Source organism: Pseudomonas baltica (assembly GCF_031880315.1).
Taxonomy (GTDB): domain Bacteria; phylum Pseudomonadota; class Gammaproteobacteria; order Pseudomonadales; family Pseudomonadaceae; genus Aquipseudomonas.
The window spans coordinates 4,978,445-5,035,089 of sequence record NZ_CP134771.1 but is presented as its reverse complement, the minus strand read 5'-3'; the positions used below and the strand labels follow the sequence as shown (position 1 = coordinate 5,035,089).

General features: G+C 62.3%; 54 protein-coding genes and 1 pseudogene (1 of these 55 cut by a window edge). 25 read left to right on the top strand and 30 right to left on the bottom strand.

Annotated elements, in window-relative coordinates; genetic code table 11:
* From REH34_RS22690 to iolC, 8 genes are all read right to left on the bottom strand, one after another.
* A protein-coding gene (locus REH34_RS22690) for a Gfo/Idh/MocA family oxidoreductase (RefSeq protein ID WP_311969230.1) crosses the window boundary here: on the bottom strand, positions 1-228 show its 5' end (the start). Its footprint begins 819 nt before the window's first position; the window shows 228 of its 1,047 coding nt (coding positions 1-228); its start codon is at positions 226-228; its stop codon lies beyond the left edge, outside the window.
* Positions 229-428: 200 nt separating this feature from the next.
* Positions 429-1,454 carry a Gfo/Idh/MocA family oxidoreductase gene (locus REH34_RS22685; RefSeq protein ID WP_311969229.1) on the bottom strand — a complete coding sequence of 342 codons (1,026 nt, stop codon included), beginning with the start codon at positions 1,452-1,454 and terminating at the stop codon, positions 429-431.
* Positions 1,455-1,492: 38 nt separating this feature from the next.
* Positions 1,493-3,430: a 3D-(3,5/4)-trihydroxycyclohexane-1,2-dione acylhydrolase (decyclizing) gene (gene iolD, locus REH34_RS22680; protein ID WP_311969228.1), complete on the bottom strand. Its 1,938-nt coding sequence runs from the start codon at positions 3,428-3,430 to the stop codon at positions 1,493-1,495.
* Positions 3,431-3,505: 75 nt separating this feature from the next.
* Positions 3,506-4,327, bottom strand: a complete 822-nt coding sequence (locus REH34_RS22675; RefSeq protein WP_226503481.1) for a TIM barrel protein — start codon at positions 4,325-4,327, stop codon at positions 3,506-3,508.
* Between the two features lie 155 nt (positions 4,328-4,482).
* Positions 4,483-5,985, bottom strand: a complete 1,503-nt coding sequence (locus tag REH34_RS22670) for a CoA-acylating methylmalonate-semialdehyde dehydrogenase (protein ID WP_311969227.1) — start codon at positions 5,983-5,985, stop codon at positions 4,483-4,485.
* A 75-nt stretch (positions 5,986-6,060) separates the two neighbouring features.
* Positions 6,061-6,867, bottom strand: a complete 807-nt coding sequence (gene iolB, locus REH34_RS22665) for a 5-deoxy-glucuronate isomerase (protein WP_311969226.1) — start codon at positions 6,865-6,867, stop codon at positions 6,061-6,063.
* Positions 6,864-7,757 carry a myo-inosose-2 dehydratase gene (iolE, locus tag REH34_RS22660; protein WP_311969225.1) on the bottom strand — a complete coding sequence of 298 codons (894 nt, stop codon included), beginning with the start codon at positions 7,755-7,757 and terminating at the stop codon, positions 6,864-6,866. The genes iolB and iolE overlap by 4 nt, the downstream gene beginning before the upstream one ends.
* Positions 7,758-7,815: 58 nt before the next feature.
* On the bottom strand, positions 7,816-9,756 hold the full coding sequence (gene iolC / locus REH34_RS22655) for a bifunctional 5-dehydro-2-deoxygluconokinase/5-dehydro-2-deoxyphosphogluconate aldolase (RefSeq protein WP_311969224.1): 1,941 nt from the start codon (positions 9,754-9,756) through the stop codon (positions 7,816-7,818).
* Positions 9,757-10,066: 310 nt separating this feature from the next.
* Between iolC and REH34_RS22650 the strand changes: the two genes are divergently transcribed.
* Positions 10,067-10,993: a MurR/RpiR family transcriptional regulator gene (locus tag REH34_RS22650; RefSeq protein ID WP_226503476.1), complete on the top strand. Its 927-nt coding sequence runs from the start codon at positions 10,067-10,069 to the stop codon at positions 10,991-10,993.
* A 243-nt stretch (positions 10,994-11,236) separates the two neighbouring features.
* Here the strand turns inward: REH34_RS22650 and REH34_RS22645 are convergent, their stop codons facing one another.
* Both REH34_RS22645 and REH34_RS22640 read right to left on the bottom strand, forming a co-directional pair.
* Positions 11,237-13,810 (bottom strand): excinuclease ABC subunit UvrA, encoded by a 2,574-nt coding sequence (locus tag REH34_RS22645; protein WP_311969223.1) that lies wholly within the window; start codon positions 13,808-13,810, stop codon positions 11,237-11,239.
* 44 nt (positions 13,811-13,854) lie between these two features.
* A complete protein-coding gene (locus REH34_RS22640) occupies positions 13,855-14,124 on the bottom strand; it encodes a hypothetical protein (protein WP_226503474.1) in 270 nt (89 codons plus the stop codon).
* Between the two features lie 225 nt (positions 14,125-14,349).
* Here REH34_RS22640 and REH34_RS22635 point away from each other — a divergent pair, with 225 nt between their 5' ends.
* Positions 14,350-14,832: a DUF2938 domain-containing protein gene (locus REH34_RS22635; RefSeq protein ID WP_311969222.1), complete on the top strand. Its 483-nt coding sequence runs from the start codon at positions 14,350-14,352 to the stop codon at positions 14,830-14,832.
* A gap of 72 nt (positions 14,833-14,904) precedes the next feature.
* Positions 14,905-16,959, top strand: a complete 2,055-nt coding sequence (locus tag REH34_RS22630) for an EAL domain-containing protein (RefSeq protein WP_311969221.1) — start codon at positions 14,905-14,907, stop codon at positions 16,957-16,959.
* Between the two features lie 75 nt (positions 16,960-17,034).
* Here REH34_RS22630 and REH34_RS22625 read toward each other — a convergent pair whose 3' ends face one another.
* Positions 17,035-17,568 (bottom strand): C40 family peptidase, encoded by a 534-nt coding sequence (locus REH34_RS22625; RefSeq protein WP_226503471.1) that lies wholly within the window; start codon positions 17,566-17,568, stop codon positions 17,035-17,037.
* 123 nt (positions 17,569-17,691) lie between these two features.
* Positions 17,692-18,366, bottom strand: a complete 675-nt coding sequence (locus tag REH34_RS22620) for a C40 family peptidase (RefSeq protein ID WP_226503470.1) — start codon at positions 18,364-18,366, stop codon at positions 17,692-17,694.
* Between the two features lie 173 nt (positions 18,367-18,539).
* Here REH34_RS22620 and REH34_RS22615 point away from each other — a divergent pair, with 173 nt between their 5' ends.
* Positions 18,540-18,743, top strand: coding sequence for a hypothetical protein (locus REH34_RS22615; protein ID WP_311969220.1), 204 nt, complete (start codon positions 18,540-18,542; stop codon positions 18,741-18,743).
* Between the two features lie 60 nt (positions 18,744-18,803).
* On the opposite strand, the gene hda is transcribed toward REH34_RS22615, so the two are convergent.
* The 3 genes from hda to REH34_RS22600 form a co-directional block, all read right to left on the bottom strand.
* Positions 18,804-19,508: a DnaA regulatory inactivator Hda gene (gene hda, locus REH34_RS22610; RefSeq protein WP_226503469.1), complete on the bottom strand. Its 705-nt coding sequence runs from the start codon at positions 19,506-19,508 to the stop codon at positions 18,804-18,806.
* A gap of 137 nt (positions 19,509-19,645) precedes the next feature.
* Positions 19,646-20,719, bottom strand: a complete 1,074-nt coding sequence (locus tag REH34_RS22605; RefSeq protein WP_311969219.1) for an AI-2E family transporter — start codon at positions 20,717-20,719, stop codon at positions 19,646-19,648.
* 58 nt (positions 20,720-20,777) lie between these two features.
* Positions 20,778-21,824, bottom strand: a complete 1,047-nt coding sequence (locus REH34_RS22600; protein WP_311969218.1) for a DUF2066 domain-containing protein — start codon at positions 21,822-21,824, stop codon at positions 20,778-20,780.
* Between the two features lie 305 nt (positions 21,825-22,129).
* On the opposite strand from REH34_RS22600, the gene purM reads away from it, so the two are divergent.
* The 4 genes from purM (at position 22,130) to REH34_RS22580 (ending at position 25,033) form a co-directional block, all read left to right on the top strand.
* Positions 22,130-23,188: a phosphoribosylformylglycinamidine cyclo-ligase gene (gene purM / locus REH34_RS22595; protein ID WP_226503466.1), complete on the top strand. Its 1,059-nt coding sequence runs from the start codon at positions 22,130-22,132 to the stop codon at positions 23,186-23,188.
* Positions 23,188-23,847, top strand: coding sequence for a phosphoribosylglycinamide formyltransferase (gene purN, locus REH34_RS22590; protein ID WP_311969217.1), 660 nt, complete (start codon positions 23,188-23,190; stop codon positions 23,845-23,847). The genes purM and purN overlap by 1 nt, the downstream gene beginning before the upstream one ends.
* A gap of 8 nt (positions 23,848-23,855) precedes the next feature.
* Positions 23,856-24,569 (top strand): DUF3108 domain-containing protein, encoded by a 714-nt coding sequence (locus REH34_RS22585; RefSeq protein ID WP_226503464.1) that lies wholly within the window; start codon positions 23,856-23,858, stop codon positions 24,567-24,569.
* Between the two features lie 278 nt (positions 24,570-24,847).
* A complete protein-coding gene (locus REH34_RS22580; protein WP_226503463.1) occupies positions 24,848-25,033 on the top strand; it encodes a hypothetical protein in 186 nt (61 codons plus the stop codon).
* Between the two features lie 77 nt (positions 25,034-25,110).
* Here REH34_RS22580 and REH34_RS22575 read toward each other — a convergent pair whose 3' ends face one another.
* From REH34_RS22575 to REH34_RS22545, 7 genes are all read right to left on the bottom strand, one after another.
* Positions 25,111-25,650, bottom strand: a complete 540-nt coding sequence (locus REH34_RS22575) for a DUF2058 domain-containing protein (protein WP_226503462.1) — start codon at positions 25,648-25,650, stop codon at positions 25,111-25,113.
* 26 nt (positions 25,651-25,676) lie between these two features.
* Positions 25,677-26,510 (bottom strand): nucleoside triphosphate pyrophosphohydrolase, encoded by an 834-nt coding sequence (mazG, locus tag REH34_RS22570; protein ID WP_311969216.1) that lies wholly within the window; start codon positions 26,508-26,510, stop codon positions 25,677-25,679.
* 118 nt (positions 26,511-26,628) lie between these two features.
* Positions 26,629-28,872, bottom strand: coding sequence for a GTP diphosphokinase (relA, locus tag REH34_RS22565; RefSeq protein WP_311969215.1), 2,244 nt, complete (start codon positions 28,870-28,872; stop codon positions 26,629-26,631).
* Between the two features lie 114 nt (positions 28,873-28,986).
* Entirely contained in the window at positions 28,987-30,339 is a 1,353-nt protein-coding gene (rlmD, locus tag REH34_RS22560; protein ID WP_311969214.1) for a 23S rRNA (uracil(1939)-C(5))-methyltransferase RlmD, read from the bottom strand.
* Positions 30,339-31,241 carry a cysteine synthase CysM gene (gene cysM / locus REH34_RS22555; RefSeq protein WP_311969213.1) on the bottom strand — a complete coding sequence of 301 codons (903 nt, stop codon included), beginning with the start codon at positions 31,239-31,241 and terminating at the stop codon, positions 30,339-30,341. Before cysM ends, rlmD begins: the two co-directional genes overlap by 1 nt.
* A gap of 80 nt (positions 31,242-31,321) precedes the next feature.
* The gene (locus tag REH34_RS22550) at positions 31,322-32,692 is read right to left on the bottom strand and encodes a cell wall metabolism sensor histidine kinase WalK (protein ID WP_226503457.1); all 1,371 of its coding nucleotides are present in this window, start codon (positions 32,690-32,692) and stop codon (positions 31,322-31,324) included.
* Positions 32,679-33,434 carry a response regulator transcription factor gene (locus tag REH34_RS22545; RefSeq protein ID WP_311969211.1) on the bottom strand — a complete coding sequence of 252 codons (756 nt, stop codon included), beginning with the start codon at positions 33,432-33,434 and terminating at the stop codon, positions 32,679-32,681. The genes REH34_RS22550 and REH34_RS22545 overlap by 14 nt, the downstream gene beginning before the upstream one ends.
* A gap of 249 nt (positions 33,435-33,683) precedes the next feature.
* Between REH34_RS22545 and REH34_RS22540 the strand changes: the two genes are divergently transcribed.
* Positions 33,684-36,446 carry a response regulator gene (locus tag REH34_RS22540; protein ID WP_311969210.1) on the top strand — a complete coding sequence of 921 codons (2,763 nt, stop codon included), beginning with the start codon at positions 33,684-33,686 and terminating at the stop codon, positions 36,444-36,446.
* A 101-nt stretch (positions 36,447-36,547) separates the two neighbouring features.
* Positions 36,548-36,985, top strand: a complete 438-nt coding sequence (locus tag REH34_RS22535) for a hypothetical protein (protein WP_226503454.1) — start codon at positions 36,548-36,550, stop codon at positions 36,983-36,985.
* 130 nt (positions 36,986-37,115) lie between these two features.
* Here REH34_RS22535 and REH34_RS22530 read toward each other — a convergent pair whose 3' ends face one another.
* The gene (locus tag REH34_RS22530; protein ID WP_311969209.1) at positions 37,116-37,580 is read right to left on the bottom strand and encodes a TlpA disulfide reductase family protein; all 465 of its coding nucleotides are present in this window, start codon (positions 37,578-37,580) and stop codon (positions 37,116-37,118) included.
* Positions 37,581-37,655: 75 nt separating this feature from the next.
* On the opposite strand from REH34_RS22530, the gene arsC reads away from it, so the two are divergent.
* From arsC to REH34_RS22510, 4 genes are all read left to right on the top strand, one after another.
* Positions 37,656-38,006 carry an arsenate reductase (glutaredoxin) gene (arsC, locus tag REH34_RS22525; protein ID WP_311969208.1) on the top strand — a complete coding sequence of 117 codons (351 nt, stop codon included), beginning with the start codon at positions 37,656-37,658 and terminating at the stop codon, positions 38,004-38,006.
* The gene (wrbA, locus tag REH34_RS22520) at positions 38,007-38,600 is read left to right on the top strand and encodes an NAD(P)H:quinone oxidoreductase (RefSeq protein ID WP_311969207.1); all 594 of its coding nucleotides are present in this window, start codon (positions 38,007-38,009) and stop codon (positions 38,598-38,600) included.
* Positions 38,600-39,271, top strand: a complete 672-nt coding sequence (locus REH34_RS22515; RefSeq protein WP_226503450.1) for a DNA-3-methyladenine glycosylase I — start codon at positions 38,600-38,602, stop codon at positions 39,269-39,271. Before wrbA ends, REH34_RS22515 begins: the two co-directional genes overlap by 1 nt.
* Positions 39,272-39,450: 179 nt before the next feature.
* Positions 39,451-40,245, top strand: a complete 795-nt coding sequence (locus REH34_RS22510) for a hypothetical protein (protein ID WP_311969206.1) — start codon at positions 39,451-39,453, stop codon at positions 40,243-40,245.
* A gap of 75 nt (positions 40,246-40,320) precedes the next feature.
* Here the strand turns inward: REH34_RS22510 and prmB are convergent, their stop codons facing one another.
* Complete coding sequence (prmB, locus tag REH34_RS22505) at positions 40,321-41,229, bottom strand: 50S ribosomal protein L3 N(5)-glutamine methyltransferase (RefSeq protein WP_311969205.1); 909 nt, start codon at positions 41,227-41,229, stop codon at positions 40,321-40,323.
* Between the two features lie 204 nt (positions 41,230-41,433).
* Between prmB and REH34_RS22500 the strand changes: the two genes are divergently transcribed.
* The 5 genes from REH34_RS22500 (at position 41,434) to REH34_RS22480 (ending at position 44,164) form a co-directional block, all read left to right on the top strand.
* A complete protein-coding gene (locus tag REH34_RS22500) occupies positions 41,434-42,024 on the top strand; it encodes a cysteine hydrolase family protein (RefSeq protein ID WP_226503447.1) in 591 nt (196 codons plus the stop codon).
* Between the two features lie 122 nt (positions 42,025-42,146).
* On the top strand, positions 42,147-42,470 hold the full coding sequence (locus tag REH34_RS22495; protein ID WP_311969204.1) for a hypothetical protein: 324 nt from the start codon (positions 42,147-42,149) through the stop codon (positions 42,468-42,470).
* Positions 42,471-42,506: 36 nt separating this feature from the next.
* Positions 42,507-43,064, top strand: coding sequence for a Smr/MutS family protein (locus REH34_RS22490; RefSeq protein ID WP_226503445.1), 558 nt, complete (start codon positions 42,507-42,509; stop codon positions 43,062-43,064).
* A 69-nt stretch (positions 43,065-43,133) separates the two neighbouring features.
* A complete protein-coding gene (gene folE / locus REH34_RS22485; protein ID WP_311969203.1) occupies positions 43,134-43,679 on the top strand; it encodes a GTP cyclohydrolase I FolE in 546 nt (181 codons plus the stop codon).
* A gap of 113 nt (positions 43,680-43,792) precedes the next feature.
* Positions 43,793-44,164, top strand: coding sequence for a glutaredoxin (locus REH34_RS22480; RefSeq protein ID WP_226503443.1), 372 nt, complete (start codon positions 43,793-43,795; stop codon positions 44,162-44,164).
* A gap of 39 nt (positions 44,165-44,203) precedes the next feature.
* Here the strand turns inward: REH34_RS22480 and REH34_RS22475 are convergent, their stop codons facing one another.
* Positions 44,204-44,803 (bottom strand): glutathione S-transferase family protein, encoded by a 600-nt coding sequence (locus REH34_RS22475; protein ID WP_311969202.1) that lies wholly within the window; start codon positions 44,801-44,803, stop codon positions 44,204-44,206.
* A gap of 309 nt (positions 44,804-45,112) precedes the next feature.
* Here REH34_RS22475 and REH34_RS22470 point away from each other — a divergent pair, with 309 nt between their 5' ends.
* Positions 45,113-46,303, top strand: coding sequence for a benzoate/H(+) symporter BenE family transporter (locus tag REH34_RS22470; RefSeq protein ID WP_311969201.1), 1,191 nt, complete (start codon positions 45,113-45,115; stop codon positions 46,301-46,303).
* Positions 46,304-46,413: 110 nt separating this feature from the next.
* On the opposite strand, the gene REH34_RS30345 is transcribed toward REH34_RS22470, so the two are convergent.
* The 3 genes and pseudogenes from REH34_RS30345 to pyrF form a co-directional block, all read right to left on the bottom strand.
* Entirely contained in the window at positions 46,414-47,277 is an 864-nt protein-coding gene (locus tag REH34_RS30345) for a methyl-accepting chemotaxis protein (protein WP_409373347.1), read from the bottom strand.
* Positions 47,275-47,475 (bottom strand): annotated as a pseudogene (locus tag REH34_RS30340) (HAMP domain-containing protein); the annotation flags it as partial. The gene REH34_RS30345 and the pseudogene REH34_RS30340, both read right to left, overlap by 3 nt.
* A gap of 1,218 nt (positions 47,476-48,693) precedes the next feature.
* Entirely contained in the window at positions 48,694-49,395 is a 702-nt protein-coding gene (gene pyrF / locus REH34_RS22460) for an orotidine-5'-phosphate decarboxylase (protein ID WP_311969199.1), read from the bottom strand.
* 183 nt (positions 49,396-49,578) lie between these two features.
* Here pyrF and REH34_RS22455 point away from each other — a divergent pair, with 183 nt between their 5' ends.
* Together REH34_RS22455 and REH34_RS22450 are read left to right on the top strand one after the other, a co-directional pair.
* Positions 49,579-49,746 (top strand): DUF2897 family protein, encoded by a 168-nt coding sequence (locus REH34_RS22455; RefSeq protein ID WP_226503438.1) that lies wholly within the window; start codon positions 49,579-49,581, stop codon positions 49,744-49,746.
* 152 nt (positions 49,747-49,898) lie between these two features.
* Positions 49,899-50,477: a TetR/AcrR family transcriptional regulator gene (locus REH34_RS22450; protein WP_311969198.1), complete on the top strand. Its 579-nt coding sequence runs from the start codon at positions 49,899-49,901 to the stop codon at positions 50,475-50,477.
* Between the two features lie 822 nt (positions 50,478-51,299).
* On the opposite strand, the gene fabF is transcribed toward REH34_RS22450, so the two are convergent.
* The gene (fabF, locus tag REH34_RS22445) at positions 51,300-52,571 is read right to left on the bottom strand and encodes a beta-ketoacyl-ACP synthase II (protein WP_311972138.1); all 1,272 of its coding nucleotides are present in this window, start codon (positions 52,569-52,571) and stop codon (positions 51,300-51,302) included.
* Positions 52,572-52,744: 173 nt separating this feature from the next.
* Positions 52,745-53,065 (bottom strand): ComEA family DNA-binding protein, encoded by a 321-nt coding sequence (locus REH34_RS22440; protein WP_226503436.1) that lies wholly within the window; start codon positions 53,063-53,065, stop codon positions 52,745-52,747.
* A 234-nt stretch (positions 53,066-53,299) separates the two neighbouring features.
* Here REH34_RS22440 and REH34_RS22435 point away from each other — a divergent pair, with 234 nt between their 5' ends.
* The 3 genes from REH34_RS22435 (at position 53,300) to glpT (ending at position 56,598) form a co-directional block, all read left to right on the top strand.
* Positions 53,300-53,455 (top strand): hypothetical protein, encoded by a 156-nt coding sequence (locus REH34_RS22435; protein WP_226503435.1) that lies wholly within the window; start codon positions 53,300-53,302, stop codon positions 53,453-53,455.
* Between the two features lie 248 nt (positions 53,456-53,703).
* Complete coding sequence (locus tag REH34_RS22430; protein ID WP_311969196.1) at positions 53,704-55,050, top strand: delta-60 repeat domain-containing protein; 1,347 nt, start codon at positions 53,704-53,706, stop codon at positions 55,048-55,050.
* Between the two features lie 201 nt (positions 55,051-55,251).
* Positions 55,252-56,598 (top strand): glycerol-3-phosphate transporter, encoded by a 1,347-nt coding sequence (gene glpT, locus REH34_RS22425; protein WP_311969195.1) that lies wholly within the window; start codon positions 55,252-55,254, stop codon positions 56,596-56,598.
* Positions 56,599-56,645: the final 47 nt, after the last annotated feature.

Below are 56,645 nucleotides of genomic sequence, written 5' to 3'. Positions count from 1 at the left end.
GGCACGACCGGGTAACGGCGTGCAGATCACCAGTAGATCGACGCCGGCTTCGACCAGTTGGCCGATGCTGTCGAACGCCGGCACGCCGGGGTGATCAGCGCTGAGTTGCTGGCGGCGCTCGTCGGAACGAGTCACCACGCCCACCAGCTTGGCGTCGGCCAGGCTGGTGAGCAGGGGAGCATGAAAGAAACGGCCACCAAAGCCGTAGCCAACCAGTCCGATGCGCATAAGAGGATCCTTTAGATAGCGACTGTGTACGCGAAATCGCGCTTGGCTCTTGCGGCAGAGCTGCATCGGCCATTGTCTTCGCGGGCAAGCCTTGCGCCCACAGGCGCACGACTCTGCAACTGCCCTGTGGGAGCAAGGCTTGCCCGCGAAGAGGTCCGCACAGGCAACGCACCTCTTGCAGCAATGAAAGCAATATTGGCTCAGTTATAAAACGACGGCCGCGCAGGCAGGCCCAGTTCGACGATCGCGCCGCTCTGCTGCGCCGCCACGCAGGCATCGGCCGCCACCGCCGCCGCAAAACCATCCCACGCCGACGGGCCGTTGATGTGCCCGGCGCGCACGCCATCGATAAAGGCCTGCAACTCGACGTCATAGGCGGCGATAAAGCGGTCCTTCCAGTCCATCAGAATCGCGTTGGACAGCTTCGCCTCGCTGCGCAACTGCACCTGCGACGGCTCCGGCAGCCGCGCGATACCGGTCTCCCCCACCACTTCGCATTGAATGTCGTAGCCGTACTGGCAGTTGACGAATACCTCGACGTCGATGCGCGTGCCCTTGACCGTCTCGATCAGCACGATCTGCGGGTCTTTGAGATGGGCGAAGGCTTTGCTGGTCTTGCGCGGGAACACCACCTGCACGGATTTGTAGTCATCGGCCAACAGCCAGCGCAGCACGTCGAGTTCGTGAATCAGCGTGTCGGTGATCGCCATGTCGGTCTTGTACTGCTCCGGCACGGTGGGGTTGCGGTGCGCGCAGTGGAGCATCAGCGGTTCGCCGATCTGGCCGCTGTCGATGACCCGTTTGAGCGCGCGGTAGCCTTCGTCATAAGGACGCATGAAGCCCACCTGGACCAGGCGTTTGCCATAGGCGATCTCGGCATCGACGATGTGCCGGCAGCCCTCGGCGGTCACTGCCAGCGGCTTCTCGCAGAACACCGGCTTGCCCGCCGCGATGGCGGCCAGCACGAACTCTTCGTGGGTCGGGCCCCAGGACGTGACCAGGATCGCCTCGACTTCCGGCGCATTGATGACCGCGTGGCCATCGGCATACACCTCGGCGGCAATGCCCAGCTCGGCCACGACCTTGGCGGCGTGCTCCAGGTTGATATCGGTGACCGCCACCACCGTGCTATTGATCAAGGCGTGGCTGCAGCGACGGATATGGTCACGACCGATGGCGCCGGTACCGATGACGCCCAGTTTTAGCGGTGTAGAAGAGGTAGCCATGTGAAGCCTCCAGATTGTTTTTGTTGGTCAGAGCGCAATCAGTACTGACGGGCCTCGGCCAGTCGTTCGTTCAGGGTCTTGGCCACCGCATCGGTGCGCGCGCTGGTGGACACTTGCGCCACGCCCACGCGCCACCAGGACAGATATTTGTGAATCATGGTCTTGGGCAGAACCTTGATATCGATGAGCGTCGACACCGTTTGCAGCCGAGCATCGGCCAACGCCGCGCGCAGTTGCTCGACGGTCGAGACCTTGTAAGTCTTGCAGCCGTACGCCGCCGCGCTCATGGCAAAATCCACCGGCACGAAACCGCCATCGAGCTGGCCACTGTCCGGGTTGCGAAAGCGGAACTCGGTGCCGAAGCTGTCCATGCCGTGTTCCATCTGCAGGTTGTTGATGCAGCCGAAAGTCATGTTGTCGAGCAGCACCACGTTGATCTTGCGCCGCTCCTGGATCGAAGTCGCCAGTTCGGAATGCAGCATCATGTACGAGCCGTCGCCCACCAGCGCATAGACCTCGCGCTGCGGTTCGGCGAGCTTGACGCCCAAGGCGGCGTTGACTTCGTAGCCCATGCACGAGTAGCCGTATTCCAGGTGATAGGTGTTGACGCCCTTGCTGCGCCAGCTGCGTTGCAGGTCGCCGGGCAGGCTGCCGGCGGCCGCGACAATGATGCCGTCGCTGGGCAGGGTTTCGTTGAGCACGCCGAGCACGCGGCTCTGGGTCAGGCACGAGCCGGTCAGCTCGATGAATTCACGCAGCACGGCCGGGTCCATGTGATCGTTGATCTCGGGGACGAAATCGGCGCTGGTGTATTCCACTTGATAGATACGATCGACCTCGGCATCCAGTTCGGCGCGGGCCTGTTGCACGCGGTTGTTCCAGCCCGAGCGAAAGCCGGTGCGGGCCAGGTGATCGGACAGCTGCTGCAAGCCGACCTTGGCATCGCAGAGCAACTGCACGCCGTCGAGCTTGAGGGCGTCGGCGGGGCTGATGTTGATGTTGAGAAACTGCACCTCGGGGTGCTGGAACAGCCACTTGGATGAAGTGGTGAAGTCGGTGTAACGGGTGCCGATACCGATGATCAGGTCGGCTTCCTTGGCCAGCAGGTTGGCGGCCAGGCAGCCGGTTTCGCCGATGCCGCCGACGTTGAGCGGATGGGCCGAGACGATGGCGCTCTTGCCCGCCTGGGTTTCGGCGAAGGGGATGTCGAAGCGTTCGGCAAAGGCCTGCAGTTGCGCGTTGGCGCCGGCGTATTTGACCCCACCGCCGCAGATGATCAAGGGCGTGCGTTTGCCGCGCAGCGCCGCCACGGCGTCGGCGAGCATGGCCTCGGTGGGCAGCCGACGATCGATGCGGTGCACGCGCTTTTGCAGGAAGCTGTCCGGGTAGTCGTAGGCTTCGGCCTGCACGTCTTGCGGCAAGGCCAGGGTCACCGCGCCGGTTTCGGCCGGATCGGTGAGCACCCGCATGGCGTGAATGGCCGCGCTCATCAGTTGCTCGGGGCGGTTGATGCGATCCCAGTATTTGCTCACCGCGCGGAAGGCGTCGTTGGTGCTGATGCTCAGGTCGTGGAACTGCTCGATCTGCTGCAGCACCGGGTCGGGCTGGCGGCTGGCGTACACATCGCCCGGCAGCAGCAACAGCGGAATGCGGTTGGCGGTGGCCGTGGCGGCCGCAGTGAGCATGTTGGCGGCACCGGGGCCCACCGATGAACAGCAGGCGTAGATCTTGCGCCGCAGGTGCTGCTTGGCGAAGCCGATGGCGGCGTGGGCCATGCCCTGCTCGTTACGGCCCTGGTGCACCACCAACTCGCCGGCATCTTGCTCCAGCGCCTGGCCGACGCCCAGCACGTTGCCATGGCCGAAGATGGTAAACACCCCAGCGACGAATTTGCTTTCGACGCCATCGACCTCGACGTACTGGTTGTCGAGGAATTTCACCAGGGCCTGGGCCATGGTCAGTCGGGTTGTGGTCATGTTCACACCTTCAATTATTATGTGCTGCCTTGCGTTCGCTTTTGATCCCTGTGGGAGCAGGCGCTGCCCACGAAATCAGGCCAACGCCGTACGCAAATGCGCCATGCTCGCCGCCAGCGCCTGGCGGATGTCGCTCAGGCCATGAACGCTTTCGGCGAACGGCTCGAACGACACATAGCCGCGATACCCCGTGCTCAGCAACGTGTCGAGTTGCGCCGCGTTGCCGAGGATATCGCCGTCGCCCACCAGCACGCGGTGGCCATCGCGGATGGTATTGAGCGGCGCCTGGGCGTCCTCGACACCGGAGATGTGCACCAGGCCAGTCAGCTCCGGGAAGAATTCGTGTTCGCTGGCCAGATGGTGATGGAAGGTGTCGTGCACCAGGCGGAACACATCCAGGCCGCCGATGGCCTTGATCGCTTCTACCGCAATGCGCTTGTAGCGCAGCGCGCACTCTTCGAAACCCAGTGGCTCGACGAAACCCAGCAAGCCGTGCTCGCGCAGGATCGGCGCCAGTTCGGTGAGTGCCGTACGCAAACCGGCATTGCGTTCGGCGGGGCTGCGTGGGTCGGCGTGCTCGTTGCGCGGGCACATCACCAGCCCCTGGGCGCCGCAGTCACGGGCATAGGCGGCGAGCTTGAGGGTCTGGGCGCGGCGTTCGTCGTTCCACACATCGAAGGGATACAGGGCGTTGATCGACAGCACGCGGATGCCGCGCTCTTCGCACAGTTCACGCACCACCTGGGCAGGGGTGCCGTCTTCGATCTCGATGCCGTTGAGGTCGTTGCGGATCTCGATGGCATCGGCCTTGAGGCTCACCGCCAGGTCGATGAAGTCGGGCAGCGACAGACGCGGTGCAACCATACGATTCAGGGCGAAACGCAGGGGCTGGGACATTGTTTTTATTCTCCAGGTAGCAGTGCTCAGGAACATTCTGTGTTGGGCCAGCGGGCCTCGTCGCGGGCGAGCTGTGCTTCCACAGGTGCGGCGTGCACCTGCAGGAGCAAGGCTTGCTCGCGAAGACGGCCATCCAGTCGCCATCGGTTCAGGGTTTATTTAGCCGTCGGCATACTGAACTCGGCGCCTTTGGCGATGCTGTCCGGCCAGCGTTGCATGACACTCTTGTAGCGGCTATAGAAGCGCACGCCTTCGTCGCCATAGGCGTGATGATCGCCGAACAGCGAGCGCTTCCAGCCACCGAACGAATGCCAGGCCATGGGCACCGGGATCGGCACGTTGATGCCCACCATGCCGACCTTGATGTTGCGTGCGAACGCCCGAGCAATGCCGCCGTCACTGGTGAAGCACGACACGCCGTTACCGAATTCATGAGCGTTGATCAGCTCCACCGCCGTGGCGAAATCAGCCACCCGGACGATGCCCAGCACCGGCCCGAAAATCTCTTCCTTGTAGATGCTCATGTCAGTGCCGACCTTGTCGAACAAGGTCGCGCCGACGAAGAAGCCGTTCTCGGCGCCAGGCACCGTGAAACCACGGCCGTCTACCAGCAACTCGGCGCCTTCTTTCACGCCCTGGGCGATGTAGCCCTCGACTTTGGCCTTGTGCACCGCCGTCACCAGCGGGCCCATGTCACTGTCGGGCTGCATGCCATTGCCAACCTTGAGCTGGTCGATGCGCGGCAGTAGCTTGGCGATCAGCTTGTCGGCCACGTCACCGACCGCCACCGCGATGGAGATCGCCATGCAGCGCTCCCCCGCCGAACCATAGGCAGCACCGATCAGCGCATCGGCCGCTTGATCGAGGTCGGCGTCGGGCATCACGATCATGTGATTCTTGGCGCCGCCCAGCGCCTGTACACGCTTGCCGCGCTGGCTGGCCTGGGTGTGAATGTATTCAGCGATCGGTGTCGAGCCGACGAAGGAGATCGCCTGGATATCCGGGTGCTGCAGCAGGCCATCGACGGCCAGCTTGTCACCTTGCACCACGCTGAACACGCCATCGGGCAGACCGGCCTGCTTGAGCAGCCGGGCCATCAGCAGGCTGGCCGACGGATCGCGCTCCGAGGGCTTGAGGATGAAGCAGTTACCCGTCACCAGCGCCAGCGGGATCATCCACAGCGGCACCATGACCGGGAAGTTGAACGGCGTGACCCCGGCGCACACACCCAGAGGCTGGCGCAGATTCCAGTTGTCGATGCCGCCACCGATGTTGTCGCTGAAATCGGTCTTGAGCAGGCTCGGCGCACCGCAGGCGAATTCGACGATCTCGATGCCGCGAGTGACTTCGCCCTTGGCGTCCGAAAACACCTTGCCGTGTTCGCGGCTGATGATGGCCGCCAGTTCGTCGTGGTGCTGGTCGAGCAGTTCCTTGAACTTGAACATGACCCGCGCGCGGCGCAGCGAGGATTGCTCGGACCACGCCGGAAAAGCCTTGAGCGCCGAGGCTACGGCGGCGTCGACGGTGCCTTGGGTGGCCAGCGCGACGCGGCCCTGGACCTCACCGGTGGCCGGGTTGAAGACATCGCTGAAACGCTCGGTGCCGCTGTGCTGCACCTCGCCGTCGAGGTAGTGACCAATAACCGGGGCAGTGCTCATTTTATTGTTGTCTCCAGTCTGAAGAGTGTGGGGCGCCTGTGCCCGCCAATGGCAGCAGCACCGCAGATCTTGGTTTTACAAATCCATCAACCACGCATGCTGCGGATCGTTATGAAACTGCCAGACCCGCTTGGGCCCGGCCATGACGTTCAAGTAATACGACTCGTAGCCATAAGGCACGCTGACCGGGTGATACCCCTTGGGCACCACCACCAGGTCGCTGTTTTCCACCGCCATGGCCTGATCGATGCTGCGGTCGTCGGTGTACACGCGCTGGAACACGAAGCCCTGCGGCGGATTGATCTGGTGGTAATACGTCTCTTCGAGAAAGCTCTGGTGCGGCAGGTCGTCGGTATCGTGCTTGTGCGGCGGGTAGCTGGACGAATGCCCGGACGGCGTGCGCACTTCCACCACCAGCAGGGAATGGGCCGGCTCGGTGTCCGGGAGGATGTCGCACACGTAGCGGGTATTGGCGCCCTTGCCACGCACGCTGCGCTTCATGCTGGCCGGCTCGATCAGCCGCGGGCCAAGCCCGGTGTCCTTGGAACCGGGCGCGGCGCACACGCCGATCTGCACATCGCTCAGCGCGGTAATCCGCGCCTGGCTGCCCGGTGGCAGGTAGGCGGCGAAGGGCGATTTGTCCTCGAACACCGAGCGGCGATCGCCGATGTTGTCCCACTTGAAACCGCCTTGGGGCGCTTCGCCCTTGATATCGACGCGGCCGCTGAGCAGCACCAGGCACAGTTCCTGGTCGCCGGCGCTGACCGGCAGGCTCTCGCCCAGGCTCAAGCGGTAGGCGGCGAAACCGACGTATTCGAGTTCGCCCTGGGGCAGTTGCACCATGGTCTGGCCACGGGCATTGCTTTTGACTAGCAGGCTCATTGGGTAGTCCTCTCATCAAGCAGACGGCGCAGGGTCTGGTAGCCCTTTTGCGCGAAAGCGTAGCTGGGCGCCACGGCCGGATCCTGCTCCGCCTCGACCACCAGCCAGCCTTGGTAGTGATGGGCGAGCAGCTCGTCGAGCAGCTCGCCAAAGTTGATGTCGCCATCGCCAGGCACGGTAAAGGCGCCGTTGACGATGCAGTCCGGGAAGCTCCACAGGTTGTTGCGCGCCAGTTGCACCACGCCCTTGCGCACGTCCTTGAAGTGCACGTGGCAGACTCGATCGATGTGCTTGCGCAGTACCTGCAACGGTTCGCCACCGCCCAGGTAGCAGTGCCCCGAGTCGAACAGCAGGCCGACATCGGTGCTGGTCAGGGCCATCAGCCGGTCGATGTCGCTGGGCGACTCGACATAGGCCCCCATGTGATGATGGTAGGCCAGGCGCACGCCTTGGCTGAGGGTGAAACGCGCCAGTTCGTCGAGTTTGTCGGCGTAGGCCTGCCAGGCCTTGTCGGTATGAAAACGCGGGCGCTCCACCAGCGAGATGCGCTTGCCCTGGATGGCGTCGGCCACTTCGCCATACACCAGCACCTGGGCGCCGTTCTGCGCCATGACTTGCACATGGTTGGCGATGGCGTCGATTTCTTCGGCGGCCGAGCGCTGCGCCAGCAGGCTGGAGTACCAGCCCGACACCAGCGCCAGGTCGTAGGGGCGCAGGACGTCGCCGACCCCCTTGGCGTCCTTGGGGAATTTGCCGTTGAGTTCGAAACCTGCATAGCCGATTTCCTTGCCCTCGCTCAGGGCGGTGCTCAGCGGCGTTTCACCGCCCAGTGCGGGCAGATCGTCGTTACTCCAGGAAATCGGATTGATGCCAATTCGGATAGCGGACATGGCGGTACCTGTTATTTATTCTTGTGTGCGGTTCATGCAGCGGCGGTCGGCGCGCGGATCACTGCCTGCGGGCGTCGCGCCAGGCTTCTATCAACGTCTGGAAGGTGGCCTGCACGCGCTGGATCAGCGCTTCATCGTCGATTTCCCCGGCCAGCCAGGCGCGGCTCGGCTCCTGGAAGATTGTGCGGCCCACCGCGAAACCCCGGCAGGTAGTACTGGCGCGGGCATTGCGGAACCCTTCGGCGAGTACGTCGGTCGGCGCGTTGAGGCCCAGCAGCACCACGCCCCGGCAATAGGGGTCGCGCTCCTGGATCAGGGCATCGAGCTGTTCCCACTCGGCCGCGCTCGGAGACTCGATCTTCCACCAGGCCGGGTAGATGCCCAGGTTGTAGAGGCGCTTGATCGCCCGATAGAGCACGTCCGGGTAGGTGGACGGGTGATCCTTGGGCGGGATGATCTCCAGCAGCAACTCGTGGCCGCTGACCTGAGAGGCCTCGAAGAGCCCGCGAATCTGCGCTTCCTGCTCAAGGCGCAGCAGCGGCTCGTCGTCCGGGTGGTATTGCACCAGGCACTTGATGATCTGTTCCTTGGGCCAGGCGATCAGGTTGCTGCCGATCGAGCGGCCGTGTTCGAACGCCAGCGGCCGCGAGCCTTGGCGCTCGACCGGGCGCGCCACCCACCAGCCACGGCCAGTCGCGGCGTTGAGGGCGTCCTGGCCGAAGCGCTGATCGGCCAGCAAACCGACATCGGCATCGATACCGCGCTGAGCGAGGTCGGCTTCGACCCGCTGCACCGCCTGGATGAACAGCATCTTCAACTCGCTGATGCGCTTGCTGTCGGCACCGCCCTGCTGGGCCAGTTCGAACAACTGGCCACGGTGATCGAAGGCGAAGATGAACAGCTGCTTCCATTGTTTGCGCGGCACACTGACCTGATGCAGGCGCTGCAAGGCGACGTCCTGATCCGGCCGCGTAATGGGCACCGGGCTGTTGAACAGGTATTCAAGCTCGGCCGGGGTCGGCATCGCCGGGGCGCAGGCGTGACGCGACACCACCAGCCCGCCGCAGGCATTGGCCAACTGGCAGCAGCGAGCATCGCTGGCATCACGCAGCCAGCCGCTGAGAAAGCCCGACATGAAGGCATCGCCGGCGCCCAGCACGTTGAGCACTTCGACCCGCACGCCTGGGTGAATTTCGCCGTCTTCGAGGCGCGCCGGGATGTCGCCGTGGATCACCGTGCAGCCTTGCGGGCCGAGCTTCACGACCAGGGTGGCGGCGGTCAGGCTGCGGACCTTGCGCAGCGAGGTGAGGAGGTCTTCGCTGCCCCCGGCGATGAGAAATTCTTCTTCGGTGCCGACGATCAGGTCGAAACGCGGCAGGATACCCTGCACGTGTTCGCTGACTTTCTGGTCGGCGACGAAGCGTGTCTCACCATCGGCCTTGCCGGCCAGGCCCCAGAGCACCGGGCGGTAATCGATATCGAGGACGCGTTTGACGTCGTGCCTGGCGGCGTAGTCGAGCGCGCGGACGCTGGCGTTGTAGACCCGCTCGGTCGAAAAGTGCGTGCCGGTGATCAACAGCGCCTTGCTGGAGGCGATGACGTCTTCGCGCACATCCGCTTCGCACAGGGCCATGTCGGCGCAGTTTTCACGGTAGAACACCAGCGGGAAGGTTTCGCGGTCCTTGAGGCCCAGCAGGACCATGGCGGTGAGGCGCTCGGGGTCGGTCTTGATGCCGCTGACATCGCAGCCTTCGCGCGCCAGCGACTCGACCAGGAAGCGGCCCATGTGGTCGTCGCCGACGCGGCTCAGCATGGCCGACTTCAGCCCCAGACGCGCGGTGCCGAAGGCGATGTTGGCGGACGAGCCACCCAGGTACTTGGCGAAACTGCTGACGTCTTCGAGGCGCGCGCCGACCTGTTGTGCATAGAGGTCGACGCCCAGGCGCCCGAGGCAAATCAAATCCAGTTGTCGCCCACTGGCAAATCGAGTCTGGCCCATGCTGGCTCCTGTTATTTTTATCAGCCTGCGTCGCCCCAGAGTGTGGCAAACGCGTTTGGTGTGAGCGAACTCTAGAACTTCTTTTTGCCGTAATCAATATTTTTTCTATAATTTTTTTACTCGGAAAATTTATTCCATTAACATGCGGAAACATTGTTTTAGTCTGGCTGTAACGCTTCAGCCGAGCGCCTCCTGCCACCCACACACCCGCAGATTTTTCTCGCCGAGAGCCTGTAGACTGGGCGGCAACAGCCAGAAGTCGAACGGACGTCCCAGACCAGCCGACGCGACCACGCCATAAGGATTGCCCATGTCACGTTCCGAACCGCCGGTGACAGCCCCTGATGAAAGCGACACCGCCGTCGCCAGCAGTGCGACCCCGGAAACCGCCGAACAACTGTTGCAGCAGATCAGCCGCGAATACGAAAGCCTGCCGCGTCAGCTCAAACGCATCGCCAGTTACATGACCCAGCAGAGCGACCGCATCATGGTCGACCGCATCAGCGATATTTCCCGTGAATGCGAGGTGCACCCTTCGGCTATCGTGCGCTTTTCGCAGCGCTTCGGGTTCAGCGGCTTCAGCGAGATGCAGGCGTTGTTTCGCGACGCCTATACGCTCAAGACCACCCCGGTGCAGAACTACCAGCAGCGCATCCGCAACCTGATCGACAACAAGTCGGAGAAAGCCAGCGGCGGCGACCTGGCACGTGAATGCGTGAGCGCTACGCTGTCGGGCATCGAGCGCCTGGGGCTGGAGCTCGACGATGCGGTGTTCGAGAAAGCCGTCGACCTGGTGGTCAATGCCGAGAACATCTATGTGGTGGGCGTGCGCCGGTCGTTCGCGGTGGCCGACTACCTGGTGTACAACCTGCAGCACACCAACAAGCGCATTCATTTGGTGTCCGGGTTGGGCGGCAGTTATCGCGAGCAGATGCGCAGCGTGCGCGCCAACGACCTGGTGATCGCCATCAGCTTCACCCCCTACGGCAAGGAAACCCAGCACTGCCTGCGCATCGCCCAGCATCATCAGGCCAAGACGTTGATCATCACCGACAGCAACCTGTCACCGCTGGCCAAGCGCGCCAACGCGGTGCTGCTGGTAAACGAGGGCAGCTCGTTCGCCTTTCGCTCGTTGAGCGCGACGCTATGCCTGTGCCAGGCCTTGTTCATTGCCGTGGCGTATCGGTTGGAGTTGAAGGTGGACGAGATTCACGAACAGATCGGGTTTGAGGATTAAGCAGGGCTTGCTGATGATGAGGGCCTTGCGGCCTTTTCGCCGTCTGACGCGCCCCCTTGCTCCCCCTTGCGCCCACAGTGCAATGCCGCATCTTGGCCGTACACCCGTGGGAGCAAAGCTTGCTCGCGAAGGGGCCCGTCCTGCTTGCCCATCACCATGGAATTTCCACAGATGTACGACGCTGCATCTGTACGCAGATGTATGAGCGAGGGAGCGCATTAGACGGCGAAAAGGCCTCAAGCCCTACCCCAGGCCTAAAGCCCGCGCCAGATACGGCGCCGTGCGGCTGCCTTTGACCTTGGCGACCTGCTGCGGCGTACCCGCCGCCACCAGCTGCCCACCCAGATCCCCTGCCCCCGGGCCGATATCAATCACCCAGTCACTCTGCGCCACCACGCGCATTTCGTGCTCGACCACGATCACCGTGTGCCCGCCGTCTACCAGCGCATTCAACTGCACTAGCAAACGATCGACGTCCAACGGGTGCAGCCCGGTCGTCGGCTCGTCCAGTACATACAACGAGGCACCGCGCTGATTGCGCTGCAATTCGGTGGCCAGCTTGATGCGCTGCGCTTCACCACCGGACAACTCGGTCGCCGGCTGCCCCAACCGCAAATAGCCCAAGCCGATATCCGCCAGCACTTGCAACGCGCGTAACACCGCCGGTTGTTCGGCGAACACCGCCAAGGCCTGTTCGACGGTCAGCTGTAGCACCTGGGCGATGGTCAGCCCCTGCCAGTGAATGGCCAGCGTCTCGGGGTTGTAACGGGCGCCGTGGCAGGTCGGGCATGGCGCATAGACGCTGGGCATGAACAGCAACTCGACGCTGACGAAGCCTTCGCCTTCGCACCCCGGACAACGGCCTTTGGCGACGTTGAAGGAAAACTGCCCCGCGTCGAAGCCTGCCGCGCGGGCCTCGGCGGTGGCGGCGAACAGCTTGCGCACGTTATCGAACAGCCCGGTGTAGGTGGCCAGGTTGGAGCGCGGGGTGCGACCAATGGGTTTCTGATCCACCTGCACCAGCCGCTTGATGTGCTCCAGGCCGCGAGTCACCCGGCCTTCGCTGCTTTGCGGGGTGTCGTCTTCGAGGTTGAGTTCCTGCGGCTCGCGGTTGTCACTGGATTGGCCGCTATGTGGACCTAAATGTGCGCCCACCAGCTCGAGCAAGGCCTGACTCACCAGGCTGGATTTGCCCGAGCCGGAAATCCCCGTGACCGCGGTAAAACAGCCCAACGGGAATTCCGCACTCAGGTCGCGCAGGTTGTTGCGCGTCACCCCTTCGAGACGCAACCAACCTTGCGGCTCGCGCCGTGCCTCGGCCTTGGGGCTGTGGTCGTCGAACAGGTACGAACGGGTCTGCGAGGCCTTTATCTTCGCCAGGCCCGCGGGCGGCCCGCTGTACAGCACCTGCCCGCCGCGCTCCCCGGCTGCCGGGCCGACATCGATCAACCAGTCGGCGCGGCGCATGATCTCGGTGTCGTGCTCCACCACAAACAACGAGTTGCCCGCCGCCTGAAGTTTCTGCAGGGCCGTGTACAGCGCTTCGCCATCGGCCGGGTGCAAGCCGGCCGACGGCTCGTCAAGCACGTAGATCACGCCGAACAGCTGCGAATTGAGCTGCGTGGCCAAGCGCAGACGCTGCAACTCGCCCGACGACAGGCTCGGCGTGCTGCGCTCCAGCGCCAGATAGCCCAGGCCCAGATCGGTCAGGGCCTGCACCCGCTCGAGCAGATCCTGGGCGATGCGCTGGGCGGCCAGGCGTTTTTCCACGGTGAAGGATGAATCGTTGTGAGCATGATTATGGCCTTCGCGGTTCTGCGCCACCGGCTCCAGCAGCTCGCCCAATTGCAGCAGCGGCAGGCGTGACAGCTCGCCGATATCGACACCCGCAAAGGTCACCGACAGGGCCTCGCGCTTGAGGCGCTTGCCGTCGCACAGCGGGCAGGCGCTGCCGATCATGTACTGGCTGACGCGTTTTTTCATCAGCGCGCTTTGCGAGTGGGTGAAGGTGTGCAGGATGTAGCGCCGCGCACCGGTAAAAGTGCCTTGGTAGCTCGGCTCGGCCTTGCGCTTGAGGGCGGTGCGGGTCTGCGCCGGGGTCAGGCCGGCGTACACCGGTACCGTCGGGTGTTCCTCGGTGAACAGAATCCAGTCGCGTTGCTCCTGTGGCAGGTCGCGCCACGGCACATCGACGTCATAGCCCAGGGTCACGAGGATGTCGCGCAGGTTCTGCCCCTGCCAGGCCAGCGGCCAGGCGGCGATGGCGCGCTCGCGGATGGTCAGCGACGGATCCGGGACCATGGTCGCTTCGGTGACTTCATAGACCCGCCCCAGGCCATGGCATTCAGGGCACGCACCCTGAGGCAGGTTAGGCGAGAAGTCTTCGGCATAGAGCATCGCCTGGCCCGGCGGGTAATGCCCGGCACGGGAATAGAGCATGCGCACCAGGCTCGACAGCGTGGTCACGCTGCCCACCGACGAGCGCGTGCTCGGCGTACCGCGCTGCTGTTGCAGGGCCACGGCCGGTGGCAAGCCATCGATGGCGTCGACGTCGGGCACCCCGACCTGGTCGATCAGGCGCCTCGCGTAGGGCGCAACTGACTCGAAGTAGCGCCGCTGCGCTTCGGCATAGACCGTCGAAAACGCCAACGACGACTTGCCCGAGCCCGACACGCCGGTGAACACCACCAAGGCATCGCGGGGGATGTCGACATCGACGTTCTTGAGATTGTGCTCGCGGGCGCCGCGAACCTTGACGAAGCCCGAGCTGCCGGGCAGTGCTTGAGGAGGTGTTACAGAGTTGTGCTTGAATGCCATGGGTTCCGCCCGTTAAAGAATGATCAAATCCAGCCCTGCGACGTTCAGGCCGGAGGCGGGAACTCCCCTTGGCGCCCCCGCTCGAGCAATCGTTGGCGCACGGCTTGTTCGATCTGCGCATTGTCAGCCATCGGCCCGCTGCGGATGTAGATGCGCCGCAGGTTCTGTTCGTGGGTGCCTTCACTCATCATTTCATGGCTGACCACTTGGGTTGCGCGCCACAGACAACGCTGGGGCTCAGCCAGCCAGATCTCGGTGCACGCATCAGACTCGCCACGTTCAAGGCCGACCAGGTCGGTGTACAAGATTTCCATCAGGGCTCTCCTGGGCTTCACTTGTCTGTTGGAAAGCGGCCAACCTGATTCGGTTCAGCGCAATACGTGCCACTCCCCGATCTTCTGGCGTCCAAGCTAGCGGTTCGCCAGTATTGTGCGGTACTGCTACCGTCAGACGCGCGCCATGTGCAGACATGCACTACTTTGAGCCAAGCACTGTTGCAGTGCCACCGCTGCCCCGACCACCTGCCCACAAGGATCAAGATGCTCTCCTTTATTCTTTATTGCGTGCTCACCGGCATCGCCGCCACTGCCCTGCTGGACATCTGGGCACAGTTGCTCAAAGCCGTGTTCAAACTGCCGACGCCGCCTTGGCACCTGGTCGGTCGCTGGTTTGCCGGCATGCTCCAAGGCACCTTCGTGCATCGACAAGGCATCGGGCAGTCGCCCGCCGTCGCCAACGAGCTGCGCATCGGCTGGATCATGCATTACGTGGTGGGGATCATCTTCGCTGCCGCACTGCTGTTGATCTGGGGCGTGCAATGGGTGCATGCGCCCACGTTCACACCAGCGTTGATCGTCGGCCTGGTCACCGTCGGTGCCGGCTGGTTCATTCTGCAGCCGGGCATGGGCGTCGGCGTGGCCTGTTCGAAAGCGCCCAATCCGAATCTCGCGCGCGCGCTGAACGTGATCGGCCATGTGGTGTTCGCGATAGGTCTATTTGTAAGCGCACTAATAGTTGGCTGACCCTCTGCCTCTCTTCAGTGAATGACCAACCCGCCGATAAAAGGGGGTCGGGTACCGAATACGGATGTCGCCATGCTTGCCAGCAGTTACAACAGCCTTTATGTGGTCTTCTCCCTGATCGTCGCGATCATTGCCTCCTATACCGCGCTGAACATGGCCGGGCGAGTGTCCCGCACTCAAGGCACGGCTTCGGTGTTGTGGCTGATGGGTGGCTCATTCGCCATGGGGCTGGGTGTGTGGTCGATGCACTTTATCGGCATGCTCGCCTTCAGGCTGCCCATCGCCCTGGGCTACGACTTGACGCTCACCGGGCTGTCGCTGCTGATCGCCATCGCTTCGTCGGCGTTTGCCCTGTGGCTGGTGTGCCAGAAGGACCTGCCCCTGGCACGTCTGGTGGGTGGCGCGGTGTTGATGGGCATCGGTATTGCCGCCATGCATTACACCGGTATGCATGCGCTGTTGATGAGCCCTGATGTGCAGTACATTCCGTCGCTGTTCGCGCTGTCTGTGGTGATCGCCATCCTTGCCTCGGGTGCGGCGTTGTGGATTGCGTTTCACCTGCGCGGCGAAGGCAAGAACATCACCCTGTTGCGTTTTCTGGCCTCGCTGATCATGGGCGTGGCGATCGTCGGCATGCACTACACCGGCATGGCCGCTGCGCAGTTCCCGGTCGGTAGCATTTGCGGCGCTGCTGGCGACGGCATCGACAGCAAATGGCTGGTGGTGCTGGTGATCGTGGTGACCCTGGCGGTGTGCGCCATCGCCTTGATCGTGTCGATGCTCGACGCGCGCACCAGCCTGCTGGCGACCTCGCTGGATCGCGCCAACAGCGAACTGGTGCAACTGGCACTGCACGACAACCTGACGCGCTTGCCCAACCGTATCTTGCTCAACGACCGCCTGGACCAGGCTATTCACAAGGCTGTGCGGCAGAAGAGCCATTTTGCCGTGCTGTTCATGGATCTGGACGGCTTCAAGGCAGTCAACGACGTCTATGGCCATCACACGGGTGACTTGCTGCTGGTCGAGGTGGCAAAACGCATTCAGAACGCTAAACGCGGCGAGGATACCGTGGCGCGTCTGGGCGGCGACGAATTCGTGGTGCTGATCGATCCGGGCGAGCCGGAAGACGCTGCCGTCCTGGCCCAACGCTTGGTCGAGAGCATTCATTCGCCCTACGTCATCGGCCGGCAGACCGTGCACGTGTCCACCAGTATCGGCATCGCCATATTCCCCCAGGACGGCGATACCAATCATGAGCTGATGATCAACGCCGACGCTGCCATGTACCACGCCAAGGAGCAAGGCCGCGACTGCTACTGCTTCTTCGAGAGCGCCATGAACGTCAACGCGCACCAGCAATTGCAGTTGCAACAGGACCTGCGCAAGGCCCTCGATCAACATGAATTCCTGCTGCACTTCCAACCCAAGATGGTCGCGCCCGATGGCCCGATGACCGGCGTCGAGGCCCTGTTGCGCTGGGAACGACCGGGTGAAGGGTTGGTGCCGCCAGACCGCTTCCTGCCATTGGCCGAGCGCACCGGGCTGATCGTGCCGATCGGCAACTGGGTGATCAATGAAGCCTGCAGACAGATGAGCGAGTGGCATGCTCGGGGTCATGGCGCCTGGAACATTGCGGTCAATCTATCGACCGTGCAGTTGGCGCATCCGGGGCTGGTCGAGGTGGTGCGCGATGCCTTGCTGAGCAACGGCCTGCCGGCTCGCTTCCTGACTCTGGAAGTGACCGAGTCCACCGCCATGCGCGATGCAGAGGCGGCGCTGATCGTGCTCGATCAACTGGCCGCGCTGGGGGTCAGCATCTCCATCGATGACTTCGGTACCGGTTATTCGAGCCTGCTGTACCTCAAGCGTCTACCGGCCAATGAACTGAAGATCGACCGCGGCTTCGTCACCGAACTGGCGCAAGACAATGACGATGCCGCCATCGTTTCGGCGATCATCGCACTGGGCAAGACGCTGGGGCTGAGGATTGTCGCCGAAGGGGTGGAGACTGCGGAGCAGCAGGAAATGCTCACGCAATTGGGCTGCACGACCTTGCAAGGCTATCTGCTGGGCAGGCCGATGTCGGCGCAGCGGTTACTGGAGAGCGTGCAGCAGGGGGCATGACGCAAGGCCACGGTAATAGCTAAGGGCCCCTTCGCCGCCGAACATGCAGGCGGCGTCAATGCATAACGTGAAAGATCAGGGATTGCGCGCGATATGCTCCGGTTGCAGCACCCGCTTGGCATCGCGATAAGTGCGGGCCCAGTACGGATTGTTCAGGTAATCGAGACGCACCGTGCCGCCCGTGGCCGGTGCATGCACGAAGCGCCCCTCCCCCACGTAGATGCCGGCATGGCTCACCTGCGAGCCTTCGGTGGCGAAAAACACCAGATCCCCCGACTGCAACGAGGCCTTGTCGACCTGCGGTGCGCGCATGCCCACCAGGTCGCGGGTGGTACGCGGCAAGGCGATATGGGCCGCATCGCGGTAGACGAAGCCGATCAGGCCACTGCAATCGAAACCGGAATCAGGGGTATTGCCGCCCCAACGATAAGGCGTGCCTACCAGCCCGAGGGCGCGGAACAACACGTCATCAGCGGCAGGAGCGAATTCTGTGGGGTAGGTTATGACCGGCTGTTGAACCACACGCGGCGCAGAGGGCGGCGGCGCACTGGCGCAGGCACCCAACAAGGCAATCACCAGCAACAGCGAGAAACGGGCGCAATACGACATAGCAGAACATCCTGATCCAACTGCCGAAGAAAACAGCTCGAAGCCTGAAACCTGAAAACACGTAAGCGACGAAGGTAGTCAGCCCCGTCGCTCGTTGGTATTGCCTGTGTTAACAGCCGTGATTTATTTGCGCGAAATCACGGTAGTCGGCGCCATCGCCAAGGCGCGTTTGGCCTCGATGAAGGTCTTGCTCCAGTAGGCGTCGTCGAGGCTGTCGATACGGACGCCGCCGCTGCGATGACTGCTGGAGTGGATGAACTGATCGTCGCCCAGGTAGATCGCGGCATGGCTGACACGGCCACGCCCGCGGGTGCTGAAGAACAGCAGATCACCCGGCTTGAGGCTGTTGCGCGCTACCAGCGGCGCCTTGACGTTGATCATTTCGCGCGTGGAACGCGGCAAGGTCATGCCGGCCTCTTCACGAAACAGATAACCGATGAAACCGCTGCAATCGAAGCCCTTTTCGGTAGAACCACCGGTGCGGTAGCGAGTACCGATCAGCGATTTGCCGCGTTCCAGGATGCTGTCAGCCAAGGCTGGCATCTGGTAGGCGTTGTTGCTGGAGAAACGCGCCAGTTCGTTCTCGGTGGCGATTTCGTCTTCGAATACGGAGGAAGCGTTGGCGGAAGCGATCGAGCTGCTGCGGCCGTGGCCTTGAGTCTGGGACTGCGCGTGGATTGAAGATTGCGCGATGACTGGATCTGTAACCTGCTGTTGCGACACCGGTGACTGGGCGGCGCAACCTGCGAGCAGGGTAACAAGTGCAATGGGCACGAGGGGTGCTAAGCGAGCAAGCATGGGCACGACCGTGGGTAAGAAAATTAAGAAGTGGCGATATTGCCTTTTATCGTCGTCATTTGCAAATTCAATCGAACATTTTGTGACTCAACGGTTTCGCGGTGACATCTAACCCGCCTGCCCACAGCCCATACCTCGCGCAAAGCCGCAGAAACACTGGCCATTGACTTGATATGACTGACGAAATCATCAAGCGTCGAGGCGTCAATGCCTATTCAGGTTTTGACGTCAATCCATTGAAAACGCTCTACGTCGCGGTTTCACCGCAAAGGTCCATAGATTGTTTGAATCGATGGGCGCGCAAAAAACTTCTAAGAAACGGGTTTGTCAGGGGAAAACGCCAGAAAAACGGTAACAGCAGCCTAGTGGCTCCTTGACATAAAGCAAGGTCCAGGCCAACTCTCGGGGTGACTACGATTTTCCTCGACATGGCGCCGTTACCAGCCCAGTGTTTCCTTGAGGAAGGGGATGGTCAGCTTGCGCTGTGCTTGCAGGGACGCCTGGTCCAGCCGTTCGAGCAGGTCGAACAGCGCACTCATGCTGCGGGTGCCGCGGGTGAGGATGAAGTGCCCGACTTCGTCAGTCAGGTGCAGGCCGCGACGTGAAGCGCGCAGTTGTAGGGCACGCAATTTGTCTTCGTCCGACAATGGGCGCATCTGGAAAATCAACGCCAGGGTCAGGCGCGACTTGAGGTCAGCCAGCTTTACCGGCAATTCGCGCGGCGAATGGGACGCCGCGATGAGCAAGCGCCGACCGCTGTCACGCAGGCGATTGAACAGATGGAACAGCGCCTCTTCCCAATCGGCGCGGCCCGCTACCGCTTGCAGGTCATCGAGGCAGACCAGCTCGTATTGCTCGAGGTTGTCGAGCAGCTCGACGCCGCGGTCCATCAGTTGCGCCAGCGGCAGGTAAACCGCCGGCTCGCCCATTTGCTCGAAGCGCAAGCACGCGGCCTGCAACAGATGAGTGCGCCCTACCCCATGCTTGCCCCACAAGTAGATGAGGCTTTCGGTCCAGCCGGCATCGGCCTCGCATAAACGCTCGACATAGCCGAGGGCTGCCGCGTTGGCACCTGGGTAGTAATTGACAAAGGTGGCGTCGTCGCGCAAACGCACACCCAAGGGCAGCTGAATCGGTTTCATGCTGGCTGAACGGCTCTGGCGAGCCGCAAAGGGCCTCTGGATGAAGTGGGCAAAGTCTATACCCCTCGCGCTAGACGCACAATGCGGCAGACCACAAGCAAAATCAAAGGTTTGCGAGAGACGCTCAGCCCTTCGCTTTATAGGTCAGGGTCTTCACTGCCGCCGTAGATGTCCGACTCTTTATAGAGGTCCTGGACGTGACGCACCAGCACCATGATCACTGCGGCGACCGGCAAGGCCAGTAATACTCCAGTGAAGCCGAACAATTCACCCCCAGCAAGGATGGCGAAGATCACCGCCACCGGATGCAGCCCGATGCGATCGCCTACCAGCAATGGCGTCAGGACCATGCCTTCAAGCAGCTGACCGACCATGAACACCGCAGCGATACCGGCCATGTGGGTCGGGTCGAGGCCAAACTGGAACAGCCCGGCGATGATTGCCGAACCGATGCCGATGATGAAGCCCATGTACGGCACGATCGCCGCCAGACCCGCCACCATACCGATCAACAGGCCCAGGTCGAGACCGACCAGCATCAGGCCACCTGCATAGATGAAGCCCAGCGCAACCATCACCAGCAATTGGCCGCGAATGAACGCCCCCAGCACCTCGTGACACTCGCCAGCCAGATTGACCACCTGATCTTCGCGATGGCGTGGCAGCAGGCTGCGGATCTTGGCCATCATCACGTCCCAGTCGCGCAGCAGATAGAAGCCCACTACCGGGATCAGTACCAGGTTGGTCAGCCAGCCGATCAGCGCCAGGGTGGAGGTGGTGGCTCGCGCCAGTACCACGCCGACGATGTCGCCAGTCTGGCCCATGTGCTCGGAAATGGCCGCCTTGATCTTGTCGAACTTCCAGAAACCGTCACTCAGGCCGACATGGGATTGCACCCACGGCAAGGCGGTCTGCTGCAGCCAGTCGAGCATCTGTGGCGCGAGCTGGTAGAGGCTGATCAACTGCTTGGCCAGCATCGGCACCAGGACTGCCAGGGCGATGACGACGATCAGGGTAAAGAAGGCGAACACCACTACCACGCTGAGGGTGCGCGACAGCTTGAGCTTTTCAAGCCGATCGGCCAAAGGGTCGCCCATGTAGGCGAGCAGGATGGCAATCAGGAATGGCGTAAGAATAGGGTGCAACAGGTAGACGAAGGCACACAGCAGCAGCACCGCACCTAACCAGAACCAGCGACGCATGTCGGTCATTTGTATTTCCATTTGTTCATCAAAGGTCGAGCAAGCCCGCGCCCACAGGGGGATGTAGTCAATAGTGAAAGTGCAGGTCGTTGGCGGACGCCGCCGGAGCTACTGGAGCGGGCGCCGCGGGTGGCACTGGCGCGGCAACCGGGACTGGCGCCGCAGGCTGCACTTCATGCAACTTGGCCAAGGTCATCTGCGAACGAATCTGGTCGGCACTGGCGGTAACCTTATAGGTCACACTGTCGCCATTGACGCTTTTGATCTGCCCGCCAAAAGGCTCGAGCAGGCGGCCCATCTCGGCGTAATGATCAAGGGTCATGCCGCCGATCTCCACGGTCAGGTCGGCCGAGGCTCCGGGCTTGGCTACGTAGCGCGGCGCCAGGCGCTCGCTCACCGCCAGCATCACCGCATCGGCCAACGTGGCCTGATCGGCGCCTTCGCTGGTGCCCTGCTCCTTCTGCCCGCCCAGCCACAGCCGCCATTTGGCCTGCCATTTGTCGCCGTTCTGGCTGGCATGCACCGCCAGCAGGGCATCGGCACCGTAGCGCTCGGAGGCGTTTTGCAGCGGCGCAGGATCGGTGCCTTCGAGATTCTTCGCGGTGCCGACCAATTGCTCGCTAAGGTCGGCCAGCGGCAGACGCAATGGCAGGCCACGGTGGCGGGCCGCGATACGCAGCGGTTGTGCCGTGGCCTGGCCATCGCCGACCAGGCTGGCGCCGTCGGTGTTTTCATTGAGCCACCAGCCGAGAATCACCGGCCGGTTGTTGCCCCACATCGCCAGCCCGGCGCCGCGCAGGGCCTTGTCGGTGCTGACGGGGTCGAAATCGACTTGCAGGGATTGCGGCGGGCCGGCGTCATAGCCGTACTGGCTGATGATCTGCTGGGTGTCGCCTTTTACCGAAGCCAGCCCGGGGCTGTTGATGGCCTTGGGATCGCCGGTCAGGCGCAGCACCAGGGTTTCGAAGGCACGCTGGATGGCCTGGGTGCGCTCATCCGGGGTCTGGCTAGCGACGGGTTCCTGTACCTGATACAGGTTGGCAACCACCTCGGCATGGCTGGACAGACTCAATACGGATAGACAGCTGGCAAACAGATAGTGGTGCAGACGCATGAAGGATTCCCGACGGGCAGAAGCGGACTGTGCTTTGTGACCACACTTTCCCGCAATTCATTCAGCTAGCCAATAAAAGAATTCGTAAACCTTGTGTCCACCCCATCGCTACAGGGCCCGCGGGGAAAATAATCCACCCCTGCCGTCGGCCTGAGGATGGCCGCTAACCGGCAAGCCTGATAAAATCGCGCGCCTTCGCAGACCGACGATGGCCCGAGCCGGCCCGTTTGCGCCTCGTGCGCACAAGGCCCCTTTGCCCGTCGCGGTCGTATTCCCGAATCCCTCCCTCTAAAAAGGCCTGGATCATGAGCAAGCAACCCTCCCTGAGCTACAAGGACGCCGGTGTAGACATCGACGCCGGCGAAGCATTGGTCGAACGCATCAAAGGCGTCGCCAAGCGCACCGCGCGCCCCGAAGTCATGGGCGGCCTGGGCGGTTTTGGCGCCCTCTGTGAAATCCCGGCCGGCTACAAGCAGCCCGTACTAGTCTCCGGTACCGACGGCGTCGGCACCAAGCTGCGCCTGGCGCTGAACCTCAACCGCCACGACACCATCGGCATCGATCTGGTGGCCATGTGCGTCAACGACCTGGTGGTCTGCGGTGCCGAGCCGCTGTTCTTCCTCGACTACTACGCCACCGGCAAGCTCAATGTCGACACCGCCGCTGACGTGGTCACCGGCATCGGCGCTGGTTGCGAACTGGCGGGCTGCTCGCTGGTAGGCGGCGAAACCGCCGAGATGCCTGGCATGTACGAAGGCGAAGACTACGACCTGGCCGGCTTCTGCGTCGGTGTCGTGGAAAAGGCCGAGATCATTGACGGCTCCAAGGTCGCCGCTGGCGACGCGCTGATCGCCCTGCCATCGTCCGGCCCGCACTCCAACGGTTACTCGCTGATCCGCAAGATCATCGAAGTCGCCGGCGCCGACATCGAGAGCCTCCAGCTCGACGGCAAGCCGCTGACCGACCTGCTGATGGCGCCAACGCGCATCTACGTCAAGCAACTGCTGCAACTGATCAAGGACACCGGCGCGGTCAAGGCCATGGCCCACATCACTGGCGGCGGTCTGCTGGACAATATCCCGCGCGTGCTGCCAAAGGGCGCCCAGGCCGTGGTCGACGTGGCCAGCTGGCAGCGTCCGGCGGTATTCGACTGGCTGCAGCAGCAGGGCAACGTCGATGAGCACGAGATGCACCGCGTGCTCAACTGCGGCGTCGGCATGGTCATCTGCGTGGCCCAGGCCGATGTCGAAAAATCCCTGGCCAGCCTGCGCGCTGCAGGCGAACAGCCATGGGTCATCGGCGAAATCGGCATTGCTGCCGAAGGCGCTGCGCAGGTCGAGCTGAAGAACGTCAAGGCTCACTGATGCCGGCAACCTGCAACGTTGTGGTGCTGCTGTCAGGCACCGGCAGCAACCTGCAAGCCCTGATCGACAGCATCGGGCTCGCATCGGATGCGGCTCACCCGGCACGCATCAGCGCGGTGATTTCCAACCGCGCCGATGCCCTCGGCCTGCAGCGCGCCCGCGATGCAGGTATCGCCGCGCGGGTGCTGGAGCACACCGGTTTCGAGGGTCGCGAGGCCTTCGACGCCGCCCTGGTAGCGCTGATCGACAGTTTCGATGCCGATCTGGTTGTGCTGGCCGGCTTCATGCGCATCCTCAGCCCGGCCTTCGTGCGGCACTATCAGGGCCGCCTGCTCAACATCCACCCTTCCCTGCTGCCCAAGTACAAGGGCCTGCACACTCACCAACGGGCGCTCGATGCCGGCGATGCCGAGCATGGCTGCAGCGTGCACTTCGTCACCGAGGAACTCGATGGCGGACCGTTGGTCGTACAGGCCGTAGTGCCGGTCGCCGCGCACGATACGCCGCAATCACTGGCGCAACGCGTGCACGCCCAGGAACATCAGATTTACCCGCTGGCCATACGCTGGTTTGCCGAGGGCCGATTGTGCCTCGACGAACAGGGTGCCATGCTTGAGGGCAAGCGCCTTCCGGCCAGTGGTCATTCGATTCGACTTTAGGAGATTCTATGCGTCGCGCTCTGCTCCTCGCTCTTGCATTGTTCACGCTGCCGGCTGTTCAGGCCGCAGACCTCAAGCCCTTCTCCGCCAGCTACACCGCCGACTGGAAGCAACTGCCCATGAGCGGCACGGCGTCTCGCGAGCTCAAGTCCAACGGTGACGGCACCTGGACCCTCAACTTCCAGGCGTCGATGATGATCGCCAATCTCAACGAAAGCAGCGTCATCAAGTTGGACAAGGACGCCCTGCTGCCGCAAAGCTATCACTTCGAACGCGGTGGCCTGGGCAAGGCCAAGAAGACCGATCTGGACTTCGACTGGAGCACCAAGACGGTCACCGGCACCGACCGCGGCGACGCCGTGAAGGTTACGCTCAATGCCGGCATGCTCGACAAGTCGACCTACCAGCTGGCGCTGCAGCGTGACGTTGCTGCGGGCAAAAAGGCCATGAATTACCAAGTGGTCGATGGCGGCGACGTCGACACCTATGATTTCCGCGTGCTAGGCACCGAGAAGGTCGCGACTGAAGCCGGTCAGGTTGACGCCGTGAAGGTCGAGCGCGTGCGCGATCCGACACAGAATCAGCGCACTACCGTGTTGTGGTTCGCCAAGGATTGGAACTACCTGCTGGTGCGCCTGCAACAGGTTGAAAAGGACGGCAAGGAATACAACATCATGCTCAAGGAAGGCACGGTGGACGGCAAGACTGTCAAAGGCAGCTAAGCCTGCCCCCGCCTGACTAAACCCCGCCAGCTGCGGGGTTTTTTATTGCCGGAAGACGGGCCATCGCGTTCACTTGCGAACTATGAATTTTCTTTCATGTTCGATTTTTACCTGCGACAAAACGCCACAGACCTTGAATCATGCGGGCTACAGCGATCGTGAATTTTCTGCCATGAAAGTGAACCGAAAAAATCAGTTTACTTAGGATCCTAACCAATTCTATAACAGAGCCACTGCACCACTTCTCCGATGCAGATCTCAAAAATGGAGTTTGCAGAATGACAGTAAAAGTAAGTGAACGCGATGATTCCCACATGTCCCACGAAGCCATTGCCCATGGCGTGCGCATCTGGGACGTACACCAACAGGATTTGCTGGTCGGCATGTTCCATGATGAACGTGACGCGCTGAGCTACAAGCAAGAACTCGAGAAACTCGAGGCGCAACGTAGTCAGCTGTCATAAGCTTGCAAAAGCGGCCCCAGCCAGACAAAACCCCGCAATGCGGGGTTTTGTCTGTTAACGGGCTTTGGATTATCGACTCACCACATCAGATCGTCCGGAATCTTGTAAGCCGCGTACGGATCATCTTCAGCCGGCTCTTCGACCTGGGTGTTGAGCAGCAGAATCCGATGCGGATCGCGCTCCTGGATCTTCAGCGCGGCCTCGCGCGGAATCACCTCATAGCCACCACCATGGCTGACGATCGCCAGCGAACCACTGCTCAGCTTGCTGCGCATCAACGTGTTGACCGACAGGCGCTTGACCTTCTTGTCGTCGACGAAGTTGAAATAGTCCTCGGTGGTCAGCTTGGGCAAGCGTGAAGCTTCGATCAACTGCTTGACCTGCGCCGCACGGGCCTTTTGCTCGGCCTTTTCCTGTTGCTGACGGTTGAGCTCCTGATCGCGCTTGACCTTCTCGGCCATGGCCTCCTGGGCCGCACGTTGCTGGCTGTCATCGACCTCGACCTGGCCTTTGTTCTCCAGACGTTTCTGCTTTTGCTTCTCTTTGGTGACTTGCTTGACTTGCTTCTGGTTGACCAGACCGGCTTTCAACAATTGGTCGCGCAGGGAAAGGCTCATGGGTGCTCGCTCACTTATGCAACGGCTCAGCCACAGCTGGGCAGGTTGTGTTCCTGACGTTTGGCTTCGCCCCACAGAGCGTCCAAATCCTCAAGGGTGCAATCTTCAATGGGACGGTGGGTGTCGCGCAATGCCTGTTCGATAAAACGAAAGCGTCGCTCGAATTTGCGGTTGGCGCTGCGCAGGGCGTTTTCGGGGTCGACCTTGAGGTGCCGCGCCAGATTGACCACGCTGAACAGCAAGTCGCCAAGCTCGTCGCTGATGGCCGCTTGATCGCCGCTGGCCATGGCTTCGAGGACTTCATCGAGTTCTTCGCGGACCTTGTCCACCACCGGCAACGCCGCAGGCCAGTCGAAACCGACGCCCGCCGCGCGCTTCTGCAGTTTGGCGGCGCGGGACAGCGCCGGCAAGGTGGCGGGCACGTCGTCGAGCAATGACAGCTGCTCCGGGGCCTTGGCAGCCTCGGCGCGCTCCTCGGCCTTGATCTCTTCCCAGCGCTGCTTGACCTGCTCTTCGCTCAGGCGCGGCATGTCTGGCGGCGCGTAGAGATCGCCCGTGGGAAATACATGGGGATGGCGGCGGATCAACTTGCGGGTAATGCCATCGACCACGCCGGCGAACTCAAAGCGCCCTTCTTCGCGCGCCAGCTGGCTGTAGTAGACCACCTGGAACAGCAGGTCACCGAGCTCACCCTGCAAGTGGTCGAGATCGCCGCGCTCGATGGCATCAGCGACCTCGTAGGCCTCTTCAAGGGTGTGGGGCACGATGCTGGCGTAGGTCTGCTTGATATCCCACGGGCAGCCATGCTGCGGATCACGCAGGCGGGCCATGAGAGTGAGCAAGTCTTGGAGTGTGTACATCAACTGTCTCGGGGCTGGCAGGCCCGGCCGCTTCGCTGGCAAACCTTTGCGCCTGCAGGACGTACGCCTGTGGCAGCAAAGCTTGCTCGCGAAGAGGCCCGCAAGCCTGGCTGAATGTTCAAGGCGTACGATTACGCCGCGTCTCGATGATATTCGGCAACTGCGATATGCGCCCCAGCAAGCGCCCGAGGGCCTCCAGGCCAGGGATCTCGATGGTCAGCGACATGAGCGCGGTGTTGTCTTCCTTGTTCGAGCGGGTATTGACCGCCAGCACGTTGATGCGCTCGTTGAGCAATACCTGAGAGACGTCGCGCAGCAGTCCGGAGCGGTCGTAGGCGCGGATGATGATATCCACCGGGTAGGTGAGGACCGGGATCGGCCCCCAACTGACCTGGATGATGCGCTCCGGCTCGCGGCCGCCCAGCTGTAGCACCGAGGCACAGTCCTGACGGTGAATGCTCACGCCGCGGCCCTGGGTGATATAGCCCACGATCGCGTCGCCTGGCAACGGCTGGCAGCAGCCGGCCATTTGCGTCAACAGATTGCCCACGCCCTGAATCTGGATATCGCCGCGCTTGCCCGGCTTGTAGCCAGTGGCCTTGCGCGGGATCAGCTCCAGCTGCTCGGTACCGCGCTCCGGCTCCACCAGTTGCTGGGCCAGGTTGACGAGCTGGGTCAGGCGCAGATCGCCGGCGCCCAATGCGGCGTACATGTCCTCGGCGGTGCGCATGTTGGCTTTTTCAGCCAGGCGCTCGTAGTCCACTTGCGGCAGATCGAGGCGACTCAGTTCGCGCTCGAGCAGGTTCTTGCCGGCCGCCACGTTCTGATCGCGAGCCTGCAACTTGAACCAATGGACGATCTTGGCCCGCGCCCGCGAGGTGGTGACGTAGCCCAGGTTGGAGTTCAGCCAGTCGCGGCTCGGCGTACCGTGCTTGCTGGTGATGATCTCGACCTGCTCGCCGGTATTGAGGCTGTAGTTGAGCGGCACGATGCGGCCGTTGATCTTCGCGCCCCGGCAGTTGTGACCGATTTCGGTGTGCACCCGGTAGGCGAAGTCCAGCGGCGTAGCGCCTTTAGGCAAGTCGATGGCGTGGCCGTCGGGGGTGAACACGTAGACCCGATCCGGCTCGATATCGACCCGCAGCTGTTCGGCCAGGCCGCCGATATCGCCCAGCTCTTCGTGCCATTCGAGCACCTGACGCAGCCAGGAGATCTTTTCTTCGTAATGATTGGAGCCGGACTTGACGTCGGTGCCCTTGTAGCGCCAGTGCGCACAGACGCCAAGCTCGGCCTCTTCGTGCATGGCATGGGTGCGGATCTGTACCTCGAGGACCTTGCCTTCCGGGCCGATCACCGCTGTGTGCAGCGAGCGGTAGCCGTTTTCCTTGGGGTTGGCGATGTAATCGTCGAACTCCTTGGGAATATGCCGCCACAAGGTGTGCACGATACCCAGCGCGGTGTAGCAGTCGCGCATTTCCGGGACCAGCACGCGCACCGCGCGCACGTCGTAGATCTGGCTGAATTCCAGGCCCTTGCGCTGCATTTTGCGCCAGATGGAATAGATATGCTTGGCGCGGCCGCTGATGTCGGCCTTGACCCCGGTGTCGAGCAACTCGTTGTGCAACTGGCCCATGACGTCGCTGATGAAGCGCTCACGGTCGAGCCGGCGCTCGTGCAGCAACTTGGCGATCTGCTTGTACTGCTCAGGCTCCAGGTAGCGGAAGGACAGGTCCTCCAGCTCCCACTTGATATGGCCGATGCCCAGGCGATGGGCCAGCGGCGCATAAATATCGAATACCTCGCGCGCCACGCGGTTGCGTTTTTCATCGTCGGCGCTTTTGACCGCACGAATCGCGCACGTACGCTCGGCCAGTTTGATCAAGGCCACGCGCACATCGTCGACCATGGCCACGAGCATCTTGCGCAGGTTTTCGACCTGCACCTGCGAGCCCAGCACCAACGACTGGCGCGGGCTGAGGCTGGCGCTGATGGCAGCCATGCGCAGCACGCCGTCGACCAGTTTGCCGACCGTGGCGCCGAACAGCTCGGTGACCTCTTCAAGGGTCGCCTTGCCTTCGCGCACAGCGCGATAAACCACCGCCGCCACCAAGGAGTCCTGATCGAGCTTGAGATCGGCGAGAATTTCCGCGATCTCGAGCCCAGCCTGGAAACACGCAGTGCCATCGGCCCAAGAATGCTTGGCCGCATTACCGTTCAATTCCGCCTGCTGGGCGAACTCGCAGGCCTTCTTCAAGGCTTCGCGGTCGAGCGCCAGATCAACGGTGACGATATGATCGAGCCACGCGTCGAGATTGATACTGCCGTCGGTGTTGATCGGCTGGTTCGCTCTCACCTGTACCATCTTGTTACCTTCCCTACGACGCCCTCGGGGGGCATCAACTGTCGCTGGCTTTGGCCCCTGCCAGGCTCAGGCAGGGACCAGGCATTCGCACGCCAAACGGATTAGACGAGCATCCTAGCTCGCTTCAAATAACGCCATGGCCTCGACATGTGCGGTCTGCGGAAACATATCGAGAATCCCGGCACGTTTTAACTTGTACCCCTGCTTGAGCAACTCGACCGTATCGCGGGCCAGAGTCGCCGGATTGCAGGACACATACACCACCCGCTTTGCCCCCAAGGCCTTGATATTACGCACAATTTCGAATGCGCCATCACGGGGTGGATCGAGCAGGATCGCCTCGAAGCCCTGGGTCGCCCAGGCCGCCGTTGCCAGCGGTTGGGACAGGTCGGCCTGATAGAAGCCAACATTTTGCAAATTGTTACTGACGGCATTCTGCGCCGCCCTTTCCACCATGGCGTCGACACCCTCGACCGCGATCACTTCGCGCGCCAGGGTGGCCAATGGCAAGGCAAAGTTGCCCAGCCCGCAAAACAGATCCAGCACCCGCTCCTGATTGCCTGGGGCCAACCACTCCAGCGCCTGCTGGATCATGGCGGTGTTGACCGCCTCGTTGACCTGAACGAAATCCCCCGGCCGATAAGCCAGTTCCAGCTGCCAGGGCTGCAACGTGAAGCCCAGACGCGCCTGCGGGTCGACGGGCTGGGGGCGATCTTCGCCCTGCAGCCACAGCTGCGCGTCATGACGCTGGCAAAACTCCTGCAACAGCTGCTGATCGGCCTCGGCCAACGGCGCCACATGGCGGACCATCACCGCCAAGGCCATCCCGCTGAACAGTTCGACATGACCCAGTACTTGCGGCTTGGCGAACGAACGCAGTAACGCCGGTAACTCATTGAAAATACGCTGCAAGGGCTGTACCAGCACGCTGCAATCGTCAATGGCGACGATGTCCTGGCTGGCTGTGGCACGAAACCCTACTTGCAGCTGACGGGTTTTTGGCTCCCAGCGCACAGCCACCCGCGCACGCCGCCGATAGCCGAACTCCGGCCCCGTGAGCGGCGCCGCCCAGGCGTCGGGTTCGACGCCGGCAATACGGGAAAGTTGCTCGGCAAGCATCCGTTGCTTCAAGGCTAGCTGATCGGCGTGGGGCATGTGCTGGACATTGCAGCCACCGCAGATATCGGCCCGCGCGCAGGGCGCCAGGCGGCGTTGCGGATTGGCCTTGAGGACTTTTTCGCTGCGCGCCTCGACCACTTTGCCATGGGTGTTGAGCACCCGCGCCTCCACCTCTTCGCCTTCCAGCGCACCGGAGACGAACCACGTGCGCCCGTCGATAAAGGCAATGCCACGGCCGTCGTTGCTCAGGCGCTCGAGCGTCAGGCGCTGCTTCTTGCCTGTGGGGACTTGCGGGGCGCGACTGCCGCCGGCCGGCTGAAATCGCAGGCCCGTGCTTTTTTTAGCCATCAGTTGGGCGCATCGAAAATGCCGCTCGACAGGTATCGGTCGCCGCGGTCGCAAATAATCGCGACGATCACCGCGTTTTCAACTTCACGGGACAGACGCAACATCGCCGCCACCGCACCACCGGAAGACACGCCGCAGAAAATGCCCTCTTCGCGGGCGAGGCGACGGGTCATGTCCTCGGCTTCGTTCTGGGCCATGTCGACGATCCGATCGACGCGCTCGGCGTGATAGATCTTTGGCAGGTATTCGGTCGGCCAGCGACGGATACCGGGGATGGCCGAGCCCTCCATTGGCTGCAGACCGACGATCTGTACCTGGGGATTTTGTTCCTTGAGGTAACGCGAGGTACCCATGATGGTACCGGTGGTGCCCATGGAGCTGACGAAGTGAGTAATGCTGCCACCCGTCTGCTGCCAGATTTCAGGGCCGGTGCTGCGGTAGTGCGCCTCGGGGTTGTCGCCGTTGGCGAACTGATCCAGCACCTTGCCGCGGCCTTCGGCCTGCATGCGTTCAGCCAGGTCGCGAGCGCCTTCCATGCCTTGCTCACGGGTGACCAGAATCAACTCGGCGCCATAGGCGGTCATGGCCGCTTTGCGCTCAGCCGTGGAGTTGTCCGGCATGATCAGGATCATCTTGTAACCCTTGATGGCCGCCGCCATCGCCAGGGCGATACCGGTGTTGCCGGAGGTCGCCTCGATCAGGGTATCGCCGGGCTGGATCTGGCCACGGCCCTCGGCGCGGGTGATCATCGACAGCGCCGGGCGGTCCTTGACCGAACCAGCCGGGTTATTGCCTTCCAGCTTCAGCAGAAGGGTGTTGCTGGTGACGCCGGACAGTCGTTGCAGACGAACCAGCGGCGTGTTGCCGACGCAATCGGCGATAGTGGGATACTGCAGGGTCATGGCGAATTCGCAATCCAGACTGCGGGGGCGCCTATCATACCGGCAAACGTGCGCAGCCCATATCACGCAAAGTGCGGGGGTTATGCCGGTACGTTATAAGCAGCCGCCAGGCACAGGTTCAGGCGCAGCCCCCGTGTGCCATTGTGCGCCCAGAGCGCGCCGCCCTGGCGCAACAGGGCGTTGCGCGCGATGCTCAAGCCCAGGCCGAAACCGCCGTCACCGGGCCGCGAACCATCAAGGCGGGTGAAGGGCGCGAAAATACGTTGCAGGTCGGTTTCGGCGACACCGCCGCCCTGATCCTCCAGCCATAGGTGCCAGCGACCGTTTTCCAGGTGGCCGCCGAAGGTCACGATGCCGCCGGCCGGTGAATGGCGGATGGCATTGCGCAGAATGTTTTCCAGGGCCTGCGCCAGGCTGTTGAGATTGCCCTCGACCCAGCAGTCGGCGCCCACCTGGCACTGCAGTTGCGCCATGGGCCAGGCGCTCTCGAAGCAGGCATCTTCGGCGATCATCTCCCACAACGCCTGCACCTGAATCGGCTCGCGCGCCATGGGCGCCCGCTCGGTGTCCAGCCAGGCCAGTTGCAGGGTGTCTTCCACCAGCCGCTGCATGCCGTCGACCTCACGGCTCAGGCGCTGGCGCATGGCCTCGAGCTCGTTTTCGGTTTCGCAGGCCACCCGCAGTCGGCTCAGGGGCGTGCGCAACTCGTGGGACAGGTCGCGCAGCACTTGTTGCTGGAATTGCACCGTCGTCTGCAGGCGCTCGGACATCTGATCGAAGGCCCGCCCCAGCTCACCCAATTCATCGTGGCGGCGCGCCACTTCGATCGGCAGGCGGGTGCCGAGTTGATCGGCGCGCCAAGCCTTGGCCTGCTCGCGCAATTGATTGAGCGGCACCACCAGCATGCGATACAGGCCCACGCACAGCAGCAAGGTCAACAGCGCAGGCGCCAGGCCGTTGGTCAGTAATTGCCACAACAGCAAATAGCCGCCGGGCACAAAGCGCTCGGGCAACTCGATCACCAGCATGCCGGCGGAGGGTGTATCGGGGAATGGCACCTTCATCCAGGGCGCTGCTTTGGCCCGACGGCTGGTCGGCCAGTCCAGCCCGCGCAAGAAGGTCATGCGCTGCATGTCGGCATCGCTCAATGGCTGACTGCTCAACGATTGCAGGTTCGGGCCGACCACGGCCACCCAGCCACGTTCGCGCTCACGCACTTTCAGCAGCCACGCATCGAGGGCATAACGCCCCCCCTGCTGCCAGGCGTGCTCGGCCTGCTCGGCATAGCCGCTCAGGGTCTGGCGCGCCTCATTGGACAGATAGGCGTTCCGGGTCTCGATATAGCGCCCCCATGACCAGCTCAGCCAGATCATCAGCAAGCAAAACGCGATCAGCAGCCCCGCCAGCTTCCAGAACAGCGAGTGGCGGTAGGGCAGATCAACCGAGCGCATGGTAGGTGTTCGGCATCGCGCTCGTCGTGCTGGAGGCAGCACTCAAGGTATAACCGCGCCCCCAGACGGTACGCACCGCCCGCGCCTCGTAGCCGATGGCCTTGAGCTTGCGGCGGATCTGGCTGACGTGCATGTCCAGGCTGCGATCATGCTGGGCATAGCCGCGCTGCAGCACGTGCTGATAGAGGAAGGCCTTGGTCAGGACTTCTTCATCGCTGCGGTGCAAGGTTTCGAGCAGCCGATACTCGCTGGGCGTAAACCCGGCCCAGCGGCCCTCGTGACAGACATCCGTGCGCTGCTCGTCGAAGGTCAAGGCATCGACCGGGGCGGCGGGCAGCGGTGGTTGATGGCGGCGCTCCATGGCCACGCGGCGCAGAATCGCCTCGACCCGGACATGCAACTCATCGACGCTGAACGGCTTGGGCAGATAATCATCGGCCCCACGGCGAAAACCGTTGATGCGATCGGCCTCGGCCCCCAGCGCCGACATGAGGATCACCGGCGTGGCCGAGTGCTCGCGCAGGTGGCCGAGTACATCGAGGCCGTTCATGCCAGGCAACAGCACGTCCATGAGCACCACGTCGTAGGCGTTGCTACGCACCATGTCGAGGGCGATTCTGCCATCGCGGCACCAGGTCACCTCGAAGCCGCAACGGCCGAGCTGATCGTGCACGAAGGCACCGAGGACCGGATCGTCTTCAACGGCAAGAATGGAGGGGGGGCCAAGCGGAGCGGGATTCATTGGCTTCTGCTGTTGGTTCTCATTTGCTGAATTATTGTTTAAACAACAGGGATGGGCAAGCAACGTTTGCCCGGGGTTATCCCTGTGGCAGCGGGCTCTGCCTGCGAATACGGGTGGCGCGGTGTCAGGTCGGACGCCTTCGCGGGCACAGCCCGCTCCCGCCTGGACTCCACTTGCGCATGAGTTAGTGGGTGCGCAGCGGCGCTTCTCGGGGTATTTTTCACCGCATGGGCCATGGTGGAGAGTGCTGTGCTGAACAAATTGGGGCTCAAGAGCCGAGTGATGTTGCTGGCCCTGCTGCCAGCGGCGCTGATGGCGGTGCTGCTGGGGGGCTACTTTGCCTGGCAACAGCAGGATCAGCTGCAGAACAACCTGCTGCGCCGCGGCGCCTTGCTCACCGAGCAACTGGCCCCGCTGGTGGCCCCGGCGCTGATCAAGCACGACGACGCCTGGCTCGAGCGCATCGCCGCGCAGGCGCTGGAACAGGCCGATGTGCGTTCGGTGGCGTTCCTCGATGCCGACAAGCACCCCATGGCCCACGCCGGGCCGAGCATGCTCAACCCTGAGCCCGAGGGTAGCGGCCAACGCCAGCTGCAAGTCAGTGGCAACGACGCCACCCGCTATCTGCAACCAGTGTACGGCCGCCATCGCGACCTGGCGGGCGATGCCGTCCCGGGCGAAGCGGACCGGCTGCTGGGCTGGGTCGAGATCGAAATTTCCCACAGCGGCACCCTGCTGCGCGGCTATCGCATCCTGTTCATGACCGTAGTGCTGATGGCGGGCGCCCTGCTGCTGACCGGCCTGCTGGCACTGCGCCTGAGCCATGGCATCAGCGCCCCCATCGCGCGCATCCGCCAGGCGGTGGCGCAGCTCAAGGATGGCAACCTGGAAAACCGCCTGCCGCCCCTCGGCAGTCACGAGCTGGACGAACTCGGCGCCGGTATCAACCGCATGGCCGAGACCCTGCAGGACGCTCAGTCGGAACTCCAGCACAGTATCGACCAAGCCACCGAAGACGTCCGCCAGAACCTCGAAACCATCGAGATCCAGAACATCGAGCTCGACATGGCCCGCAAAGAGGCGCTTGAAGCCAGCCGCATCAAGTCGGAATTCCTGGCCAACATGAGCCATGAAATCCGCACGCCGCTCAACGGCATTCTCGGGTTCACCCACCTGCTGCAGAAAAGCGAGCTGAGCCCACGGCAGCTCGACTATCTGGGCACCATCGAAAAGTCTGCCGACAGCCTGCTGGGGATCATCAACGAGATCCTCGACTTCTCCAAGATCGAGGCCGGCAAGCTGGTGCTCGACAGTATTCCATTCAACCTGCGCGACCTGCTCCAGGACACCCTCACCATTCTCGCCCCCGCCGCTCACGCCAAGCAGCTCGAACTGGTCAGCCTGGTATACCGCGACACGCCGATCTCGCTGGTCGGCGACCCGCTGCGCCTCAAGCAGATCCTCACCAACCTGGTCAGCAACGCGATCAAGTTCACCCGTGAAGGCACCATCGTCGCCCGCGCCATGCTCGAGGATGACGACGAGGACAACGCCCAATTGCGCATCAGCGTTCAGGACACCGGCGTCGGCCTCTCGACCCAGGATGTGCAGGCGCTGTTCCAGGCCTTCAGCCAGGCCGATAACTCGCTGTCGCGCCAGCCCGGAGGCACCGGTCTGGGGCTGGTGATTTCCAAGCGCCTGGTCGAGCAGATGGGTGGCGAGATCGGCGTCGACAGCACCCCGGGCGAGGGCTCGACCTTCTGGATTTCACTGTCATTGCCCAAGGCCCGCGACGATGCCGAAGATCGCCCGGCGCCGCCGTTGCTGAACCGTCGCGTGGCCATCCTCGAGAGCCACGAGCTGGCGCGCCAGGCCCTGCAGCATCAGCTTGAAGATTCGGGGCTGATCGTCAGCGCCTTCCCTTCGGCGCAGAAAATGATCGCTGCCGTCGAGGCCGCGCAACTGGCCGGGCAGCCTATCGAGCTGGCTGTGCTGGGTGTCACCAGCCACGACATGCCACCCGACCAACTGCAGCAACACGTGCGCGGCCTCGAACAATTCGGTTGCCAGCCGCTGGTATTGTGCCCGACCACCGAACACACGCTGTATCAACCGCGGGTGCCCAATGCTCACAGTCAGTTACAGGCCAAACCGTCGTGTACGCGCAAATTGCGTCGCAGCCTGGCCGACCTGATCAACCCCAAGCGCTTGTCGTTGGGCATGGGCAACAACCTGGACACTGGCAACAGTCGGATCGCCAAGGTGCTCTGCGTCGATGACAACCCTGCCAATCTGCTGCTGGTGCAAACGCTGCTGGAGGACCTGGGGGCCGAAGTACGCGCCGTCGACAGCGGCATGGCGGCCTTGCAAGCGGTACAGGCCGAGCATTTCGACCTGGTGTTGATGGACGTGCAGATGCCGGACATGGACGGACGCGAGACCACCGAGCGCATCCGCCATTGGGAGAGCGCGCAGACCGGCCCGTCGCTGCCGATCGTCGCGCTGACCGCCCACGCCATGGCCAACGAGAAGCGCGCGCTGCTGCACAGTGGCATGGACGACTACCTGACCAAACCGATCAGCGAGCGGCAACTGGCCCAGGTGGTCCTGAAATGGACCGGCCTGGTGCTGCACCTGAGCCCCGCGCGCGGCAGCTTCGAAACGCCACGCGAAGCCGGGCCGCTGGCGGTACTCGATCAACAGGAAGGCCTGCGCCTGGCCGCCGGCAAGGCCGACCTCGCCGCCGACATGCTGGCGATGCTGCTGGCCGCTCTGGAAAGCGACCGCCAGGCGATCCGCGCGGCCCGTGACAGCGGCGATATCAACGCGCAGATCGAGCGCGTGCACCGCCTGCATGGCGCCACCCGCTACTGCGGCGTGCCTCAGCTACGCGCGGCGTGTCAGCGCAGCGAGACTATGCTTAAACAGCATGATGAAGGGGCGGGCAAAGCGCTGGACGAACTTGACCAGGCAATCATGCGGCTGGCTGAGCAGGCGCGGGAGGAGGCTTGAATAGGGCGGTGACTCAGCGCGCGCCGCTGCACCGCACAGCGCCTGCCTGAATGCCGCTGCAGCGCCGCCGTGATAGCATGCGCGCCAATTTGGAGGACCACATGGTCGAACACGATTTCCGCTACAGCCTATTCAACCCTCAACACACCCTGACCGAGTGCCGGGCGCTGGTGCCTGGCCGTTATCAGGTCACCGGCAACGGCGGCTCGATCAAGGCCGACGACGTGCTGCTGGTCACGCTCAAGGGTTCGAAAACCCTGTCGATGCGCCTCACTGTGGAAAAGGTTCGTCACTTGATCAATCCTCCGGGGCAATGGACGGCTGTGGCCAAAGGGCCAGTGTTCGGCGAGTTGTCGATTCACGAATGGAAAGTGCAATGCGACACTTGCAACACCGAGCTGACGTTCGAGTTCGCCGTCGATGCCAAGCTGGGCCAGAAAGCCCAGCAGCCGGCAGCCGTTGCGCGGATCGCCGAACTCGGCTGGCGCACCACGGGTGAGCAACATCGCTGCCCGAAGTGCCAGGCGGCAGCGGCCTGATCGAAGACATGTGACGACTGGGCTGGCCGCTTCGCGAGCAAGTTTTGCTCCCACGGTGCCAGCCGGTCCAGCTCCGCACGGCTGTGGGAGCAAAGCTTGCTCGCGAAGGCGTCCGTTCAGCCCCCCCATTTCACCCCTGACGCAACGTCTTCAACCGCGCCTGCACCCCCGCCGCCGTCTGCTCGCCGACCAGTTGATCACGCACCTTGCCTTTACTGTCGATGATGTAGGTCACCGGCAACCCCTCGCTTTGCGGCAGGTCGAAACGCGGCGCCGGGTCGTTCGCCAGTACCGTGAAGCGAATCCCCAGATTGTCTGCCGCCTGCTTGAGGTCTGCGCCCTGCAGATTGTCGAAATTGACCCCGACTACCGCCACGCCCTGCCCCTTGAGCTGATCGGCCAGGCTATTGAGCTGCGGGACCTCGGTGCGACACGGGCCGCACCACTCGGCCCAGTAATTGACCACCAGCCACTGATCATCCAGTTGCCGCGCCGCCACCGGCTTGCCGTTCTGGTCCGGGCCATAGTCCGCTCCGCAGCCGCCCAGCAGCAATGCCGCCATGAGGGCCACGCCAGAGATGAAATGCCGAGTCATTGCCGCTTTCCTCTTTATCGATGCCACCAGGTGGTTAGAATAGCCGCCACCGAACGCAAGTAATAGGCGCCCGCCATGACCGACCTGACGCTCTACCACAACCCGCGCTGCTCGAAATCACGCAGCGCCTTGGAGTTGCTTGAAGCCCGCGGACTGGCTCCGACCATCGTGCGCTACCTCGACACCCCGCCCGATGCCGCCACCCTCAAGACCCTGCTGGACAAATTGGGGCTAAGCGCGCGGCAACTTTTGCGCACCGGCGAGGACGAATACAAGGCTCTCGAGCTGGCCGACAGCAGCTTGAGCGACAGCGCGCTGATCGACGCCATGGTCGCGCACCCCAAACTGATCGAACGGCCGATCCTGGTCAACGGCGACAAGGCCATCATCGGCCGGCCACCGGAAAATGTCCTGGAGATCCTGTAAGTGAGCACGCCCTACATTCTGGTGCTGTATTACAGCCGTCACGGCGCCACCCGGGAAATGGCCCGGCAGATCGCCCGTGGCGTTGAACTGAGCGGCCTGGAAGCGCGCCTGCGCACCGTGCCGGCGGTATCGAGCGAATGCGAAGCCGTCGCCCCCGAGATTCCGGAGCAGGGTGCGCTGTACGCCAGCCTCGACGACCTCAAAGGTTGCGCCGGTCTGGCGATCGGCAGCCCGACGCGCTTCGGCAACATGGCCGCGCCGCTCAAGTACTTTCTCGACGGCACCAGCAGCCTGTGGCTCAGTGGTGATCTGGTCGGCAAGCCGGCCGGGGTCTTTACCTCCACCGCCAGCCTGCATGGCGGCCAGGAAACCACCCTGCTGTCGATGATGATGCCGCTACTGCACCACGGCATGCTCATCACCGGCCTGCCCTACAGCGAGTCGGCCCTGCTCGACACCCACGGCGGCGGCACGCCCTACGGCCCCAGCCACCACGCCGGTGCCGATGGCAAGCGCCCCCTCGACGAACACGAACTGACCCTGTGCCGTGCCCTCGGCCAACGCCTGGGCAAGGTCGCAAAGGATCTGGCTTGATGCAAGATTACAAATGGCTGCACGAGTTCTGTCTCAACCGCTTTGGCTCGCAAAAGGCCCTCGATGCTCAGCTGCCGACGCCGCTCACACCCGCAAAGCTGCGCAAGATCAGCGTTGATCGCTATCTGTCGACCATGGCCTTGCGGGTCTTTCGGGCCGGCCTCAAGCACAGCCTGGTGGATGCCAAGTGGCCGGCTTTCGAGAAGGCTTTTTTCGGTTTCGATCCAGAAAAGGTCGTGCTGATGAGCGCCGAGCACCTTGAACGCCTGATGCAGGACAAAAGCATCATCCGCCACCTGGGCAAGCTCAAGAGCGTGCCCCGCAACGCGCAGATGATCCTCGACATCGCCCACGAACACGGTAGTTTCGGCGCCTTTATCGCCGACTGGCCGGTGACCGAGATCACCGGGCTGTGGCAATACCTGGCCAAGCACGGCACCCAGCTGGGTGGTTTGTCGGCGCCGCGCTTTTTGCGCATGATCGGCAAGGACACCTTCATCCCTACCTGGGACGTGGTAGCCGCCCTGAATGCACAGAATATCGTCGACAAGGTGCCCAGCAGCAAACGCGACCAGGCCTTGGTGCAGGACGTCTTCAACCAGTGGCACGCCGACAGCGGCCTGCCGATGTGCCAGTTGTCGGCGATGCTGGCGTTTACCGCAAACCACTGATTGCAGTGAGATCGCCGCCCCGCGGGCGCGCGTTGCACCCACGGGATCTGTGTAAATCCGTGGGAGCAAGGTTGCGCGTTCGGCGGCGAAGAGGCCGGCAAAGCTTGCACACACCCTGAACGGCCACTTCAGCTTTTTGTACCTCTGCCGATACACCCTTCGAGCACGAGGAATCCCCCATGACTACCGCCCCCCTTAATACGGCCGTCGACGCCAAGACCGCAGCGACCGTCCCTGAAGCGCCCAAGCTGCCATGGGACGACGTGCGCCCGGAGCATTTCCAGATGCTGCGCCTGGTGCCCCTGCCCGCTGACCGCAACACCGGCCCGCGACCGTTGCGCTTCATCCAATTAGGGCGCGCCGAGCGGCACAATGCCCATTACAGTCTGCTGCGCCTGGAAATCGAACTGCCGGGGCAACGCACCCGGCCCGAGCAGAACAGCCTGGACGTATGGGTCGATCACGAAAAACACACCGTGCACACCATTCCCGAGGTGCTCCAGACCGAACCCGGCAACCGTGGCATCGGCCGCTTTCTGCTGGCCCAGGCGGCAATCTGGGCGCAACCCAAGTGGTCGGCCTACAGCATCGAAGGCGCTGACCTGCCCAATAAGGAGGCGCTGGTCGAAGGCCATCGCCTGCGCCGCGATCACGTGCTCACGACCCATGGTCTGGAAATCAGCTATGAAGATGCCCAGCATCTGAAGGGCAGCTACAAACCGGTAAAGGTCGGCGGCTTGCTGGCGACCTGGAACCCCGAACGCATCCAGCCGGTGGAAATTCTCGACGTGGCGTCCATGCTGGAACTGGCCGATCACAACCTGGCGGAAAAGGAAGTGCAGCTGCGCAAACATGAAGAGTCGGTCAGCCAGTATCGGCGCGACGACCACAGCCTGCGCTTCACCATCGCCTGCCTGATTGCCTTCTCGGTGTTCCAGGCCGGGTTGCTGATCTGGATGGCGACGCACCGCTGAACCTGGAGCTGCGGCCCCCATCACCTCGGGGTGTCTGACACACCGCGAAACGGGGGCATGCCCCCTCGCTACAGGTCAGACTCGCTCGGCAAACAGCGCCTGATGCTCGCGGCACTGTTGCGCGCTGAGCATGAACACCCCATGGCCCCCGCGGCTGAATTCCAGCCAGGCGAAGTCCACTTGCGGATACAGCGCCTCGACATGCACCTGGCTGTTACCGACCTCGACGATCAACAAACCGTTGTCGTTCAGGTGATCAGCCGCTTGCGCGAGCATGCGCCGCACCAGGTTCAAACCATCATCGCCGCAGGCCAGGCCCAGTTCCGGCTCGTGCTGGTACTCCGGCGGCATATCGGCGAAATCCTCGGCGTCGACATAGGGCGGATTGGACACGATCAAATCGAAACGCTGGCCCGGCAGGCCGTCGAAGCCATCGCCCTGCACGGTATAGACCCGCGCATCGACGCCGTGACGCTCGATGTTCTGGTTGGCCACTTCCAGCGCCTCGAAGGACAGATCCGCCAGTACCACTTCGGCCTCGGGAAATACGTCGGCGCAGGCGATGCCGATGCAGCCGGAACCGGTGCACAGATCGAGGATGCGCGCCGGCTCCTGTGCCAGCCAGGGCTCGAAGCGGTTTTCGATCAACTCGCCGATGGGCGAACGGGGCACCAGCACGCGCTCGTCGACGATGAACGACATGCCGCAGAACCACGCCTCGTTCAGCAGATAGGCGGCCGGGATGCGTTCCTTGACGCGGCGCTTGATCAGATGCTGGACCTTGCTGACTTCGTCGTCCTCAAGACGGCAATCGAGGTAGCTGTCGGCGATTTCCCACGGCAAATGCAGCGCACCCAGCACCAACTGTCGCGCTTCGTCCCAGGCGTTGTCGGTGCCGTGGCCGAAGAACAGGTCTTCACCGTGGAACTGGCTGACGGCCCAACGGATGTGGTCGCGCAAAGTGCGCAGGCGGGAAGTGATCACAGGCATACTCCAATCGATACGACTGCGGAGTTTATCACGGACAGTGCCGGTGTCCGCAGGCACTCCGACCGCGTCATGGCGCCGAATACTGGCCACTTGGATAGCCCGCAGAGCCAGTAACCACGGGCTGTGCAATCACAGTGATTCACAGAACGCGCGAAGCAGTGGAGAATGTCGCAAAAGCCCTAACCAAAGGAGCCCTCGATGTCCGATCCGAAGACGATGTTTCAACTCAGCGGTCGCGGTTACCCGCCTACCAGCTTGAGCCACGCCACCCTGGTGATTATCGATGCGCAGCAAGAGTACCTCAGCGGTCCTCTGGCCCTGTTCGAGATCGATAAGGCCGTCGCGAACATCGCCCTGCTCCTCCAGGCTGCCCGCGCCGCTGGCCGCCCGATCGTCCACGTACGCCATCTCGGCACCGTCGGCGGCCTGTTCGACCCGCAAGGCAATCGCGGCCAGTTCATCGATGGCGTCGGCCCGCAAGGCGACGAGACCGTGATCGAAAAACGCCTGCCCAACGCATTCAACAACACTAATCTGCACCAGCACCTTGAAGGCCTGGGCAATGTCGACCTGATCGTTTGCGGCTTCATGACCCACTCCAGCGTCAGCACCACCATCCGTGCCGCCAAGGACTATGGTTACCGTTGCACCTTGGTCGAAGACGCCTGCGCGACTCGTGACCTGCCGTACAAAGGCAGCGTGCTGAGCGCCGAACAGGTCAAGGCCGTGGGCATGGCGACCATGGCTGACAACTTCGCCTCGGTAAGCACCACCGCCGAGCTGATCTGATCTACACCCCGTGGGGCTTGCCAGCGCGTTCAGCGCCTGCACCCCGCGCCCCCGGAACATCATGGCTGCAGCGCAGTCCAATCCCGACGTTCAACCCAGTAACGCCCATTGAGGAAAGCGTAATGAAGATATCCGATGGCGGCTTCAATGCCCGTCGGCTTCGCCCTCGCGGCCAAGGCACCTGGCGCATGCGCCTGGCGGCGGCGTTTGCGGCAGTGCTGGCCACCTTGGGGGTGTTGTTGAGCATGGCTGGCATTGGCAGCTTGCTGGGCCACGCGCCGGCCATCGGCGATCTCAACACCACAGCGGTTGGCTCGGGGGTCATCACGCTCGTGGGGCTACTGGTGCTGTGGCTGGGTGTCAGCCTCTGGCGTGCCTGTCGCCGACGCCTGCGCCGGAGCAGCGCGCTGAACATGTCGCCGCATCTGATGAAAAAGCATGACTGACTCGCGTAAACTCCTGCTTCTGCGCTGGAGGCCGACATGCAAGACGATGATTTTTCCCTGTTCAAGAGCGAAGTAAAAGGCGTCAAGCCGATTCGCCATGACCGTGCCGACACCGGCAAAGCCAGGGTCGACCGCAAAAACCTCAACACGCTGCGCAAGGCGGCAACGGTGCGCACCGACGCCACCCTCGTCGACGGTCTGTCCGATCAGTTCGTCATCGACGTCGGCCCCGAAGACGACCTGCACTGGGCCCGCGACGGCGTGCAGGAAAGCCAGATGCGCAAACTCAAGCTCGGTCAGATCGGTTTCGAAGGCAGCCTCGACCTACACGGCATGAACGTCGAAAAGGCGCGGGAAACCCTGTGGGCCTTCCTCGCCGAAGCGGTGCGCTTCGAGGTCCGCTGCGTGCGGGTCACGCATGGCAAGGCAGTGCGCCTGGACGGCAAGAAGCCGATGATCAAGAGCCACGTCAACACCTGGCTGCGACAACATGCCCAGGTGCTCGGCTTCACGTCCTGCCAACCCCGTCACGGCGGCGCCGGCGCGGTCTATGTCATGCTCAAGCGGACCATGCTCGAAGGCCGCGACGAATAAGCTTTAACTTGCGGCGCGTGCCCGGTAACCGTACCCTTCGCGTTTGCGAAAAACTTGACAGGTAGATCCATGTCCCTGGAACAGAATTACACCGCGATCCTTGGCCAACTCGGCGAGGACGTGAACCGCGAAGGCCTGCTCGACACGCCCAAACGCGCCGCCAAAGCCATGCAGTACCTGTGCCGCGGCTATGAGCAGACTCTCGAGGAAGTCACCAACGGCGCCCTGTTCAGCTCGGACAATAGCGAAATGGTGCTGGTCAAGGACATCGAGCTCTACTCCCTGTGCGAGCACCACCTGCTGCCATTCATCGGCAAGGCGCACGTCGCTTACATCCCGAGCGGCAAGGTTCTGGGCCTGTCGAAAGTGGCGCGTATCGTCGATATGTACGCCCGCCGACTGCAGATCCAGGAAAACCTCAGCCGTCAGATCGCCGATGCAGTCCTGCAGGTGACGGGCGCACTGGGCGTTGCGGTCGTGATCGAGGCCAAACACATGTGCATGATGATGCGCGGTGTCGAGAAGCAGAATTCCTCGATGATCACTTCAGTGATGCTGGGAGAATTCCGCGAAAATTCGGCGACTCGTAGTGAATTTCTGAGTTTGATCAAGTAACTCATCTGTAGCGAGGGGCTTGCCCCTGAATGATTCAGGACTCGCCACGGTGGGCCTTGATCGCGATTTTCGGGTGCAAACCCCCTCGCTACACTGACCGTGTGGAGACTGAAATGTTGATGAAAGCCCTGCGCGTGGGCCTTGGCCAGGTGATCGTGATTGGCGATCTGCTGACCCGTCCACCCAAGCAGAAACGCAACAGCGATGCCCAGGCCGCCGTCGACACAGCCGCCCAGGGCCTGACCCTGTATCAGTTCCACGCCTGCCCGTTCTGCGTGAAAACTCGCCGCACTCTGCACAAGCTCAACGTGCCAGTGACCCTGCGCGATGCCAAGAACGACGCCAGTGCCCGCGATACTCTGCTGGCCGAAGGCGGCAAGATCAAAGTGCCGTGCCTGCGCATCGAAGAGAACGGCCAGACCACCTGGATGTATGAATCCAAGGTGATCATCGAGTATCTCAACAAACGTTTCGCTGCTGCCTGATTGCTCGCGACGGTTTTCGGCAAGCTGTGCGGGCCGAGATCAACGCATCCCGATATAACCCGGCAATGCCGCCACGCGCTCGAGCCAGGCGCGAATGGCCGGGAATGGCGTGAGATCGAAGCCGCCCTCATCGGCAACATGGGTGTAGGCATAGAGCGCGATATCGGCGATCGAGCATTGCTCGCCTACCAGATACGGCGTCAACTCCAGCTGCTTCTCCATCACCCGCAAAGCCTTGTAGCCACGCTTGTGGCAGACCTTGTATTCCTCCAGGCGATCTTGCGGCATCTTCTGATAGAACTGGATGAACCGCGCTACCGCCACATACGGCTCATGACTGTATTGCTCGAAGAATTGCCACTGCAACACCTGGGTGCGCAAGCGCGGTTCGGTGGGCAGGAACGGGCTGCCATCGGCGAGAAAATTCAGAATCGCATTGGATTCCCACAGGTAGGTGCCGTCTTCGAGCTCCAGCACCGGGACCTTGCCATTGGGGTTCATGGCCAGGAACTCGGGGGTTTCGGTCTCGCCCTTGAGGATGTCCACTGCGTGCCACGAATACTCGACGCCCAACAGGTGGAGCATCAGCTTGATCTTGAAGCAGTTGCCTGACAGATAGTCGCCGTAGACCTTGTACATCTCGCGTCCCCCATGGAATAGGGGATGACTGTAGCAAAGCCAGGGGACCCCTAGCGAGGGATAGAGAAAACGGCGTTGAAATATTGCTCGGCAGATCTCCAGCGAACAACAGCGCTTCAAGAAGAGACGGATTCTTTTCAGCAGCGATGGTGGGTAGCCATCATCGCCATTGCTCACCGGTAACCAAGCACAGGCTCGACTGCCTCTTTGTGGCTCACTGTATTGCAAAACATTTCCCTACCTGTATCGCAGCCTTATCCACTGCGACGTTTAGGCTGGCGCCCCTCTGATCGCCCAAGGAGGGTATCCATGCAGTATCCCACCCAGACGCCCCTGCGGCCGCTGGCCGACACCTCGCCTTCGGCGGTGGTTGCCGGGTTCATTGCCATGATGACCGGCTACACCAGCTCCCTGGTGTTGATGTACCAGGCCGGCCAAGCGGCCGGGCTCACCAGCGGGCAAATTTCGTCGTGGATCTGGGCATTGTCGATCGGCATGGCGATCTGCAGCATCGGCTTGTCGCTGCGTTATCGCACGCCGATCACCGTGGCCTGGTCGACTCCCGGCGCTGCATTGCTGATCACCAGCCTGGGCGGCGTCAGCTATGGCGAGGCGATCGGCGCCTATATCACTTGCGCGGTGCTGGTGATCATCTGCGGCGTGACCGGCAGTTTCGAGAAAATGGTCAAGCGCCTGCCCTCGTCCCTGGCGGCGGCGCTGCTGGCGGGAATTTTGTTCAAGATCGGCAGCGAGATCTTCGTCGCAGCCCAGCATCGTACCGGCCTGGTGCTGGGCATGTTCTTCACCTACCTGATCGTCAAGCGCGTGTCGCCGCGCTATGCGGTGCTGGCGGCGCTGGTCCTCGGCACCGTAGTTTCCGGCTTGCTGGGGCTGCTGGATTTCAGCGAGTTCCATTTGCAAGTGGCGGTGCCTGAATGGACCACGCCGTCGTTCTCGGTGGGCGCAACCATCAGCATCGGCATTCCACTGTTCGTGGTGGCCATGACCTCGCAGAACATGCCTGGGGTCGCGGTATTGCGGGCAGATGGTTATCAGGTGCCGGCATCGCCGTTGATTACCGCGACCGGCATCGCTTCGCTGCTGCTGGCGCCCTTTGGGTCTCACGGGGTGAACCTGGCGGCAATCAGCGCGGCGATCTGCACCGGCCCCCATGCCCATGAAGACCCGCAAAAACGCTACACAGCGGCGATGTGGTGCGGGATTTTCTATGGGTTGGCGGGGATCTTCAGTGCGACCCTGGCAGCGCTGTTCGCGGCCTTGCCCAAAGAACTGGTGCTGTCGATCGCGGCACTGGCACTGTTCGGTTCGATCATCAACGGCCTGACCCAGGCCATGAGCGAGCCCAGAGAACGTGAGGCGGCGCTGGTGACCTTCATGGTGACAGCATCGGGGCTGACGCTGTTTTCCGTGGGGTCGGCGTTCTGGGGCATCGTGGCAGGGGTAGTGACTCTGCTGATTCTCAACTGGCGCAAAGCCTGATGGTTGTTGCACTTGCACTGGCTTTGTCGTGAGCAAGCTGTGCTCCACAGGTGTACGACCGCCTTGTGCGCAAGACTTGCCCGCGAAGGGCCGGTGATATCTACGCCTGACTACAGCCGAAAATGCCCGACCATGCCTTTCAGCTCATGACCCAGCTGCGCCAGTTCGATACTTGAAGCCGCGTTACCCTGCATCGCCACCGCCGACTGATCGGCACTGGCGCGGATGCTGGTGACGCTACGGTTGATCTCTTCGGCCACCGAGCTTTGCTGTTCCGCGGCGGCGGCAATCTGCTGGTTCATCTGCTGGATCACCGACACCGCCGAGGCGATGCTGCCCAAGGCGCTTTCGGTCTGCAGGGCGTCGCTGACTGCCAGCTTGACCAACTCCTCGCTGCTCTGGATCTGCTGAACCGACGCCTGGGCGCCAAGGCGCAAGGCACTGACCAGCCGCTCGATCTCTGCCGTCGATTGCTGAGTGCGGCGTGCCAGCGCCCGTACTTCGTCGGCCACTACCGCAAAGCCACGGCCCTGCTCCCCTGCCCGCGCCGCCTCGATGGCGGCGTTCAGGGCAAGCAGGTTGGTCTGCTCGGCAACGCTCTTGATCACTGCCAGCACCGAGCCGATGTTCTGGATTTCCTCACTAAGGCTGGAAATACCCTGACTGGCGGATTGCGAGCTGCTGGCCAACTGCTCGATTCGCCGCATGCTCTGACGCACCACCTGCTGACCACTCTCGACCTTGTTATCGGCCGCCTGGGCCGCGTGCGCTGCCTCCTCGGCGTTGCGCGCGACGTCATGAACGGTGGCAGTCATCTGGTTCATTGCCGTGGCCACCTGTTCGGTTTCCTCCTGCTGTGTGCTGACCTCCAGGTTGGTCTGCTCGGTCACTGCCGACAAGGACTGCGCCGAATGCGCCAACTGATCGATACCCGTTTGCAGGCCGCTGACGATGCGGCTCAGCCCCGCGCCCATCTGCTGCATCGCCGCCATCAATTGACCGATTTCGTCACGCCGATCGACGCTGGTCTCAGCGCTCAGATCCCCGTCGGCAATTTGCTGGGCACGGCGAATCACACTGCGCAGAGGCGTGACGATCAGGCGGGTGATCAGCCACGACGCCAGCACGCCCACCAACAGCGCCAGGCCGGAAGCGACGATGATCAACAGCATGTTTTTCTTCAGCTCGGCCTGCATTGCCTGATTCTGCTCGGCATAGGCCTGATTGACGCGACTAACCACCTGATTGGCGCGGTCATGCAGTTGCATGGAGGTCTGTTTTTCCTTGGCCAGCAGATCGGTGTACTCACCCAGCGTCTGGCTGAAGGCTGTGATGTGGGTGACGGTTTCGCCAATCACCGTCTGATAGCCCGCGTCCTCGACCTTGGTCTGCAGCTCCTTGGCCTGGCTCAACGCCTCGTCCGCCTGGGTGATGCGGCCTTGGCTGCTGTCGTCAGCTTCACCCTTGCGGCTCTTGTCCAGACGCACTCGGGCCTCCTCCATGGCCTGCAACATCAGGCGCCCGACCTGGCCAACCTGATTGGCCTGGTCGATGAACTCGCTGCCCTTTTCGCCCTGGGATTTTTTCAACTCGTAAGTGCCATCATCGGATAAACCGGCCTGCAACACGTCGAGGTTGTTGGCGACGTTGGCCACCGACCAACTGGCCATCTCCAGCGACAGCTCTTTGCTCTGGCTGATATCGAAAAACTGATCGAACGCAGCACGGTAAGCCTTGAGATCGGCTTCGGCGCCGCTCATGACCGATTCATTGGCGGGATTGAGGGTTTTGAGTCGAGCAGCAGTGGCCAGGAGTGCATCGACGCCCTTGCGCAGGGCATCGGCCTGCTTGGTGTCCGAATGCAGGGCAAAATCCTGTTCCAGCAGGCGCGCAGTCAGCAGCTCGCTTTTGAGCGCCGACATCTGCTGGAGGCCGTCGACTCGTTCGCTGATGGTACGCAGGGACCATACTCCAAGCGCGGCCACGGCCAAGGTCAGCAGCAATACCAAGGCGAAGCCCACCGCCAGTTTTTTCGCCATCGCGAGGTTGGCAAACCATCCACTGCTGGCCGACTTCATTGCTTCGCTCCCTTGATGCCCCGGGTGGGCGGCATTGCCCATACAAGTTTCGTGCAGGGTGAGGGTTGTATCAGCGTGGCAACAAGTGTTTGACGTCGGAATAATGGCAAATAGCTATGCGGATGTCGCTTTTGGCTATGTTGCGGGTCGTAGTGCGAAGAGGACGACTCACGTGAGGCCAGATGCGTGAGAGATCATGAGGCTGGGGCAAGCAGCCTCTTCGCGAGCATGCTTTGCCCTACAGGTGTACGGCTCGGGTGCCGGTTGCACTGTGGGAGCGAAGTTTGCGCGCGACGGGGCCTGAATGGGCGATCAAAGCGCCAACTGGGCGACCACATCCGCCAGTGCTTTGGCCGGATCGGCGGCCTGGCTGATCGGACGACCGATGACCAGATAGTCGGAGCCAGCATCCAGCGCCTGACGCGGAGTAAGGATGCGACGCTGATCGTCTTGCGTGCTGCCCGCAGGGCGGATACCCGGGGTTACCAGTTGCAGCGTCGGATGGGCGCTCTTGAGCGCCTGGGCTTCGAGTGCAGAGCACACCAGGCCATCCATACCGGCCTTTTGCGCCAACGCCGCCAGGCGCAGTACCTGCTCCTTAGGCTCGATGTCCAGGCCTATGGCGGCCAGGTCTTCGCGCTCCATGCTGGTCAGTACCGTCACGCCGATCAGCAACGGCTTGGTGCCCGTGCTCTGATCCAACACCTCGCGGCACGCCGCCATCATGCGCAGACCACCCGAGCAATGAACATTGACCATCCATACGCCCATCTGCGCAGCGGCCTTGACGGCCATGGCGGTGGTGTTGGGGATGTCGTGGAATTTCAGGTCCAGAAACACCTCGAAGCCCCGCGCGTTGAGCGTCTCGACGATGCCCGACGCGCTGCTGGTGAACAACTCCTTGCCCACCTTGACGCGGCACAGGGCCGGGTCGAGCTGGTCGGCCAGCTTCAAGGCGGCGTCACGGGTCGGGAAATCCAGGGCGACAATGATGGGCGTCTGGCAGGTAGACATGTCGGGGCTCTCAGGGCAAGTCGAAATCGGCGCGCATTGTAGCGGATTTTGCGCGTGCACTGTGCAAGCGTCGCGACAGCCACCCGCTACAATGGAACCACTGCGACATCACGTCGCTCAAACGGGTATCAGCGCCAGTTCGTCGCAGCCCGTGCGGCGAGTCCGCTGTCTTAGGAGGGTCACATGCCCTGGTATGCCTGGTTGATTCTGTTAGTGGCGATCGGCTCGATCGTCGGTGGCCTTCTGGTCCTGCGTCAAAGCGCACAAAAGGTCGAGATGACGCCTGAAGAGCTCAAGCGCGTCCACGAGCGCAACGCCGAGATGGATGCGAAGGAAGCTCGGGAGCGCTGATTCAATTCCGGACTCATAACGCTGTAGCGCGTGGGGAGAATGGTTGGCGCTCTCACCTTCTGTACTACGCGCACAGCGGTCGAAATGCTCAGGGAGCATTTGGCCTGTTAACATGTCAACCAACATTCAAATCGTACCAGCAGAGGTACTCCATGCGTTACTCAGCTGATCATAAAGCCCAAACCCACGAGCGTATCGTCAAGGAAGCCGCTGCTCGCTTTCGCAAGGACGGCATCGGCGCCACTGGTCTGCAACCGCTGATGAAGGCCTTGGGGCTGACCCATGGCGGCTTCTATGCGCATTTCAAATCCAAGGACGATCTGGTGGAGACTGCGCTGCGCTCGGCCAGCGACGAAATGGGTACCCTGGTGGCCGCCAAGTTCGCCGGGGACAAGCCGCTGGAAGGCTTTATCGATATGTACCTGAGCGATGCCCATCGTGATCACCCGGAACGCGGATGCCCGCTGCCGACCATGGCCGCCGAGATGGGCCAGCGTGGCCAACCCAGCCCATTGGTGGACCGCGCGGTACACCACCGTGCGGGCTTGATGGCGCAAGCGCTGGGCGACGGTGAAGACGCCGAGGCGCAAAGCCTGGTGATGCTTTCGACGCTGATCGGCGCCTTGGTACTTTCTCGCAGCGTCGAGGATCAAGACTTCGCCGCGCGCATCCTGGCCACCGCTCGCGAAGCGCTCAAGCGCCAGGCGCGCCCCAGTGCAGATATCCCATGAAACCTTGAGTCAATCTGTGCATAAGCTGGGGGAATCGCTCAGCGGGCCTTATAAACCAAGGCATGCGCAGCATTGAGCGAAAAACGAGCAGTTTCAATACCTTGTACACATTTTCCCTACGTCTGCCTGTGGACAAGCTTGGGAGAACTAGCTACAGGCCACGGATTATAAGGGCTACACGGATTTGATCAATTATTGATCAGCTGTAAGCGCCTGATTGAGCTCAATAATCTGCTGGCACCGCGACTCGCAGTTGTTCATCAAAAACTTGAATGAGCCTGTGTATAAGCTGGGGGAACGTGGCGCAAGGCCATAGCCTGTATGGCTTTGCTCTACTTGAGCAAAAAACGAGCAGTTTCAATACCTTGTACACATTTTCCCTAGGTCTGCCTGTGGACAAGCTTGGGAGAACTGGCTACAGGCCACGGCTAGCAAGGGCTGCAGGCATCTGGTTATTTTTTGATCACGTCATCCACGTAATTCTGGCAATTCCTTACAGGGTGACGCTCACTTATGACCGCACGTGCGTCCACTTGGCCGGCGGGCCCTATGCCCAGCAGACGCACCAAAGGTTATTCATCAAAAACCTGCACCAGGCTGTGCATAAGCTGGGGGAATACTGCGCAACCCCATAGCCTGAGCGGCTTGCAGCCGACTGGACAAAAAACGAGCAGTTTCAATGGCTTGTGCACATTTTCCCTAGGTCTGCCTGTGGACAACCTTGGGAGAACCGCCTACAGGCCACGGTTTACATGGCCTGCGCAGATCTGATCGTTTTTTGATCAGGCCACTGATACTGTGTCGTGATCATGACGGGCCTGACTATTGTGGCCAACGGCGGAACACAAGGCTTGCGTTGACGCCACCAAAGCCGAAGCCATTGCTCATCGCATACTCCATTGCCATCGGCCGCTTTCGGCCACTGACTATGTCCAGAGCCTTGACCGCCTCGTCAGGCACCTCGAAATTGAGCGTGGCAGGGGCAACCTGGTCACGCAGCGCCAGCACGGTAAAGATCGCCTCCAGGCCACCTGCTGCGCCAAGCAGATGCCCGGTGGCCGATTTGGTCGAGGTGATAGCCACCTTGGCCGCAGCGCCGAACACACTGCGGATCGCCGCCAGCTCACCCTTGTCGCCCACAGGCGTGGAGGTGGCATGGGCGTTCAGATGAGCAATCCGCTGCGGCTCGATACCGGCCTGAGCCAACGCCTGCTCCATGGCCCGGCGCGCTCCGCTGCCATCCTCGGGCCCGGCGGTCAGATGATAGGCGTCGGCACTGGTGCCATAACCCACCAGTTCGGCAAGCGGCTGTGCACCCCGCGCCAAGGCATGCTCCAGCGATTCGATCACTAGCAATCCCGCACCTTCGCCCATCACGAATCCATCGCGCCCTTGGTCGAACGGCCGCGAAGCCTGCTCTGGTGCATGGTTATAGCCACTGGACAAGGCCCTCGCAGCGGCGAACCCGGCCAGGCTGACCCGATCGATCGCCGCTTCGGTGCCACCGCACAGGGCAATGTCCGCCTCACCCGCACGGATCATCCGAGCCGCGTCGCCTATGGCCTGCACACCTGCCGCGCAAGCCGTTACCGGTGCGCCCATGGGGCCTTTGAAACCATGCTGGATCGAGACATTGCCCGCCGCGAGGTTAACCAGAAACGACGGGATGGTGAATGGCGACAACCGTCGCGGCCCACGGCTGTCGGTGGTACGGACCGCTTCGGCGATGGCACCAAAGCCGCCAATCCCAGAGCCGATCACCGTGGCCGTGCGCGACTGCTGGGCCTCTTCTTGCGGTGCCCACCCGGCCTGCAGCAAGGCCTCACGAGCCGCAGCCATGGCAAACTGGATGAAGCGGTCCATCTTCTTCTGATCCTTGGGCGCCACCGCCGCGTCGGCGTCAAAGCCGCCCTGGGGATCATCCGCCAGATCCGGGACCCTGCCCCCCACCTTGCCGGCCAGATCTGCCACCACGGTCTCGGGCAGCAGCCCCAATCCTGAACGTCCTGCCAGCAAACGCTGCCAAACGGTTTCGACGCCGCAACCCAAAGGCGATACCACGCCCATACCGGTGACTACAATCCTGCGATTCAGCATATGACCCTCTCCCCATTGGTTCACCGGCGCACGTGAACCCGCCGGGGCCTTTAAATTACACTTATAATCCATAAAATTAAATGACGGGTATCATTCAGTCGATGCGCCCCAGGGGACGCCCACAAAAAAGCCGGTCATGGACCGGCCTTTTCAATACGGGCGCCGCGGTTTTATTCGATCGTCAACCGGTCCCGGTTCTTTTCCACCAGCGCCTTGCCGATTCCCTGCACCTCCAGCAACTCGTCCACCGAAGCGAACGCGCCTTTGCTCTGGCGGTGTTCGACGATGGCCGCGGCCTTGGCACCGCCAATCCCCGTCAGTTCGCGCTGCAGGGTGTCCTGGTCGGCCGTATTGAGGTTGACCTTGCTCATGGGCGCCATCTCGGCCATTTTCCCGGCTTCGCTGGCTGGGGGGGTTGCAGCGAACGCCGGCACCGAAGAAAAAGTCGTTGCCAGGGCCAGTACGAGGGAAGGAAGTAGATAGTTGCGCATATCGGAAGTCTCCATGACATCGTTCGAGTAGAAGCGGCGTTCCTCAGCCGCCCACAGACCTTAGAACAGCACCTGCCGAGCGGCAACCCGTCAGCACCTTGGAACTGTTTCCGGTTGTGCCAGTGCTGCCCCATCAGGCCTCGGGTGATAGCCGCAGCCGTCGCCGACCAGCGGCTTAAAGTCTGAACACGGTCTGCCGAAAACCAGTTACACCCCTTTGATGCTGGAGTTCCCATGGCCACCTTCGCGTTGTGCTGGATAGCTGCTTTGGTCGTTGCCTTTTTCATGACGATCGGCCTGATTCGTGGCGGCAAACGTCATGAAGACATGGTCATGGTGCCAATCAAGATGGATTCCGACGCCGATCCGCGGCGCCGTCGGCAGCACTGAAATCGGCGGGTTGCCGTCACCTCCCCGGCAGAGTGCAAGAACCCAGGCCTTGACCACAGGGTCGGGTTCGCCCCTGCATCCCCGGCTAGTCGCCCTTTGGCCGATCTGAGATGCGAGGCCGACATCTTCGGCGCTGCCACCGTGCCTACCACAAAAAATCCCCCGCTGTAGCTCACAGATGTGAGAGTAGGAGAGCTGGACATCGTGGAATAGCGTGAGCGTTCCAACTTGATAAAGCGATGTCGTCCATGCCGCCTTTGCGCCGTAGTGTTCCCAGTGCGTTTCTCGACCCTGATTTCGGCGCGGCCGGTGAGGTCCATCTCCATTCGCTTCTTGGCGTTGAGGGAGTGGAAGTCCGCTCCGTTAACTCGCTTTTGGTCTTGAAGGACAACTCGATCCTGGTGGCCGTTGAAATCCGCGAAAACGGCAGGCTTGGCCCCGGTCTGATGAAGCTCGACGCTGCCGGAGGCCTCGACAGGACGTTCAACGACAATAGCGGCTACCTCAACGAACGCTATGCCAGTGACGGCTACCTGAGCGCATACCCATCGCAACTGGTGATGTTCGATGAAGGGCGCTTCTTGTCATTCGTACGGTACGTCAACCCCAAGACCAACGACTATAATCTGGGCTGCACTCGCTACTACCTCAATGGCGAGCGCGACGGCAGCTTCAACAACGACGGACGGGTCCTGATGGGCCATTTCCCACCGCTGCGAGATGTGGTCGATTCACTGGAGCAACCGCAGCGCCGAAGTACGTTGAAAGCCCATCCCTGCGTCGATGTCGACGGCAAGATCACCGTCGACTTCACCCACCAGCATTGGGCTATCCAGCAACCTCGCAGTTACATCGTACAGCTGAACAGCAACGGCTCCATCGACTACAGCTTTCACGAGGATGGCTACCTGCAACTCCAGTACCAAGACACCGCAATGGAAATTCGCGCGATGATCCCCTCCCCCACCGCAGGCTGGATAGTCGCTGGCAAGGCGGGGCGCACAGGCCTGGTGGCCAGGCTTGACGCCAAGGGCAGACTGGACAACAGCTTTGGCACGGAGGGCTTCTATGCCACCGCGCCAACCGGGGCGAATGACCTGCGGTTCGAGACCGACGAAAACCCGGTCAGCGGCTATGCCATCTCCCTGGAGAATGTCTGGGTCACCGCCAGCAACACGCTCATCGTCATCGGCAGCAACCAGCCGACAGATAATCCAGACCGCGTGGGCGGTCTGCTATTCAGACTTGACCAAAGCGGACATCCAGATCCGAGTTTTACGCCCAGCCACTGGATGATCGCCAACCAAAAGACCTCTTTGCAAGGCATCGGTGCCACGCTGACCGGCGGACAATATTGGGTCGCGGGCCAGCAACAACCAATCGACTCAGCCTTGCCCCCCCAAGGACTGCTGTTGCGTGTAACCGAGCACGGCGCACCGGACAAGGGCTTTGGCTGCGACGGTTTCCTGAGCATGCCAGGCGTTCGCCGCATCGCAGACATCAACGTGCAGCACGATGGCAAGTGCCTGGTGGCCACGACTGAAGCGACCGAGGCGCAGACCGACGCCGCCAAGGTACGACGCTTCAAGGCTTGAACCCCTCGCGGCTGAATCGAACGCCCAGCAGGCCATCCCAGAGATCGTCCCTCAGGCACCACGCTTCTGGGGGACGCTGGCTTCATCGCGTCCTCGAGCCCTGGCGCTCGCAGACATTCAGTAATACTTAACCTCTCCTGTTTTCTGTAACGAAAATTTAACATTCGTTTTCGCGCACCAACTATAAAACGGAGAGTCACGATGTTCGCCTTCCTGCGCCCTGCCCCGCACCTGCCCCCCATTCCCGCAACCGAAGTCGACAGCACTTACCGGCGCCTGCGCTGGCAGATCTTCGCCGGGATCTTCATCGGCTACGCCGGCTACTACCTGCTACGCAAAAACTTCTCCCTGGCCATGCCCTATCTGATCGAGGAAGGCTACACCCGCGGCCAGCTGGGCATGGCCATGTCCGCCATCGCGATTGCCTATGGCTTGTCCAAGTTCCTCATGGGCCTGGTCTCGGACCGCTCCAACCCGCGGTACTTCCTGCCGCTGGGCCTGTTGGTGTCGGCAGCGGTGATGTTCGTGTTCGGTTTTTCGTCATGGGCGACCTCGAGCGTCAGCATCATGTTCATCCTGCTGTTCATCAACGGCTGGGCCCAGGGCATGGGCTGGCCACCCAGCGGGCGGACCATGGTGCACTGGTGGTCGCAAAAGGAGCGCGGCGCCGTGGTGTCGGTCTGGAACGTCGCGCACAACGTCGGCGGCGGCCTGATCGGGCCGTTGTTTCTGCTCGGCCTGGGCTGGACCAACGACTGGCACGCGGCCTTCTACGTACCGGCGGCCGTGGCCTTGCTGGTAGCGATCTTCGCCCTGGTGACCATGCGCGACACCCCGCAGTCGGTCGGCCTGCCGCCCATCGAGCACTACAAGAACGACTACCCGCAAGGCTATGACGAAAGTCACGAAGCCGAATTCAGCGCCCGTGACATCTTCGTCAAATACGTGCTGCGCAACAAGATGCTCTGGTACATCGCCCTGGCGAACGTCTTCGTCTACCTGCTGCGCTACGGCGTGCTCGACTGGGCACCCACTTACCTCAAGGAAGCCAAGCACTTCACGGTCGACACCACGTCATGGGCGTACTTTTTCTATGAATGGGCGGGCATCCCCGGCACGCTGCTATGCGGCTGGATGTCGGACAAGGTCTTTCGCGGCAACCGCGGCTTGACCGGCATGGTGTTCATGGCCCTCGTGACGGTGGCCACCCTGGTGTACTGGCTCAACCCACCGGGCAACCCGCTGGTCGACATGATCGCGTTGGTCTCTATCGGCTTTCTGATCTACGGCCCGGTGATGCTGATCGGCCTGCAGGCACTGGAGCTGGCACCGAAAAAAGCCGCCGGTACCGCCGCAGGCTTCACCGGCCTGTTCGGCTATCTGGGCGGCTCGGTCGCGGCCAGCGCGTTGATGGGCTATACCGTGGATCACTTTGGCTGGGACGGCGGCTTCGTGCTGCTGATTGCCGCGTGCGCACTGGCGATGCTGTTCCTGGCGCCGACGCTGTGGCATACCCGAGCGGTGAGCAAGGGGCGTGAAGTCACCTGAACCTGATCATTTTCAGGGCCCGATCTGGATCACGACCAGGCGGGCCT

Coding starts and splice junctions, on each gene's coding strand:
- REH34_RS22685 (WP_311969229.1), bottom strand. CDS start 1,454: ATGGCTACCTCTTCTACACCGCTAAAACTGGGCGTCATCGGTACCGGC.
- iolD (WP_311969228.1), bottom strand. CDS start 3,430: ATGACCACAACCCGACTGACCATGGCCCAGGCCCTGGTGAAATTCCTC.
- REH34_RS22675 (WP_226503481.1), bottom strand. CDS start 4,327: ATGTCCCAGCCCCTGCGTTTCGCCCTGAATCGTATGGTTGCACCGCGT.
- REH34_RS22670 (WP_311969227.1), bottom strand. CDS start 5,985: ATGAGCACTGCCCCGGTTATTGGTCACTACCTCGACGGCGAGGTGCAG.
- iolB (WP_311969226.1), bottom strand. CDS start 6,867: ATGAGCCTGCTAGTCAAAAGCAATGCCCGTGGCCAGACCATGGTGCAA.
- iolE (WP_311969225.1), bottom strand. CDS start 7,757: ATGTCCGCTATCCGAATTGGCATCAATCCGATTTCCTGGAGTAACGAC.
- iolC (WP_311969224.1), bottom strand. CDS start 9,756: ATGGGCCAGACTCGATTTGCCAGTGGGCGACAACTGGATTTGATTTGC.
- REH34_RS22650 (WP_226503476.1), top strand. CDS start 10,067: ATGTCACGTTCCGAACCGCCGGTGACAGCCCCTGATGAAAGCGACACC.
- REH34_RS22645 (WP_311969223.1), bottom strand. CDS start 13,810: ATGGCATTCAAGCACAACTCTGTAACACCTCCTCAAGCACTGCCCGGC.
- REH34_RS22640 (WP_226503474.1), bottom strand. CDS start 14,124: ATGGAAATCTTGTACACCGACCTGGTCGGCCTTGAACGTGGCGAGTCT.
- REH34_RS22635 (WP_311969222.1), top strand. CDS start 14,350: ATGCTCTCCTTTATTCTTTATTGCGTGCTCACCGGCATCGCCGCCACT.
- REH34_RS22630 (WP_311969221.1), top strand. CDS start 14,905: ATGCTTGCCAGCAGTTACAACAGCCTTTATGTGGTCTTCTCCCTGATC.
- REH34_RS22625 (WP_226503471.1), bottom strand. CDS start 17,568: ATGTCGTATTGCGCCCGTTTCTCGCTGTTGCTGGTGATTGCCTTGTTG.
- REH34_RS22620 (WP_226503470.1), bottom strand. CDS start 18,366: ATGCTTGCTCGCTTAGCACCCCTCGTGCCCATTGCACTTGTTACCCTG.
- REH34_RS22615 (WP_311969220.1), top strand. CDS start 18,540: ATGACTGACGAAATCATCAAGCGTCGAGGCGTCAATGCCTATTCAGGT.
- hda (WP_226503469.1), bottom strand. CDS start 19,508: ATGAAACCGATTCAGCTGCCCTTGGGTGTGCGTTTGCGCGACGACGCC.
- REH34_RS22605 (WP_311969219.1), bottom strand. CDS start 20,719: ATGACCGACATGCGTCGCTGGTTCTGGTTAGGTGCGGTGCTGCTGCTG.
- REH34_RS22600 (WP_311969218.1), bottom strand. CDS start 21,824: ATGCGTCTGCACCACTATCTGTTTGCCAGCTGTCTATCCGTATTGAGT.
- purM (WP_226503466.1), top strand. CDS start 22,130: ATGAGCAAGCAACCCTCCCTGAGCTACAAGGACGCCGGTGTAGACATC.
- purN (WP_311969217.1), top strand. CDS start 23,188: ATGCCGGCAACCTGCAACGTTGTGGTGCTGCTGTCAGGCACCGGCAGC.
- REH34_RS22585 (WP_226503464.1), top strand. CDS start 23,856: ATGCGTCGCGCTCTGCTCCTCGCTCTTGCATTGTTCACGCTGCCGGCT.
- REH34_RS22580 (WP_226503463.1), top strand. CDS start 24,848: ATGACAGTAAAAGTAAGTGAACGCGATGATTCCCACATGTCCCACGAA.
- REH34_RS22575 (WP_226503462.1), bottom strand. CDS start 25,650: ATGAGCCTTTCCCTGCGCGACCAATTGTTGAAAGCCGGTCTGGTCAAC.
- mazG (WP_311969216.1), bottom strand. CDS start 26,510: ATGTACACACTCCAAGACTTGCTCACTCTCATGGCCCGCCTGCGTGAT.
- relA (WP_311969215.1), bottom strand. CDS start 28,872: ATGGTACAGGTGAGAGCGAACCAGCCGATCAACACCGACGGCAGTATC.
- rlmD (WP_311969214.1), bottom strand. CDS start 30,339: ATGGCTAAAAAAAGCACGGGCCTGCGATTTCAGCCGGCCGGCGGCAGT.
- cysM (WP_311969213.1), bottom strand. CDS start 31,241: ATGACCCTGCAGTATCCCACTATCGCCGATTGCGTCGGCAACACGCCG.
- REH34_RS22550 (WP_226503457.1), bottom strand. CDS start 32,692: ATGCGCTCGGTTGATCTGCCCTACCGCCACTCGCTGTTCTGGAAGCTG.
- REH34_RS22545 (WP_311969211.1), bottom strand. CDS start 33,434: ATGAATCCCGCTCCGCTTGGCCCCCCCTCCATTCTTGCCGTTGAAGAC.
- REH34_RS22535 (WP_226503454.1), top strand. CDS start 36,548: ATGGTCGAACACGATTTCCGCTACAGCCTATTCAACCCTCAACACACC.
- REH34_RS22530 (WP_311969209.1), bottom strand. CDS start 37,580: ATGACTCGGCATTTCATCTCTGGCGTGGCCCTCATGGCGGCATTGCTG.
- arsC (WP_311969208.1), top strand. CDS start 37,656: ATGACCGACCTGACGCTCTACCACAACCCGCGCTGCTCGAAATCACGC.
- REH34_RS22515 (WP_226503450.1), top strand. CDS start 38,600: ATGCAAGATTACAAATGGCTGCACGAGTTCTGTCTCAACCGCTTTGGC.
- REH34_RS22510 (WP_311969206.1), top strand. CDS start 39,451: ATGACTACCGCCCCCCTTAATACGGCCGTCGACGCCAAGACCGCAGCG.
- REH34_RS22500 (WP_226503447.1), top strand. CDS start 41,434: ATGTCCGATCCGAAGACGATGTTTCAACTCAGCGGTCGCGGTTACCCG.
- REH34_RS22495 (WP_311969204.1), top strand. CDS start 42,147: ATGAAGATATCCGATGGCGGCTTCAATGCCCGTCGGCTTCGCCCTCGC.
- REH34_RS22490 (WP_226503445.1), top strand. CDS start 42,507: ATGCAAGACGATGATTTTTCCCTGTTCAAGAGCGAAGTAAAAGGCGTC.
- folE (WP_311969203.1), top strand. CDS start 43,134: ATGTCCCTGGAACAGAATTACACCGCGATCCTTGGCCAACTCGGCGAG.
- REH34_RS22480 (WP_226503443.1), top strand. CDS start 43,793: ATGTTGATGAAAGCCCTGCGCGTGGGCCTTGGCCAGGTGATCGTGATT.
- REH34_RS22475 (WP_311969202.1), bottom strand. CDS start 44,803: ATGTACAAGGTCTACGGCGACTATCTGTCAGGCAACTGCTTCAAGATC.
- REH34_RS22470 (WP_311969201.1), top strand. CDS start 45,113: ATGCAGTATCCCACCCAGACGCCCCTGCGGCCGCTGGCCGACACCTCG.
- REH34_RS30345 (WP_409373347.1), bottom strand. CDS start 47,277: ATGGGCGCGGGGCTGAGCCGCATCGTCAGCGGCCTGCAAACGGGTATC.
- pyrF (WP_311969199.1), bottom strand. CDS start 49,395: ATGTCTACCTGCCAGACGCCCATCATTGTCGCCCTGGATTTCCCGACC.
- REH34_RS22455 (WP_226503438.1), top strand. CDS start 49,579: ATGCCCTGGTATGCCTGGTTGATTCTGTTAGTGGCGATCGGCTCGATC.
- REH34_RS22450 (WP_311969198.1), top strand. CDS start 49,899: ATGCGTTACTCAGCTGATCATAAAGCCCAAACCCACGAGCGTATCGTC.
- REH34_RS22440 (WP_226503436.1), bottom strand. CDS start 53,065: ATGCGCAACTATCTACTTCCTTCCCTCGTACTGGCCCTGGCAACGACT.
- REH34_RS22435 (WP_226503435.1), top strand. CDS start 53,300: ATGGCCACCTTCGCGTTGTGCTGGATAGCTGCTTTGGTCGTTGCCTTT.
- REH34_RS22430 (WP_311969196.1), top strand. CDS start 53,704: ATGCCGCCTTTGCGCCGTAGTGTTCCCAGTGCGTTTCTCGACCCTGAT.
- glpT (WP_311969195.1), top strand. CDS start 55,252: ATGTTCGCCTTCCTGCGCCCTGCCCCGCACCTGCCCCCCATTCCCGCA.